At 36.0% G+C, this 57671-nt stretch carries 59 protein-coding genes and 1 tRNA gene (2 of these 60 cut by a window edge); 48 read left to right on the top strand and 12 right to left on the bottom strand.

The features are described from left to right. Both nfuA and B6C84_RS00575 read right to left on the bottom strand, forming a co-directional pair. A protein-coding gene (gene nfuA / locus B6C84_RS00580; RefSeq protein ID WP_086353787.1) for a Fe-S biogenesis protein NfuA crosses the window boundary here: on the bottom strand, nt 1-455 show its 5' portion. Its footprint begins 124 nt before the window's first position; only the first 455 of its 579 coding nucleotides appear in the window; the start codon lies at nt 453-455; the stop codon falls past the left edge of the window. 102 nt (nt 456-557) lie between these two features. Beyond that, entirely contained in the window at nt 558-1229 is a 672-nt protein-coding gene (locus B6C84_RS00575) for a phosphoribosyltransferase family protein (RefSeq protein ID WP_086353760.1), read from the bottom strand. 254 nt (nt 1230-1483) lie between these two features. Here B6C84_RS00575 and B6C84_RS00570 point away from each other — a divergent pair, with 254 nt between their 5' ends. Further along, nucleotides 1484-2050: a peptidylprolyl isomerase gene (locus B6C84_RS00570; protein WP_086353759.1), complete on the top strand. Its 567-nt coding sequence runs from the start codon at nt 1484-1486 to the stop codon at nt 2048-2050. 78 nt (nt 2051-2128) lie between these two features. Here B6C84_RS00570 and B6C84_RS00565 read toward each other — a convergent pair whose 3' ends face one another. Both B6C84_RS00565 and pepB read right to left on the bottom strand, forming a co-directional pair. Continuing rightward, a complete protein-coding gene (locus tag B6C84_RS00565; RefSeq protein ID WP_086353758.1) occupies nt 2129-3163 on the bottom strand; it encodes an SEL1-like repeat protein in 1035 nt (344 codons plus the stop codon). A 66-nt stretch (nt 3164-3229) separates the two neighbouring features. Further along, nucleotides 3230-4510 carry an aminopeptidase PepB gene (gene pepB / locus B6C84_RS00560; RefSeq protein WP_086353757.1) on the bottom strand — a complete coding sequence of 427 codons (1281 nt, stop codon included), beginning with the start codon at nt 4508-4510 and terminating at the stop codon, nt 3230-3232. 101 nt (nt 4511-4611) lie between these two features. Here pepB and B6C84_RS00555 point away from each other — a divergent pair, with 101 nt between their 5' ends. Both B6C84_RS00555 and ftnA read left to right on the top strand, forming a co-directional pair. After that, complete coding sequence (locus B6C84_RS00555; RefSeq protein WP_086353756.1) at nt 4612-5376, top strand: tyrosine-protein phosphatase; 765 nt, start codon at nt 4612-4614, stop codon at nt 5374-5376. 102 nt (nt 5377-5478) lie between these two features. Beyond that, nucleotides 5479-6000, top strand: coding sequence for a non-heme ferritin (ftnA, locus tag B6C84_RS00550; RefSeq protein WP_086321178.1), 522 nt, complete (start codon nt 5479-5481; stop codon nt 5998-6000). Between the two features lie 48 nt (nt 6001-6048). On the opposite strand, the gene B6C84_RS00545 is transcribed toward ftnA, so the two are convergent. Next, nucleotides 6049-6666 carry a 4'-phosphopantetheinyl transferase family protein gene (locus B6C84_RS00545; RefSeq protein WP_086353755.1) on the bottom strand — a complete coding sequence of 206 codons (618 nt, stop codon included), beginning with the start codon at nt 6664-6666 and terminating at the stop codon, nt 6049-6051. A gap of 98 nt (nt 6667-6764) precedes the next feature. Between B6C84_RS00545 and metC the strand changes: the two genes are divergently transcribed. The 3 genes from metC to B6C84_RS00530 all read left to right on the top strand — a co-directional run bounded on the left by metC (nt 6765) and on the right by B6C84_RS00530 (nt 10783). After that, nucleotides 6765-7982, top strand: a complete 1218-nt coding sequence (gene metC, locus B6C84_RS00540; protein ID WP_086353754.1) for a cystathionine beta-lyase — start codon at nt 6765-6767, stop codon at nt 7980-7982. An 11-nt stretch (nt 7983-7993) separates the two neighbouring features. Next, the gene (gene tilS, locus B6C84_RS00535) at nt 7994-9298 is read left to right on the top strand and encodes a tRNA lysidine(34) synthetase TilS (RefSeq protein ID WP_086353753.1); all 1305 of its coding nucleotides are present in this window, start codon (nt 7994-7996) and stop codon (nt 9296-9298) included. A 315-nt stretch (nt 9299-9613) separates the two neighbouring features. Beyond that, nucleotides 9614-10783, top strand: coding sequence for a serine hydrolase domain-containing protein (locus B6C84_RS00530; protein WP_086353752.1), 1170 nt, complete (start codon nt 9614-9616; stop codon nt 10781-10783). A 321-nt stretch (nt 10784-11104) separates the two neighbouring features. On the opposite strand, the gene B6C84_RS00525 is transcribed toward B6C84_RS00530, so the two are convergent. Beyond that, the gene (locus B6C84_RS00525) at nt 11105-13306 is read right to left on the bottom strand and encodes a heavy metal translocating P-type ATPase (RefSeq protein WP_086353751.1); all 2202 of its coding nucleotides are present in this window, start codon (nt 13304-13306) and stop codon (nt 11105-11107) included. A 204-nt stretch (nt 13307-13510) separates the two neighbouring features. On the opposite strand from B6C84_RS00525, the gene B6C84_RS00520 reads away from it, so the two are divergent. Next, nucleotides 13511-13831, top strand: coding sequence for a winged helix-turn-helix transcriptional regulator (locus B6C84_RS00520; protein ID WP_086321243.1), 321 nt, complete (start codon nt 13511-13513; stop codon nt 13829-13831). 88 nt (nt 13832-13919) lie between these two features. Here B6C84_RS00520 and suhB read toward each other — a convergent pair whose 3' ends face one another. After that, a complete protein-coding gene (suhB, locus tag B6C84_RS00515) occupies nt 13920-14723 on the bottom strand; it encodes an inositol-1-monophosphatase (protein ID WP_086353750.1) in 804 nt (267 codons plus the stop codon). Between the two features lie 272 nt (nt 14724-14995). Between suhB and B6C84_RS11515 the strand changes: the two genes are divergently transcribed. From B6C84_RS11515 to B6C84_RS00465, 10 genes are all read left to right on the top strand, one after another. Then, nucleotides 14996-15148 carry a hypothetical protein gene (locus B6C84_RS11515; protein ID WP_165755129.1) on the top strand — a complete coding sequence of 51 codons (153 nt, stop codon included), beginning with the start codon at nt 14996-14998 and terminating at the stop codon, nt 15146-15148. A gap of 171 nt (nt 15149-15319) precedes the next feature. Continuing rightward, entirely contained in the window at nt 15320-16384 is a 1065-nt protein-coding gene (locus B6C84_RS00510) for a VENN motif pre-toxin domain-containing protein (protein ID WP_086353749.1), read from the top strand. 183 nt (nt 16385-16567) lie between these two features. Then, nucleotides 16568-17050, top strand: coding sequence for a hypothetical protein (locus B6C84_RS00505; RefSeq protein ID WP_086321172.1), 483 nt, complete (start codon nt 16568-16570; stop codon nt 17048-17050). A gap of 234 nt (nt 17051-17284) precedes the next feature. After that, nucleotides 17285-17494: a hypothetical protein gene (locus tag B6C84_RS00500; protein WP_086321171.1), complete on the top strand. Its 210-nt coding sequence runs from the start codon at nt 17285-17287 to the stop codon at nt 17492-17494. Then, the gene (locus B6C84_RS00495; RefSeq protein WP_086321170.1) at nt 17491-17694 is read left to right on the top strand and encodes a CPCC family cysteine-rich protein; all 204 of its coding nucleotides are present in this window, start codon (nt 17491-17493) and stop codon (nt 17692-17694) included. Before B6C84_RS00500 ends, B6C84_RS00495 begins: the two co-directional genes overlap by 4 nt. A gap of 126 nt (nt 17695-17820) precedes the next feature. Further along, entirely contained in the window at nt 17821-19113 is a 1293-nt protein-coding gene (locus tag B6C84_RS00490) for a VENN motif pre-toxin domain-containing protein (RefSeq protein ID WP_086353748.1), read from the top strand. A 3-nt stretch (nt 19114-19116) separates the two neighbouring features. Further along, nucleotides 19117-19431, top strand: coding sequence for a hypothetical protein (locus B6C84_RS00485; protein WP_086353747.1), 315 nt, complete (start codon nt 19117-19119; stop codon nt 19429-19431). Nucleotides 19432-20377: 946 nt separating this feature from the next. Beyond that, nucleotides 20378-20668 (top strand): VENN motif pre-toxin domain-containing protein, encoded by a 291-nt coding sequence (locus tag B6C84_RS00475; RefSeq protein ID WP_165755128.1) that lies wholly within the window; start codon nt 20378-20380, stop codon nt 20666-20668. Continuing rightward, nucleotides 20669-21463 (top strand): DUF6862 domain-containing protein, encoded by a 795-nt coding sequence (locus tag B6C84_RS00470; protein ID WP_342351430.1) that lies wholly within the window; start codon nt 20669-20671, stop codon nt 21461-21463. Next, a complete protein-coding gene (locus tag B6C84_RS00465; RefSeq protein WP_034901483.1) occupies nt 21463-21792 on the top strand; it encodes a hypothetical protein in 330 nt (109 codons plus the stop codon). Before B6C84_RS00470 ends, B6C84_RS00465 begins: the two co-directional genes overlap by 1 nt. Before the next feature lie 70 nt (nt 21793-21862). Here B6C84_RS00465 and B6C84_RS00460 read toward each other — a convergent pair whose 3' ends face one another. Beyond that, nucleotides 21863-22165, bottom strand: coding sequence for a SymE family type I addiction module toxin (locus tag B6C84_RS00460; RefSeq protein WP_086353743.1), 303 nt, complete (start codon nt 22163-22165; stop codon nt 21863-21865). Between the two features lie 256 nt (nt 22166-22421). Here B6C84_RS00460 and B6C84_RS11765 point away from each other — a divergent pair, with 256 nt between their 5' ends. From B6C84_RS11765 to csdE, 8 genes are all read left to right on the top strand, one after another. Continuing rightward, entirely contained in the window at nt 22422-22817 is a 396-nt protein-coding gene (locus tag B6C84_RS11765; protein WP_082205116.1) for an EndoU domain-containing protein, read from the top strand. Further along, nucleotides 22774-23304, top strand: coding sequence for a hypothetical protein (locus tag B6C84_RS00450; RefSeq protein ID WP_133052408.1), 531 nt, complete (start codon nt 22774-22776; stop codon nt 23302-23304). Before B6C84_RS11765 ends, B6C84_RS00450 begins: the two co-directional genes overlap by 44 nt. 253 nt (nt 23305-23557) lie before the next feature. After that, nucleotides 23558-23749 carry a hypothetical protein gene (locus tag B6C84_RS00445; RefSeq protein WP_086353741.1) on the top strand — a complete coding sequence of 64 codons (192 nt, stop codon included), beginning with the start codon at nt 23558-23560 and terminating at the stop codon, nt 23747-23749. Nucleotides 23750-23763: 14 nt separating this feature from the next. Continuing rightward, nucleotides 23764-24306: a hypothetical protein gene (locus B6C84_RS00440; RefSeq protein WP_086353740.1), complete on the top strand. Its 543-nt coding sequence runs from the start codon at nt 23764-23766 to the stop codon at nt 24304-24306. A 680-nt stretch (nt 24307-24986) separates the two neighbouring features. Beyond that, on the top strand, nt 24987-25982 hold the full coding sequence (ubiU, locus tag B6C84_RS00435) for a ubiquinone anaerobic biosynthesis protein UbiU (RefSeq protein ID WP_034901490.1): 996 nt from the start codon (nt 24987-24989) through the stop codon (nt 25980-25982). A 139-nt stretch (nt 25983-26121) separates the two neighbouring features. Further along, on the top strand, nt 26122-27000 hold the full coding sequence (locus B6C84_RS00430) for a U32 family peptidase (protein WP_086353739.1): 879 nt from the start codon (nt 26122-26124) through the stop codon (nt 26998-27000). Next, the gene (csdA, locus tag B6C84_RS00425; protein WP_217332079.1) at nt 26969-28180 is read left to right on the top strand and encodes a cysteine desulfurase CsdA; all 1212 of its coding nucleotides are present in this window, start codon (nt 26969-26971) and stop codon (nt 28178-28180) included. The genes B6C84_RS00430 and csdA overlap by 32 nt, the downstream gene beginning before the upstream one ends. A 63-nt stretch (nt 28181-28243) precedes the next feature. Further along, nucleotides 28244-28642 carry a cysteine desulfurase sulfur acceptor subunit CsdE gene (csdE, locus tag B6C84_RS00420; RefSeq protein ID WP_034901495.1) on the top strand — a complete coding sequence of 133 codons (399 nt, stop codon included), beginning with the start codon at nt 28244-28246 and terminating at the stop codon, nt 28640-28642. 58 nt (nt 28643-28700) lie between these two features. On the opposite strand, the gene dolP is transcribed toward csdE, so the two are convergent. Continuing rightward, nucleotides 28701-29273, bottom strand: a complete 573-nt coding sequence (gene dolP, locus B6C84_RS00415; RefSeq protein WP_065577915.1) for a division/outer membrane stress-associated lipid-binding lipoprotein — start codon at nt 29271-29273, stop codon at nt 28701-28703. 240 nt (nt 29274-29513) lie between these two features. Here dolP and B6C84_RS00410 point away from each other — a divergent pair, with 240 nt between their 5' ends. Both B6C84_RS00410 and B6C84_RS00405 read left to right on the top strand, forming a co-directional pair. Beyond that, nucleotides 29514-30212 (top strand): DUF1266 domain-containing protein, encoded by a 699-nt coding sequence (locus tag B6C84_RS00410; RefSeq protein ID WP_086353737.1) that lies wholly within the window; start codon nt 29514-29516, stop codon nt 30210-30212. Then, a complete protein-coding gene (locus B6C84_RS00405; RefSeq protein ID WP_086353736.1) occupies nt 30209-32890 on the top strand; it encodes a hypothetical protein in 2682 nt (893 codons plus the stop codon). Before B6C84_RS00410 ends, B6C84_RS00405 begins: the two co-directional genes overlap by 4 nt. Before the next feature lie 84 nt (nt 32891-32974). On the opposite strand, the gene B6C84_RS00400 is transcribed toward B6C84_RS00405, so the two are convergent. The 3 genes from B6C84_RS00400 to xthA form a co-directional block, all read right to left on the bottom strand. Further along, nucleotides 32975-34645: a molecular chaperone HscC gene (locus B6C84_RS00400; protein ID WP_086353786.1), complete on the bottom strand. Its 1671-nt coding sequence runs from the start codon at nt 34643-34645 to the stop codon at nt 32975-32977. A gap of 197 nt (nt 34646-34842) precedes the next feature. After that, a complete protein-coding gene (gene xseA, locus B6C84_RS00395; RefSeq protein ID WP_086353735.1) occupies nt 34843-36192 on the bottom strand; it encodes an exodeoxyribonuclease VII large subunit in 1350 nt (449 codons plus the stop codon). A gap of 23 nt (nt 36193-36215) precedes the next feature. After that, nucleotides 36216-37022: an exodeoxyribonuclease III gene (gene xthA / locus B6C84_RS00390; protein ID WP_086353785.1), complete on the bottom strand. Its 807-nt coding sequence runs from the start codon at nt 37020-37022 to the stop codon at nt 36216-36218. 115 nt (nt 37023-37137) lie between these two features. Here xthA and tyrA point away from each other — a divergent pair, with 115 nt between their 5' ends. From tyrA to B6C84_RS00285, 21 genes are all read left to right on the top strand, one after another. After that, nucleotides 37138-38259, top strand: coding sequence for a bifunctional chorismate mutase/prephenate dehydrogenase (gene tyrA / locus B6C84_RS00385; protein WP_086353734.1), 1122 nt, complete (start codon nt 37138-37140; stop codon nt 38257-38259). An 89-nt stretch (nt 38260-38348) separates the two neighbouring features. After that, complete coding sequence (glmM, locus tag B6C84_RS00380; protein WP_086353733.1) at nt 38349-39686, top strand: phosphoglucosamine mutase; 1338 nt, start codon at nt 38349-38351, stop codon at nt 39684-39686. 252 nt (nt 39687-39938) lie between these two features. Beyond that, nucleotides 39939-40721 (top strand): F0F1 ATP synthase subunit A, encoded by a 783-nt coding sequence (atpB, locus tag B6C84_RS00375; protein ID WP_034901508.1) that lies wholly within the window; start codon nt 39939-39941, stop codon nt 40719-40721. 36 nt (nt 40722-40757) lie between these two features. Beyond that, nucleotides 40758-40988 carry a F0F1 ATP synthase subunit C gene (gene atpE, locus B6C84_RS00370; protein WP_034901511.1) on the top strand — a complete coding sequence of 77 codons (231 nt, stop codon included), beginning with the start codon at nt 40758-40760 and terminating at the stop codon, nt 40986-40988. Between the two features lie 24 nt (nt 40989-41012). After that, nucleotides 41013-41483 carry a F0F1 ATP synthase subunit B gene (atpF, locus tag B6C84_RS00365; protein ID WP_086353732.1) on the top strand — a complete coding sequence of 157 codons (471 nt, stop codon included), beginning with the start codon at nt 41013-41015 and terminating at the stop codon, nt 41481-41483. Nucleotides 41484-41496: 13 nt separating this feature from the next. Next, complete coding sequence (atpH, locus tag B6C84_RS00360) at nt 41497-42030, top strand: F0F1 ATP synthase subunit delta (RefSeq protein WP_065614741.1); 534 nt, start codon at nt 41497-41499, stop codon at nt 42028-42030. An 11-nt stretch (nt 42031-42041) separates the two neighbouring features. Next, the gene (gene atpA / locus B6C84_RS00355; RefSeq protein ID WP_034901516.1) at nt 42042-43583 is read left to right on the top strand and encodes a F0F1 ATP synthase subunit alpha; all 1542 of its coding nucleotides are present in this window, start codon (nt 42042-42044) and stop codon (nt 43581-43583) included. Between the two features lie 14 nt (nt 43584-43597). Beyond that, nucleotides 43598-44467 (top strand): F0F1 ATP synthase subunit gamma, encoded by an 870-nt coding sequence (atpG, locus tag B6C84_RS00350; protein ID WP_086353731.1) that lies wholly within the window; start codon nt 43598-43600, stop codon nt 44465-44467. Nucleotides 44468-44514: 47 nt separating this feature from the next. Beyond that, on the top strand, nt 44515-45897 hold the full coding sequence (gene atpD / locus B6C84_RS00345) for a F0F1 ATP synthase subunit beta (RefSeq protein WP_034901521.1): 1383 nt from the start codon (nt 44515-44517) through the stop codon (nt 45895-45897). Nucleotides 45898-45923: 26 nt separating this feature from the next. Further along, nucleotides 45924-46349: a F0F1 ATP synthase subunit epsilon gene (locus B6C84_RS00340; RefSeq protein WP_034901523.1), complete on the top strand. Its 426-nt coding sequence runs from the start codon at nt 45924-45926 to the stop codon at nt 46347-46349. 266 nt (nt 46350-46615) lie between these two features. Continuing rightward, complete coding sequence (recC, locus tag B6C84_RS00335) at nt 46616-49825, top strand: exodeoxyribonuclease V subunit gamma (protein ID WP_086353730.1); 3210 nt, start codon at nt 46616-46618, stop codon at nt 49823-49825. Nucleotides 49826-49833: 8 nt separating this feature from the next. Further along, entirely contained in the window at nt 49834-50631 is a 798-nt protein-coding gene (locus tag B6C84_RS00330) for a TatD family hydrolase (RefSeq protein ID WP_086353729.1), read from the top strand. Between the two features lie 42 nt (nt 50632-50673). Continuing rightward, a complete protein-coding gene (gene panS, locus B6C84_RS00325) occupies nt 50674-51639 on the top strand; it encodes a ketopantoate/pantoate/pantothenate transporter PanS (RefSeq protein ID WP_086353728.1) in 966 nt (321 codons plus the stop codon). Between the two features lie 129 nt (nt 51640-51768). Next, nucleotides 51769-53157 (top strand): MFS transporter, encoded by a 1389-nt coding sequence (locus B6C84_RS00320; RefSeq protein WP_086353727.1) that lies wholly within the window; start codon nt 51769-51771, stop codon nt 53155-53157. A 19-nt stretch (nt 53158-53176) separates the two neighbouring features. Beyond that, the gene (locus B6C84_RS00315; protein ID WP_034901529.1) at nt 53177-53809 is read left to right on the top strand and encodes an MBL fold metallo-hydrolase; all 633 of its coding nucleotides are present in this window, start codon (nt 53177-53179) and stop codon (nt 53807-53809) included. A 123-nt stretch (nt 53810-53932) separates the two neighbouring features. Further along, complete coding sequence (locus tag B6C84_RS00310; protein ID WP_086353726.1) at nt 53933-54523, top strand: biotin transporter BioY; 591 nt, start codon at nt 53933-53935, stop codon at nt 54521-54523. Further along, nucleotides 54493-55086: a YiiX/YebB-like N1pC/P60 family cysteine hydrolase gene (locus B6C84_RS00305; protein ID WP_086321151.1), complete on the top strand. Its 594-nt coding sequence runs from the start codon at nt 54493-54495 to the stop codon at nt 55084-55086. The genes B6C84_RS00310 and B6C84_RS00305 overlap by 31 nt, the downstream gene beginning before the upstream one ends. A gap of 94 nt (nt 55087-55180) precedes the next feature. Beyond that, nucleotides 55181-55256: transfer RNA gene (locus tag B6C84_RS00300), tRNA-Asn, on the top strand. Between the two features lie 212 nt (nt 55257-55468). After that, a complete protein-coding gene (locus B6C84_RS00295) occupies nt 55469-56197 on the top strand; it encodes a type 1 glutamine amidotransferase (RefSeq protein WP_086321150.1) in 729 nt (242 codons plus the stop codon). A gap of 28 nt (nt 56198-56225) precedes the next feature. Further along, nucleotides 56226-57056, top strand: a complete 831-nt coding sequence (locus B6C84_RS00290; protein ID WP_086321149.1) for a VanW family protein — start codon at nt 56226-56228, stop codon at nt 57054-57056. Nucleotides 57057-57190: 134 nt separating this feature from the next. Then, nucleotides 57191-57671: the 5' portion of a Fe-Mn family superoxide dismutase gene (locus B6C84_RS00285; protein WP_086321148.1), read on the top strand. 146 nt of this gene lie beyond the right edge of the window; the window shows 481 of its 627 coding nt (coding positions 1-481); its start codon is at nt 57191-57193; the stop codon falls past the right edge of the window.

Genomic DNA, 57671 nt, shown 5'->3' with positions numbered 1-57671 from the left:
CCATTACAACCACCACCAAATTGTAATATTGCATAATTATCATCGGTTAATTCAACCAAACTCACATGACCACCATGACTAGCTAATTGCGGATTAACCTGTGCTTGAATAACATAATTGACGCGTTCAATTAACGGCGCATCATCGGCAACCTTTTTCATTTTTGAATTCGGCGCTTTTAAAGTTAATTGAGAACCTAATTCATCTGTTACATAATCAATCACCGTTTCCTCTAAAAAAGGAGCGCTAATTTCATCAATATAAATAGAAAAACCAGCTTGTTGTTGTTCTTCGATATCGCTATCTTCTACAGTATCTGCTGGGCAATATGAAACCCCACATTCTGCTGATGGTGTGCCAGGATTAATAACAAAAACCCGAATTTGTGTACCATCAGGCTGATTAGCAAGTAATTTTTTAAAATGTTGTTGCGCTGATTCAGAAATGGTAATAATAGACATAATCCCTCACTTTGACACGATTGACATTAATCATCACTAACATCATCGATAATAGTTGACTAACCTTGTTGGTCATTATAGGGGGTGTTTTAGATTTTACAAGATGGTGCGACATAAACAAACTACCTGAATATAGTTTGCCCCACATTGTTTTAACTGTTGGCTAATGGCATTTATGGTATTGCCGGTAGTAACAATATCATCAATAAGCATTATCGATTGATTGGTTAAATCATCGCGGCAACTAAATAAGGTTTCTACATTGGTTATTCGTTGCTTACGCGATAGATACTTTTGATCGTGTGCCACTGACTTTCGTGATAACAGATAAGGTTGAAAATCACAATTTAGCCATCTGGCTATCGGTTTCGCTAATAATGCCGCTTGATTAAATCCTCTAGACCAATAACGAAAATGGTGCAATGGAACACAAGTTACAATATCTGGTTTAACCAAACCACTACTCAACCGTCGTTGATACCAAGCTAAAAACATTAACCTGGCCAAAGCATTAGTTAACTCAGTTTTACGATAAAATTTTAAATGTTGGATTAATTTTTTTAACGGTGCCGTATATTCTGTTACTGCAACCATTTCATCCCAATAAGGCTGCTTATCACGACATCGATAGCAGATTTTGGTTGATAATGAATGAGGAAGGCTACATTGATAACAAATCTTATTAAATTTTGGTAAGTTTTTAACACATTGACTACAAATCCCATGATGAGGCAACACTAAAGGCATATTACATAAAATACATCGCATAATGATTCATCGCTTAGCAAAAAATTTTGAGGAACAGGGTTTTTTATCTACAAAATAAGCTTAAAAATGGAAATAAAATAGAAAATAAACTCACTAATAATATGAATTATAATAAATAAAGAATATTTTTTATTTATTAATCGCAATACTGGAAGCTATTACCCAAAATTTTAGTTATTTAGTCATATTAATCATTTCAATTCATCTAATATTCGGTATAATTTGCCCACTATTTTGGAGTAAGGATTTGTTAAATGAAAAAAATCAAACTATTACTTATATCATTACTATTAAGCCTTTTTTCAACTGTTGCTTTGGCTGATAGCAAAGTATTATTACAAACCAGTATGGGCGATATTGAACTTGAATTAGATAGCGAACATGCACCAATTACCACGAAAAATTTTCTTGATTATGTCAATAACGGTTTTTATGAAAATTTAACCTTCCATCGAGTCATTCCTGGATTTATGATTCAAGGCGGTGGTGCTGATGATCAATTAAAATTCAAAGAAACTCAACAACCAATTAAAAATGAAGCCAATAATGGCTTGAAAAACGATCGCGGAACTATCGCAATGGCAAGAACCAATGCTGTAGATAGCGCAACTAGCCAATTTTTTATTAATGTGGTCAATAATGATTTTCTTAATTACCAATCACCAGTCCAATATGGTTATGCTGTTTTTGGTAAAGTCGTTAAAGGAATGGATGTCGTTGATAAAATTGTTAACGTAGCCACCAAACGCATGGGACCACATCAAAATGTCCCTGTTGAACCAATCTATATTAAAAAAGCAACTGTGATTGAAGATAAATAATAGGTTTTTCTAAAATTAATCAACACTTAAAGCAAACCACCTTAGTGATTTAAGGTGGTTTTTTATTAAATCATAGGATTATATTTTTAATTCATCACAAGCAAGTTTATGACCTTGGCTACAAGACTGTTTTAAATAATTTTTAGCTAAAGATTTATTTTGCTTTATGCCATCACCGTACTTATACATAAGCGCTAAATTGTATTGCGCGCTGGAGTAACCTTGCTCCGCTGCTTTTGTATACCAATATACCGCCTTCTGTTTATCCTGCTTTATGCCATCACCTTGATTATACATGAGTGCTAAATTATATTGTGCGTAGGATATACCTTGTTCTGCTGCTTTTGTATACCAAAAGAAAGCTTTAAGTTTATCTTGCTTTATACCTTCATCGTCATCATACATAAGCCCTAAGTTATATTGTGCGTAGGAATAACCTTGCTCCGCTGCTTTTGTATACCAATATACCGCCTTCTGTTTATCCTGCTTTATACCATCACCTTTATCATGCATAAGTGCTAAATTATATTGTGCAATGGATACACCTTGCTCTGCTGCTTTTGTATACCAAAAGAAAGCTTTAAGTTTATCCTGCTTTATGCCATCACCTATATCATACATAACTGCTAAATTATTTTGTGCTTTGGAGTCACCTTGCTCTGCTGCTTTTGTATACCAATATACCGCCGTTTGTTTATTCTGCTCTATACCTTCACCTTTCTCATACATAACTGCTAAATTATATTGTGCTTTGGAGAGATTTTGTTCTGCTGCTTTTTCAAACCAATATGCTGCTTTAAGTTTATCTTGCTCTATTCCTTCATCGTCATAATATATAACCGCTAAATCATTTTGTGCGGTAGAATCTCCTTGCTCCGCTGCTTTTGTATACCAATACACCGCCTTTTGTTTATCTTGTTCTATTCCTTCACCATCATCATACATACGAGCTAGATTATATTGTGCCACTTTGTCATTTTCTTCTGCTTCTTGTGTACATTCAACAAGTGCCTTTTCATAATTTTTATTTTCAAATTCTGTTGCACAATCCCTCGCATAAGTAGCAAAAGAAAATAAGAGGGGTATAACTAATAGTAACTTTTTTATGTTCATGATATTCCTTATATATTTATCAACTTTTTTAAAATTCTATTTAATGCATCATAAAATCATTACTAATCATTTTAATATAGTTAACAAATTAGCTAGCGTTCTTACCCCGATACCTGTTGCGCCAGTTGCCCATAAAGCGGTGGCACTTTTGCGGAATGTCGCTGAACAGTCAATGTGTAGCCAATTTTGTTTATAATTTTTAATAAAATGAGATAAAAATGCCGCGGCAGTGCTGGCACCAGCGGTATTGGGTAATCCTGAATTGGCTATATCCGCAAACGATGATGGAAATTGGCTACGATGAAAATCAGCTAATGGTAATCGCCAAAAAGCTTCATGTTCCGCTTGGCTACTTGCCAATAATTGATTAGCAAATTTGTCATCAAATGAGAGTAATGATTGATAATCATTACCTACTGCAATTTTTGCTGCTCCAGTAAGGGTTGCGCAATCAATAATATAGTGAGGCTTATCACTGTCAGCACTAATTAACCCGTCAGCTAAAACTAATCGTCCTTCCGCATCGGTATTATCCACTTCAACTGTTTTACCATTACGATATCGAATAATATCACCCAGTTTAAATGCCTTACCACTCACCAAGTTATCAGCACAACATAGATAAAGTTTAATACGATGTTTAACTCCTCGGGCAATAGCAAGTGCCAGAGCACCAGTTACTAATGCCGCGCCCCCCATATCCGATCGCATTGATTCCATAAAACTGCTTGGCTTTAAGCTATAACCACCAGAATCAAAAGTGATACCTTTACCGACTAAACAAGCGACAATTGGCGCTTTGGGGTTGTTAGTCGGATTATAATCAAGCTCAAGTAACGCTGCCGGCCGATCAGATCCTTTGCCAACCGTATAAATTCCCATATAATCCTGTTCTTTTAATGCTTCGCCGGAAATAATGTTATAGGTAATATCAGAAGAATAATTGCTGATTAAGTTTGCACTTTGCGTGGCCAATTCTAGAGGACTTAATGTTTCTGCTTGTTGATTAACAATATCTCGACACCAATCAATAATTGCTAAGCGATATTTTAGTTCTTGTTTATCATGGCTATTAAGTTTTGCCCAACTCACCTTATTATTATTTTTGGCATTACGATAACCGAGCCAAAAATGCCAACACGATTCTAGATCCCAATTATCACCACTAAGTTTAACCGACTTAATACCTTGATTATCTAATTTTCTTGCTGCTCGCTGAATGGCGCCATGTCGATGATCCGGTTGATAATGAATGGTAACAGCATCATCTGAAAAACTAAGTAACGCCTCTTTTCCCCACTTTGATGGTGCAGGTTTTTCCGAAAGTAATATAGATAAACTCGACATAATAAATTCCTCAAGCAATAAAAATGCAAAAACGATAAATCAATTCTAATCAGAAACATGTTAAGATAGCAAGCAAAGTTAAGCATAAATAAGGACCTATAATGACATCAGTTGTACCAATCCAAAATGGCATCAATTTTCGTGACTTAGGTGGCATTAAAACCAGTGATGGTCGCCAAATTCGAACAGGAATGTTGTATCGTTCAGGTGAATTTTCACGTCTTAATGATAGTGAAAAAAATTTTTTATCTGATGAGCTTAATTTGCATTATGTATTAGATTATCGTGATCAACATGAAATTGATCGTCATCCCGATAATCTTTGGAATAACAGTCAATATATTAATGTGCCAGCAAACCCATTAAGTGATGAAATTACAGCAAGCCTAACCAGTGATGATATTTTCGTTATGAAAAAATATTCACCGTTTGATTTTATGATTAAACTTTATCAATTATTACCTTTTAATAATCTTGCTTATAAAAAGTTAACATCACTACTACTTAGTGCTAATGGAAAACCCTTAGTGCAACATTGTGCAGTAGGTAAAGATAGAACTGGTGTTGGCGTAGCTTTAACCCTATTTGCATTGGGGGTAAGTGAAGACGTAGTTATGCAAGATTACTTACTTACCGAGCGCCATTTAAATGATTATCGTCAAGCCATACTCAGCCAAAATGAAAGTAAATTATCGGCTGAAGAGTTTGAGAAACAGAAAATCATTTTTGCGGCTAAACAAGAGTTTTTAACCGCAGCTCTTGATGAAATCAAAAAACGCTATACCACCATCGACGATTGGTTAACTAAAGAGTATCAATTGGATGATAAAAACAGGAAAATTCTGCAAGATATTTATCTGATATAAATAACCTAAGGGGATGGGTCATCACTGTGCTCTTATTATAATCAGATTATCTTTAAAGACAGAGAAGTGAAAACAATAAAATAACAATGTGAGGCAAATAAAATGTTAACCAACCAAATGGTCAAAAAACTTAATGACCAATTAAATCTAGAATTCTACTCTTCTAACCTTTACCTACAAATGAGCGCATGGTGTGATGATCAAAATTTTCCATCTTTCGGAAAATTTTTAAGAGATCATGCTGGAGAAGAGCGGCAACATATGGAACGCTTATTTGATTATGTGTTAGATTGCGGTTCGTTAGCGCTTATTGGCAAAATTGCAGCGCCAGAATCAGAATATAAATCACTACTTGATGTGTTTAAAGCGGCATATCAACATGAACTTAAAATTACCAAAGAAATTAATGAACTTGTTGACTATGCTTTAACGCAAAAAGATTTTTCAACCTTCAACTTTTTACAATGGTATGTAGCTGAACAACATGAGGAAGAAAAACTGTTCAAGAGCATTGTTGATAAACTCGAATTAGTTGGTGAAAACAAACGTGATTTATTCTTTATGGATAAAGACTTCAATAAAACATTAAGTGAATCAGGCCTAACGAGCTCAAGCGAAGAGTAAATTGATGATATTAATCTGCTACCACATTAGTAGCAGATTATTAATAGATTAAGTTTGCAAGATAAATTTTTTGATTGGTTTATTCTGATTAACGGCAAGATGAACCGATGCCACTTGCTGATATTGATAATAAAAATCCTGTCCAAATGGCGCACTAATCAACTGGTTTGCGACATCAACTTTTACCGATTTCATTTGCCAAACGCCTTTGGCATATAATTTAAGAGCTGACTCTTTTAATGTCCAAAGTTGCCAAAATGCGGTTAAAGTATCACGTTGTTTTAACATCCATTGATATTCATCATTAGCAAAAATACTTTCAGCGACATTCAAATAATTTTTACGTTGTCGAGCAACTTCAATATCAAGGCCGACTTGACCATTTAGCGATATTGCAACCGCCACCCAATCTTGGCTATGACTGATATTAAAATCAGGCAGGTTATGTTGTAAAAAGCAAGGACGGCTATTATCACCAATAATGATGGGAGGCAAACTATCAATATGACAATACTGTTTAAGTAAACTAGCTAAAATTGAACGACAGACTAAAAACTGTTTTTTACGTGTACCCTTTAATAATTCAGCATCATCAATGACCTGTGGTGATAATAGCGAATAGTTCACTTCAACCGTATCTAAATGGGCAAGTTGGACAATTAACATGTTGTGTAAGCCAGTTTAAACAAAAATTATTTTTTACTATTTTAACAGCATGCTATGCTAACTGTTATCGAAATTTATCGGTTCACTAAGGATGCATCATGTCATTACAAACAAAATTAGTTCATGCTGGTCGAAAAAAACGTTATACCCAAGGTGCTGTTAACTCCGTTATTCAGCGAGCATCATCGCTGGTTTTTGATTCATTAGAAGCGAAAAAAGACGCGATGGAAAATCGAGCCAAAGGCGGATTATTTTATGGTCGACGCGGCACATTAACTCATTTTGCCCTGCAAGATGCCATGGTGGAAATTGAAGGTGGTGCTGGTTGCTACCTCTATCCTTGCGGTGCGGCAGCCATTGCAAATGCCATTTTAGCTTTTGTAAAAACCGGTGATCATATTCTGGTATCAGAAGCCAGTTACGAACCAACGCAAGAATTTTGTGAACATATACTCAAAGATTTTGGTGTGGAAACCGATTATTTTTCTCCGCTAATTGGTCGTTATATCACGAATCATATTAAACCAAATACCAAAGTGGTATTTCTTGAATCACCAAGCTCAATCACTATGGAACTGCATGATGTGCCAGCAATTGTTAAAGCGATTCGCAGTGTTAATCCAGAAATTGTCATTATGATGGACAACACTTGGAGTGCTGGTGTTTTATTCAAAGCGTTAGAGCATGATGTTGATATCTCTATTCAAGCCGGCACTAAGTACTTAATCGGCCACTCCGATGCTATGTTAGGTACGGCTGTTGCTAATCAACGATGTTGGGATCAATTACGTGAACGCTCTTATTTAATGGGACAAATGTGTGATGCCGATACCGCCTATATGGCAGCTCGTGGATTACGAACCTTAGCGGTTAGACTAAAACAACATCACGAAAGTAGCTTAAAAGTGGCAAACTGGTTAACTAATCATCCTAAAGTGGCAACGGTTAATCATCCGGCTTTGGCAAGTTGTAAGGGACATGAGTTTTTTAAACGTGATTTTAGTGGTGCTAGTGGTCTATTTTCTTTTGTACTTAAAGATCATTTAAGCGACGTGCAACTATCTGATTTCTTGGATAATATGACTCACTTTTCAATGGCGTATTCATGGGGTGGATTTGAATCATTGATTTTAGCCAATCAACCTGAAGATCTGGCAAAAATACGCCCGGTATCAGGTGTGGATTTCACGGGTACATTAATTCGATTACATATTGGCCTTGAAGATCCTGATGATTTAATCGCCGATCTTGCCGCTGGCTTAGATAGAATTAAATTGCATAAAAACAAAGTGAATGCATTACAAAGTTTAGTATAAATGGATAACCGATGAGTCATCAAAATCAAGCTAAGACTAAAAGTATTATTGAACAAACAATTTTACAACATCTAAACGGTCGACAATCGCTACTGGTTGCTTTTAGTGGTGGTGTCGATTCGACTGTTTTACTGCAAGCATTAGTCAACTTGAGACAAAAGTCACAAAATTTACAACTTAGAGCCATTTATATTCACCATGGTTTAAGCAAAAACGCTGATAGTTGGGCGGAACATTGCCAGCAACAATGCAATGTTTGGCAAATTCCTTTGATTATTGAAAAAGTCAAACTTGATAGAGCGGCGGGCAATATTGAAGAACAAGCCAGAGAAGCTCGCTATCAAGCTATTTATCGACATTTAAAAAGTGATGAGTTGTTATGTACTGCCCAGCACCTTGACGATCAATGTGAAACTTTCTTCCTAGCCTTAAAACGTGGTAGTGGCCCAACAGGATTATCCGCTATGCCTCTTGAAAGTGGTCAACATCTTCGGCCATTATTAACGATCTCGCGTGAAGAAATTGAACAATATGCCAATCAACATCTATTAAGTTGGATTGAAGATGAAAGTAATCAAGACGACCATTATGACCGTAACTTTTTACGTTTAAAGGTACTGCCAACGCTTAATCAGCGTTGGCCACATTTCTCGCAAATGGTGGCACGTAGTGCCGAGTTATGTCAACAGCAAGAAGCATTAATCCATGAGCTTTTATCGACAGAATTTAAGCAAATTATTGGCAATGCCAAACAACTTAATATCCAACCACTACGTGATTATTCAGATTATAAACGTAATGCAATATTGCGGATGTGGTTTAAAGAACAACATATCGGCATGCCAAGTCAAAAGCAACTGTCATTAATTTGGCAAACCGTTATTCAAGCGAAAGAAGATGCTAATCCACAATTTATTTTACATAACCGACAGATTCGCCGCTATCAAAACCAACTCTATTTATTACCTTTATATCAAGATATTGAACAGCAAATCCTGCCTTGGGATTTAAATACTTCGCTAACCTTGCCGGATAATTTAGGCGTATTACAGTCCAATTATCAAACCAAGTTAACTTGTCGTTTACCACAAAAAGAGGAAAGCGTTTCGGTGCGTTTTCATGCCCAAGGTCAATTTCAAATTGTGCAGCGCAAAGGATCACGATCAATAAAAAAACTATGGCAAGAACACCATATTCCACCTTGGCAGCGCACTCGTATTCCATTAATTTACTATAATGAACAATTGATTACTGCCGTCGGGGTATTTGTTACTGAACAAGGTAAGGGATCACAAGTTGGTTTTAATCTAAAATAAATCATAAAAATAAAATGTGCTTGAGTCTAATTGACACGAAATCGAATTCAATCATACTAACCTGAATTGGATTATATAATTAAGTAACCTCATACATAACAGAGCTATCGTTCTTCATGGCTAAACAGCATACACTTTACACTTACAAATTAAATGGAACTGATAATAGAAAAATAATGTTAAATTACATAAGTATAACTATTAATAGGAAACCAACTAAACATCGTCAAAATAAATTCATTTAGCATATTTATTATCTTACAAAAAACATATACTATTAGGTGAAATAATAATCAATCAAGAGTTAAGACAAAAATGAAAGTTAGTCGTTTTTCTGCAAATGTTGGACAAGCAATCAATAAAGTGAATCAATATGCGATAGATAAAAAACATATAGTTGGATCTGTTGTTATGGTTGCTAAAGAGGGACAAATAATCTATCAACAAGCATCCGGCTATGCTGATAAAGAACAAAAATTAACCATGCAAGTTGACTCACAATTTTTGCTTTCATCCGTTACCAAACCGATAGTTAGTGCAGCCGCATTATATTTAGCAGAAAAAGGGCTACTAAAATTGGATTCGCCTGTTACTGATTATCTACCTTATTTCACTCCAAAACTAGAAAATGGCCAGCAACCAGTTATTACTTTGCATCACTTATTAACCCATAGTGCGGGACTAAAATATCGTTTTTGCGAACCTCATGGTGAAGGCATTTATAATACATTACAGATTTCAGACGGCTTTGATCAAATAGCAACTGATTTAGATGAAAATCTTCATCGATTATCAAAAGCTCCTCTTCTTTTTGCTCCTGGAACAAATTGGTGTTATTCATTGGCATTAGATGTCCTAGGTGGAGTATTAACTGCTGTCACTCAACAGCCATTAGAAGAAATAATAAAAACTACCATAACGATTCCTTTGAATATGTCAAAAACCGGCTTTACCATACCAGATAATAATCAATTAGTTACTCACTATTATAATGCTTTACCGGAACCATTACCTATGCCAAGCCCTTATTTTATGCAATTAGATGAATCATCGAATAACGGGATTGTTTCTTATGATCCTAAACGCATATTTAATCCTAAAGCCTATCATTCAGGTGGGGCTGGTATGGTTGGTACTGCACCTGATTTTATGCAATTTCTGTTATCACTAACTTCAATAAATAATGATTTAAGTAACAATAAACTAATGGATACAATGGCGAAGTGTTATATAAATAGTAAATATGGTACAAAAGGACCAGGATGGGGATTCGGTTATGGTGGTGCGGTGCTTGATGACCCGATCTTAGCACAAACACCTCAGAGTAAAGGAACTATTCAATGGGGTGGTGTGTATGGTCATAATTGGTTTTATGACCCTCAACAAGAATTAGCTGTAGTCATTTTGACTAATACCGCAATTGAAGGAATGTTGGGACGCTATCCAGTAAAAATTAGAGATGCTATTTATCATTGTTTAGCATGATACTATTCCGATAGGAAAATTTTGTCGGTTTTTGGCTTTAATTTATCTGAAAATGATTTACCGATTGAAAAAACACCCTATAAGATGGTGCTTTTTCAATCAAGTATTTGAATTTTCATATAGTGAAATATTTATACTTATCCAATTAATCGTTTTTTCAGTTAGTTTCATTCTGATTTATATTATATTCGCCACTAATCTACTCCTTGTTAGATCTGAGCAATAAAAAGGATCCAAAATCAACTAATTTGGAACAATATTTGCATTAATGACTTGTTCTAAAATTAATTTATTACCATAAAGAATTAGGTCAAAATAAAATTATTTTGACCCAGAACGTGCTTGCCAACGTTTTAACAATAAAGCATTAGTCACCACACTTACACTGCTAAGTGCCATAGCCGCACCGGCTATCATTGGATTTAAGAAGCCGAAGGCAGCGAGTGGAATGCCAATTAAATTGTAGAAAAATGCCCAAAATAAGTTTTGTTTAATTTTATTGTAGGTTCTTCGTGAGATATCAATGGCATCAGCAATTAAAAATAGATTGCCGCGCATCAAGGTTATACTTGCTGCATGCATAGCGACATCTGTCCCCGTTCCCATGGCAATACCAATATCAGCCGCAGCTAAAGCTGGCGCATCATTAATACCGTCACCCACCATTGCCACTTTATGATTGCTATCACTATTGTTATTATTTAGACTTTCTTTTTGTAATTGATAAATATAATTGGCTTTATCTTGCGGTAAAACCTCTGCAATAACTTTATCTAAATTTAATTGCTGTGCTACATAATTAGCCGCTTGTTGATTGTCGCCGGTTAACATAACCGTATTTACGTTGAGTTGATGTAATGCATCAATGGCGCTTTTCGCTTCCGATTTAATCACATCGGCAAAACCAAATAAGGCTAATATCACAACACCATTTTCCGATTGCTGTTTGGCTAAAAATGAGATTGTATAACCTTTTTGGGTAAGTTCATTAATTTTATCCTGCATATCCACAAAATAGGCATTTAACGATTTCATCCAACGTAAACTACCTAAATAATATTCATGATTATCAATCGTTGCCATTACCCCTGAACCAGCAACTGAGGTAATATTCTGTGCATAATTATACGATTTAGCTTTCGCTAAAATTGCTTTAGCGAGTGGATGTTCACTTCCAGCTTGCATTGATGCCGCTAGTGCGAGAATTTGATCGGCAGTTTCTGTGCCCATTACATCCAGTTCAACTAATTCTGGTTTACCAATGGTTAATGTGCCAGTTTTATCAAATGCTACCGTATTAATGTTATGTAAGGTTTCAAGCGCCTCGGCATCTTTAATCAAAATACCATGGCGAGCAGCAACCCCCGTACCAACCATTATGGCGGTTGGTGTCGCCAATCCTAATGCACATGGGCAAGCAATCACTAACACGGCGACCGCATGTAGTAAAGCTTGCTGCCAATCATGAGAAATAACGCCCCAAGCAAGCAGTGTAATTAGTGCAATCAATAAAATCACGGGGACAAAAATAGCACTAATCCGATCGACAATACGTTGAATTGGTGCTTTTTTCGCTTGCGCAGATTCGACCATAGCGATAATCTTAAACAAAGCCGAATCAGCTTGTACTGCTGTTGTTTTTACTATCAATAATCCTTCACCATTAATGGTGCCACCGGTTACCACACTATTGAGGGTTTTACTAACCGGGAAACTTTCCCCCGTCAACATCGATTCATCACAACTCGATGCGCCGTCAATAACCACACCATCTACCGGAATTCGTTCACCAGGTTTGATCACAACCACATCATCGACCTTAACCTGACTTATCGGCAAACTTACTTCTTGATCGCCTTGTCGAACTAATGCAACTTCCGGGCGCAGCGCGGAAAGTGCTTCAATCGCTTGGGTCGTTTGATGTTTGGCTCTTGACTCTAACCATTTACCAATCAAGATTAACGTAATAATAACCACCGACGACTCGAAATAGAGATGATCGTTATTACCAATAATAAGCTGATAAAGTGACAATCCATAAGCTGCACTGGTACCAATTGCCACTAACAGATCCATATTACCGGACAACGCCTTGGCAGCATTAAAACCACTACGATAAAATTTAGCACCAAGCCCAAATTGCACAACCGAGGCAATCACTAATTGCAACCAAGCTGGCATCATCCAATGAATGCCAAATGGTTCAAGTAACATCGGCAATACAAAAGGAATCGCTAAGATAACCGAGATAATAATCGGCCAGAGTGACGCTTGCTTATTTATATCTTTGGCGTGAATTTCCGGCTCGGTTATCTTTACCGCGTGGTAACCGGCTTTATCGACTGCTGCCATTAAGGTTTCTAATTGCACATTCGTATTGGCTTCAACTGTTGCCTTTTCTGTCGCAAGGTTAACACTAACATCAATCACGCCATCAATCTTTTTTAATGCTTTTTCAACACGACTAACGCATGATGCGCAGCTCATCTCTTCCACAAAAAAACTATATTCGACGGTTTTCATTTGATGTTTCCCTTGGTTTTTGATGTGATTTATATAGCTATTGTAATATTAATTATCCTTTTAACAAGAATGCACTTTTTTGATATATACTACCTAAAAAGATACTATTGAGATAATAATGTGAAAAATAATCCGATTAATACCACTTGTTGTGGAAAAGAACATCAACCTATCACCTGTTGTCCAGTTGATGCCACAATTAATATGATTGGTGGTAAATATAAATCGCTCATTTTATGGAAACTGATGACCGAAACCACCTTGAGATTTTCGCAATTACAGAAAGAAATTCCAACCGCTACCCCGAAAATGTTAACCCAACAGCTACGTGAACTTGAAGCAAATGGCCTAATTCATCGACACGTTTATCCCGTCGTACCACCTAAAGTAGAATATTCTTTAACCAACTTTGGCAAAAGTATCAAACCAGTCCTCGAATCAATGTATACTTGGGGTAGTGACTATTTAAACAATCAAGGCTTACAAGTTAATTGTTCCATGACAGCAATAACTGATCCACAATGACCAATAGCAAATTTATTTTTTTTGATAAACGGTATAAAGACAAAATGCAGGGATAAGACAGCCCCGCATTTAGATAAAGAAAGTAAAACTAATTACGCAAATTTTCTGGCCAATCGTTTTGAGTAGAAACAAGCAGATCTTTAACGATTCTTGGATTGCCTGCAACTATGTTACCAGAAACCATATAATTATTACCGCCAGCAAAATCAGTAACCACGCCACCAGCTTCACGTAAAATCAGCTCACCTGCAGCAATATCCCATGGTTTTAAGCCAATTTCAAAAAAGCCATCTAAGCGCCCTGATGCGACATAAGCCAGATCTAACGCGGCTGAACCACTACGACGAAAATCACCACATTTAGTAAATAGCTTTTGCAATACCGCGAAATAACAATTACTGTGTTGTTTAGCTTTAAAAGGAAAAGCTGTTGCAAGCACACTACCCTCTAAATCTTTCGCATTACTTACTCGAATACGGTAACCATTTAACTGCGCACCTTTACCTCGAGCAGCCGTGAAGAGTTCATTACTCATCGGATTATACACGACAGCAACTTCCGTTTTACCTTTAACTCGAGCGGCAATCGAAACCGCAAAATGAGGAATATTCTTAATAAAATTAGTAGTACCATCAATTGGGTCGATAATCCATTGCGTGTCAGCATCATTACCTTTAGCCAGTCCGCTTTCTTCGGCAATAATCGTATGGTCAGGATACGCTTTTTTGATTGTTTCAATAATTAAAGCTTCAGCAGCACGATCGGCGTTAGTAGCAAAATCGTTAGCACCTTTAGTGTCAATTTCGATTGAACTTGGATTTTCATAAGCCTTAATGGCCACATTACCTGCTTTACGAGCAGCACGAATAGCAATATTCAGCATCGGATGCATAATTTTCTTCCAATTGATGATGTTAAAGAACGGGTTGATTTAGCAACACAGCAAGTATTACTAAAAATTGTCGCATAGTATAAAGGTTTTATACTTACTTTGCCAGCCGAGCGACGATAAATTGAAAAATAGACACAATTAATGCAAAAAATCAGGTTATATCAATGTTATAATAACTATCATGGTATAGACTTCTCAATTATTTTTACAAAATAAACCTAAATAAAGCAACTCAAAATAACCATTATCTAAAAAATAATTAACCAATTAGAATGGTTGTTGGTAGTAATGTTTTTTCACCGACCAGTGGCCAACCAACCATTTATTACCACAACGATGAAGCCTCGAATATTACCCATGCGGCAATTAGTGACGGTGAATTAATCATTCGTGACCCAGATAAGCAAACACAAGATATTAATTAACTCAGTCATGATACCGAAAATGCCCATAGCAAACTCAAAACAATCTTTAATAAAGAGGATGAGCAGACCAGATTAAACATTGTTACTAGCTTAAAAGAGTTAGGAGAGCAGGTTAAAGAGCTCGAACGCACTATTCATAAAGATGCCGGTAAAGACTCACAAGATGGCAAAATGGGCAATGACTTTAGTAAAGGCGTTGACTCAGCCGTATCGATTATTACCGGCATTATCACCGGCGATATGACCGGCGGCTTAGCTGGCGCTAGTGCGCCATGGCTAGCTGAGCAGATAAAGATACAAGCCGGTGATAACGAAACCGCAAGGTTAGTTGCCCATGCAATACTTGGTGCGGTAGTTGCTGAGCTACAAGGCAACTCAGCATTATCTGGTGGAGCGGGTGCAGTGGTGGGTGAAGTTGCGGCAGATATCATCCGCAAACAACTGTATGGCAAAGAAGTCAAAGATTTAACCGAAGCAGAAAAACAAACCATTAGCGCACTATCTCAACTAGCATCCGGCCTTGCGGTAGCTGCCGGCGGTGGTAATTTTGGCGATGCCAGTGCGGCTATTAGTAGCAGTAAAAATGCGGTTGAGAATAATTATTTGAGTGTAAATGAAGCTAAGCGAAAAGCTTATTTGACTTGGATAAAGCCAAACTATCTAGGTGAGGAATTAACAGAAGATGAAAAAGAGGTTGCTAGAAGTTTAACAAATGCTGATTTATATAGAGAAGACTCAAAAAATCTTAACGAAGCATTAGTCGGTTTAGATCCCAACAGCATTATTCATTTAATTTCAATTGAAGCAATTGCAAAAGAGACAGGTAGAGATGTAAAAGATGTTGCTCAACAGTATAAATATGTTATGGCTGCACATGGAATTGTATCTTCATTGGCTGGTTTGTATGGAGGAGTAAATTTTACGCAACCAAATACCAATATAGGTAAACCCGGTAATATTGTTAATAAGGTTGATGATATTGCAGGAAAGGGGAAAGGATCAAGGAAAGACAACACTACAGGAGAGGTAAATCAAGTAAAACCACAGGTATTAGATCCAATTTATGCAAATGATACTTGGAAACCGATAAAACGTTTTGAACTTGTACAAAAAGATGGTGTTTGGTACACAGTAGGGAATAATGGAACCATGTTCAGAGCTAGGGGAACATATGATTATGTTACAATCAATGGAAAATATATGTATCAAAGACTTCTTCACCGGGGCAAGATGTAGGTCATTTTGATATTTCAAGAGGAGCTAAGCAAGTTGATTATACTGGTTCTGTTCAATTTGGATGGAATAGTGGGACAAGAGGTGTATTAAAAGGATTTGATAATTCGTCTGGTCATTATAAACCTAGTGCAAATGATGCTCATCAATCAGGTTTCCCATTAGATAAATTTAAAGGAATATATGATGTTAAATGAGATTATAAATAGGCTACCAGATGGTAGAGCTGAGAAAGATTTAGCTCGATATTTACGAACATTATCAGAAGATGAGATAGTTCTCTTAGTTGAGTCTTTACTTAGGCATGATTCAGCTATAATTAGGGGAACAATTCTAAAGTTGATACCTAAAATTATTAGTAGTCATCATGTTTTAATAAAATTTCTAGATATAGGACTTGCAAAGAAAAATGAATCAAAAATAAAGTTCTGGATTAATGCTACTTCTTCTGGTCTAGGTTATAAAAGGTTATTACAACATTTGTTAAAAGTAGCTGAAACAAATCCTGACTGGATTGTATATGCATGGTATCAGCTAGTACCTATAATTAAAAAAGAGGCTCCAGATCAAGTAGATAAACTACAAAAGATCAAAGATATTATCGACAATAATTTGTGTGATGAATTGAAAGATTTTTGGCAAAGAAATCAGAATGCAGTGCCTCTTTAATATGTTTTTTTGATAAAAAATATTCCAATAACCTATTCTCTATCAATCAGTTCTGCGATCTCTATCGCAGAACTGAGTTAATTATTTACTGAATATGCGATCTACTTCGCAAGTTGGACAATCAGCTTACCTTTTTTAGCGGTAATGGTGACAGGTTGTCATGTAGTGAATCCAAGTTCATTTAGTCCATTGTTTTTGATAGTACTTTTAAAATTTATATTGATAAGGTTGCGGATGTTTGAAAAACATGGAGTAAAAGGTGTAACTATTCATAATTTTGTTAGAAGTGCGCCAGAAGGAACTCTAATAAAAGTTAGAAAAAATGGAGATACTTTATATTACAATCCAAAAACAAATATATTTGCTATAAAAAATGCAGATGGTACACCGAGAACAATGTATAAGCCGGAAAAAGGTATGGAATATTGGGATAAACAAAAATGATAGATATAAACGATAAGTATTTTTGTCCTTGTTGTGGAAATGAAACTATTAGTTCACCTGGAGAGTATGAAATCTGTAATATATGTGGCTGGGAAGATGATCCAGTTCAATTTGAAGATCCTGATTTTTCTGGTGGAGCTAATAAGATGAGTTTAAATGAAGCACGGATAGCATATATAAATGGAGATAAAATATACTAAAAAGCAGATCCCAGCCCCAAAACTGGGATTTTTTATATCTATAGTTTACTTCGTAAGTTCACCAGCGGCCTAGCTGGCGCTAGTGCACCATGGTTAGCGGAGCAGATAAAACTGCACACCGGGCATATGGGTGAAGATGGTAAATGGCAAACCGATGATATTGCCAGCAACTTAATTGCTCATGCAATACTTGGTGCGGTAGTTGCTGAGCTACAAGGCAACTCAGCATTATCTGGTGGAGCGGGTGCAGTGGTGGGTGAAGTTGCGGCAGATATCATCCGCAAACAACTGTATGGCAAAGAAGTCAAAGATTTAACCGAAGCAGAAAAACAAACCATTAGCGCACTATCTCAACTAGCATCCGGCCTTGCGGTAGCTGCCGGCGGTGGTAATTTTGGCGATGCCAGTGCGGCTATTAGTAGCAGTAAAAATGCGGTTGAGAATAATTATTTAAACTCAGATGAGCATCAAACCAAAAAAGGTTTAGAATACAAAGAAAGAAAAGGTATATTAACAGATGAAGAAAAAATGGAATTACTTGAACTTCGTCTTAAAGATGATAGTTTAAGTGATGCATTAATAAATGCGTGTATTGATGTAAATAGTGATGAATGCCATGTGGAACGCCAGAAAGCCTACGATGCTTTAAAAACTTATAAGTATTTAACTTATTCAAATCCTCCAAATGCTCAAATTGGTTACCAAGAAATTGAGCATTTATTGAACAGCACATCAGCAGCAGCAAATGAATTCCATGCTATTTATAATGGATATGTAGTAAGTTTTAAAAGTTTTGGTTACAGTGATGAAGAAGCTCAAGTAATGGCTGGTAGAACCATTGCAATAATGATGATGATTAATGGTTTGGAAGGGCATTTTGCTTTACCTATAATAAATAGAGCATTAAAAGGAAGTAAATTATCAACGGCCAATAAAAGTAAAACTAGTAATATAACGGGAAAATTAGATAAAGATTATTTTGAATCAGTATATGGAAAAGAAAACGTTCAACAAGGTGGTGGAAATTATAAAGAAACAAAGGATAATATAAATAATAATCATGCAGCAAATCAACAGGCTAATAAAAGCAGTAATTTTGATGAACATGTAGTAAATGAGAAAGGCTTGGGGAATGCAGGAAAGCAAACAAATAGATTCGAACCTACAACATTAAGTGAATTACACTCTGATCTTATTTCTAAAGGCTTTCAATTAAAAGGAACTAGTACTGGAGGATATACAACTTATAAACATCCTGACGGACGTATTGTTACAGTAAAACCTACTGGTGAGGTTATCCCTACGAAACCTAAGATTGCGGAAAATGGTAAGAAATACAATGAAAGAACTGACTATGAATTTAATAGATTGAAAGATCAAAGTCATTCAACTGGTCATTTTATCAATAGGGATAAATAATATATGAAAGATCATTATTTGAAATTGGTTGACGTTAATTTATCGTTTTTTTCTGTTAAATTAGATAAAAATGAAGCTAATATAGAAATTTTAAATATGGATAATGGCGACAAGGTTTGCACCATTAATATAAATAACATTATCACATTACAATATCAAAATAATATTGATGAAGAGGATATTTTACCTGCATATATAGGTGAACTTGAGATATTAAAGAACTCAGATGATAATGTATATTATTTAAAGATGCAAGGTTGGGTAGATTTATCCTTAGTTTGTGTAAATTGTTCTATAAGTTATCCATATACAATATAGTTGTTCATCAAGATTCTTCGCCCAAAGAAGGGGGAAAATCTTTGTTTGTACTTTTTATTGCTGAAATTTAAGGGAGATAACTCTGAACCTGATCTAATTCTTGGATGATAACTTATCTATGATATCATAAACAGTATAATTAGCTTACGCAGTGTTTTACTTGTGGTTATTACAGTTTTTGCCGCAGGATAAGGGGCTAGTCATGATTAGTTTTGTCATAAAGTATCGAATATTTTATAAAAAAAGTAACACACATCCTTCATACACATAACCAAAGCAAAAAACATAAAGCAGTTTTATTAACTTGAGCTAAAAAATTTCAAAATGTCCATATAGAAAGATGTGCTATCAAATGTGCATCCTTCTATTTATTTTTACAAATAAACCTCAATAAACCAAATCAAAATAACCATTATCTAAAATATAATCAAAAAATTAGGATAATTGTTGATAGCAGTTTTTCACCAACCAGTGGCCAACCAACCATTTATGACCACAACGATGAAGCCTCGAATATTACCCACGCGGCAATCAGTGACGGTGAGTTAATCATTCGTGACCAAGATAAACAAACACAAGATATTAATGAACTCAGTCATGATACCGAAAATGCCCATAGCAAACTCAAACCAATCTTTAATAAAGAAGATGAGCAGACCAGATTAAACATTGTTACTAGCTTAAAAGAGTTAGGCGAACAGGTTAAAGAGCTTGAACGCACTATTCATAAAGATGCCGGTAAAGACTCACAAGATGGCAAAATGGGCAATGACTTTAGTAAAGGCGTTGACTCAGCCGTATCAATTATTACCGGCATTATCACCAGCGATATGACCGGCGGCCTAGCTGGCGCCAGTGTACCATGGTTAGCTGAGCAGATAAAGATACAAGCCGGTGATAACGAAACCGCGAGGTTAGAGTTGCCCATGCAATACTTGGTGCGGTAGTGGCTGAGCTACAAGGTAACTCAGCATTATCTGGTGGAGCGGGTACAGTGGCCGGTGAAGTTGCGGCAGATATCATCCGCAAACAACTGTATGGCAAAGAAGTCAAAGATTTAACCGAAGAAGAAAAACAAACCATCAGCGCATTATCTCAACTAGCTACTGGTCTTGCCATAGCCGCTGGCGGTGGTAATATTAGCGATGCTAGCACAGCAATTCGTAGCAGTAAAAATGCGGTTGAGAATAATTATTTGAGTGTAAATGAAGCTAAGCGAAAAGCTTATTTGACTTAGATAAAGCCAAACTATCTAGGTGAGGAATTAACAGAAGATGAAAAGAAAGAATTAGAAAATCTCAATAAACTAGATAAAGAACGAGATCAAATTTTACAGGATAATTGTTCATTGGGTAACATCTCAAGCTCAGCTTGTAAAGGATTGCTGCAAGAAGCATGGGAAATGCAGAATGAATATGAAAAAGAGGTTGCTAGAAGTTTAACAAATGCTGATTTATATAGAGAAGACTCAAAAAATCTTAACGAAGCATTAGTCGGTTTAGATCCCAACAGCATTATTCATTTAATTTCAATTGAAGCAATTGCAAAAGAGACAGGTAGAGATGTAAAAGATGTTGCTCAACAGTATAAATATGTTATGGCTGCACATGGAATTGTATCTTCATTGGCTGGTTTGTATGGAGGAGTAAATTTTACGCAACCAAATACCAATATAGGTAAACCCGGTAATATTGTTAATAAGGTTGATGATATTGCTGTAAAAGGGAGTATTCCCGAAATTAAAGGTACTCAAGTCGGATTAAGAGATCCTGCTCAAATTGATTTAATGAAAAGCGATATGCTAAACGGAAGTTTTGAGTTCACGGCTACAAGAGGAAAAATTGCAGGATATATTGATAGTAAAGGAAATTATTATATTACCGGAGGTCATCATAGAATGGCAGCAGCTCAAGAAATATACAAAACTACAGGTGATGCAACATATATCCATAAGCTATTAGAAAATGGTAAATGGGATAAAACTAATAAAGTCCCTGTTGATGCACTGCCTCTACCAACAAGGAAACCATGATGAAGAAAAATGAAATATATGTGGAAATGTTAGGACGAACATTAACTTATATAAGAAACGTGCAGTCACAAGACTCGATTAGAAAGGCGAAAGATATATCATGTTATTATGAGGCTGAATTAGTTCATAATTTATTAATTACTATTTTTGATGCTGAATTTGAGCAGCATGATATTTGGTTTTTAAATCATCAGGCTCGATATTATTATGAGAACTGTAATACCGAAATATCTATTAATTATGATAAGCAAGTTAGTTTTATTAAAGAACTCTTTGCTATGGTTCCTGTAGAACTTAAAAATAAGCTGACATGGAATGGACCCATATAATTTGATCCATTACATGCCATTAGTGAAGTTAACCTCAACTCAATGATAGGGTGGATTCTGACTATCCGTTTTACTGATTAAGCTTAACGGTGATATCACAGATGCGCTGCTGGGTCTGTTGTATCTCTTCGAGTAACTTACGGTTATCCGTCTGGTGTTTAGGTTCGGTGATGATGACTAAACAACCCTGCATCACCCGGATAATCAGCGGTGTACCGGTGGTAAACCAGGCCTGATTTAGCCATTTACCCTTAAGATGAATAGCCGGAATACTGTCATCACTGCGGGACGGCAGATAACCAACGGTGTAATGCCGTTCAATCTTGCTCTTCTGAACAATCATCTTATCCAACGTAGAATATACCTTAGTCATAATAACTACTCCTATAGTTGTTGTGATTAGTAGGTTAGCGGTGGTGGTACACCGTTAATCTGCGTCTATTTTACTGCTCTTCTTTAGCCGCCTTGTCTTATTCAATCAACTGCTTAGCCTGATGTTTTAAAATAATGCTGGAAAAGGCACGACGAGTACAGAAAGTAAAGTAGGAGAGTATCTTGAAGACTTTAAACCATCACCAACACCGACCGAGTTAGTTCAACAACAAGCAGGTAAAGGTACTCAGGTAACAATCAATATCGATCATATTTTAAATGGTGAGATTAAGACTTATAAAAACGGCAAAAAGGTTGGTACAGGAGGACATTATTTAAAAGATCCAAATATTAAAGTAGATAAGTGGACAGGTGAAGCCGATGCAAATGGTGTCACGAAAGGATATATATCGGTCAGAGATCCTGCTACAGGTAAGTGGTATGAAAAGCAGGGTGAAACAACATTCTTCCCTAAGCATTGGTCTAAACGTCAAACTGAAAAGGAAATAAAAAGTGCTTTTGAAAATTCAAAAAGAATACCAAACACAGAAATGTGGGAAGGAACGTCTTCAAGTGGTTTAAAAATGCAAGGATTTTATAAAAAACCTGATGGAACAGGAGCAACAGCATGGCCTATTTATGGGAAAAAATAATATGTTAAATGATAAAATTATATTCTGGTGGGATAATTCAAGTTTTCTTCCTACAGGTGGAAAACTTGTAAAACATCCTAACAGCAAAAAGATATTTGGCTTTGGAGCAAGAGAAATAGCTGATTGGCTAAGAGTTGATATTCAATATTCAATAAACTCAGTCAATATCTGGATTAATAATCTAACCGATTTAGCGAATAGTCGAGCACCAGATGGCATGTTTGGTGTTGGTAATGCTCATTGGGTATTAATTACCGGCGATTATGTATTTATTGGTACTGAATATGTTGAAGAGCAACAGGTTATCCTTACTAGAGAACAGCTTTTATATGTTCTGGAACAATATAAAGCCTTTTTAGAAGGGAACTATGAAGATCCTAATAATCCACCCGCTCCGATAGATGTAGAGTTTATTGCCGAAGGGCAAGAGGCGGTTGATCTCTATAATAGTTTAGAAGGAAGTCATCAAGTTTTCTATCTTGAATAACGAGGATGAGTAGACCAAATAAAACATTGTTATTAGCTTAAAAGAGTTAGGCGAACAGGTTAAAGAGCTCGAACGCACTATTCATAAAGATGCCGGTAAAACGTTAACTCCTGATTTTAATGCTCAGGAAAGCTATCTGAATGGTCAAAAGGTAAAATGGGGAACAGACGGGAGTGTAAGACCAGATTTTTGTAATGGTACTACTTGTTCAATAGAAGTAAAAAATTATGATATACAAAATAATATTAATGGTTTGATTGATAATGTTTCCAAACAAGCCATTGAGAGAAAAAAACATCTACCATCAGGAGTACAACAATTAGTTGTAATAGATATTCGCGGTCAGAAAATGACTGCCTTACAGGAATTTAAAATAAAACAGGGTATAAAAAATAAATCAAATGGAATAATTAAGCCTGAACAAATTGAATTTAAAACAAAATAGGAGGTAAGTAAATTATGTTAATAAAAATTGGTTTCAGAGGTGGTGGTTTAGTTTATGAATTAGGTACAGATAGTGATATGCAGCTATTTTTTGACTGTATTTTATATTATGTTCTACCTAAATATCCTGACCAAAATTGGTCACTGATTACTGACCGCTTATATCGTCGTTATTTAAAATTAGAAGAACTAGATGCCGCCGTAGCATTAATGAAATTGGTAGAAAAAGAGTTTAAACAGTTGGATAGAGAAGCATTTGATTGGAGTAAAATATTATCAGGTCAAGTTAAAAGTGATTTAGATAGAGCTAAATCAACTTTATTTGAAATTTTTAGTAAATATTTTGAAGCATTTTATGAGTGTATTGAATCTGCTATAAGAAATTATGAATGGTTTAAATCAGATCCCGATTATAAATATCAACCGGTAATGGTAGCATATACTACAATACCGGATTTAATTACCTACAAGCTGATCCCTTTATCTGTTTTCGATAATTTACAACCTGATGAAAAACCAATTTGGTGGACAGGTAAAATTCCTAAAACCACAACGTAGTTACTTTTTAGCTTACCTCTAATCCCCTTTCCCTCAAAATTTTAAGGAAAGGGGGGATAGATATTATTACTGATTTTAATTTCACATTAATGTTGTTTTATTGAGTTCGTTTAGTATGTCAAAATCCTGATGTCTAAAATTATCTTCAGCGACTTATTATTGCTTTATTAATAGCCCACGGATATTCAAATATCAATAAGACGGTATACACTCCTCAATTATTTTTACAAAATAAACCTAAATAAAGCAAATCAAAATAACCATTATCTAAAAAATATAATCACCAATTAGAGTTATCACTGGTAATAACTGTTTTTCATCGATTGGTGGATAACCTTGTTTATGACCACGACGATGAAGTACTGCATATCATTCATTCAACAATAAGAAATGATGAATTAATCATGTTGCTATATTTTATTGGGGAAAATATAAAATAAACATTTCTAAGTCACATATGCAAGTCACTAACTTTTACCTAGGTATGACAAAGATTACGCCTAGATAGTTGATAACAGAAACAATTTCATCATTAATTATCTTTTTTAGGCTTTTTACATGACACTATTGATCTATCATTTGTTATGTTTTTAGTGACTTTGCCTGCTTTCTATTCGCATTACAGCCAGAATTATTGCATAATACACGGCGAATAAAATGCAGAATCTAAAGGTATAAATATGGAACTTCTTTGCCCTGCCGGCTCGTTACCATCATTAAAAATAGCAATCGATAACGGTGCTGATGCCGTTTATATTGGTTTGAAAGATGATACCAATGCTCGTCATTTTGCGGGATTAAATTTTAATGAAAAGCGTTTAATTGAAGCATCCGAATATGTACATAAGCATGGTAAAAAGTTACATATCGCAATTAATACCTTCGCTCATCCGGAAAACTTTGAGCGCTGGCAATATGCAGTTGATACAGCGGCAAATATTGGCGCTGATGCTCTAATCATTGCTGATTTAGCCATGCTTGATTATGCAACCGAAAAATATCCTAATCTTGAACGCCATGTTTCGGTTCAAGCATCATCAACCAATGAAGAATCAATCAAGTTTTATCATAATAACTTCCAGGTACATCGTATTGTTTTACCGCGAGTGTTATCGATGCATCAAGTGAAACAGTTATCACAAGTCTCTCCAGTGCCATTGGAAGTGTTTGCATTCGGCAGTCTATGTATTATGGCGGAAGGTCGCTGTTATTTATCCTCATATTTAACCGGTGAATCTCCCAATACCGTAGGAGCTTGTTCACCAGCGAAATTTGTCCGTTGGGAAGAGACCGATAAAGGACTTGAATCTAGACTGAATAATGTATTAATCGATTGCCATAAGAAAGGTGAAAATGCGGGTTACCCAACCTTATGTAAAGGACGCTATTTTGTTGGCGATGAACTTTATCACCCGATTGAAGAACCAACAAGTTTAAATACCATTGAACTGTTACCTGAACTATTTGCGGCTAATATTGCCTCAGTAAAAATTGAGGGTCGTCAACGTAGTCCAGCTTATGTGGAACAAGTGACTAAAGTTTGGCGACAAGCTATTGATCGTTATAAAGCGAATCCTCAAACATTCCAAGCAGAAAAGAACTGGATGGATACATTAGGATCAGTATCAGAAGGTACACAAACGACATTAGGTGCTTACCACCGTAAATGGCAATAAAGTGTAAACATATTTACTCATGTTTACCAATAAAATAAATATGATACTAATCTAGATTGCTTTTGATATTAGCGTTAGAAAATAGCTATCAAACATTGACTATTTAAAATAATTAAATACAGATATAGTGAGCAAGACTATGAAATATGCGTTAGGCCCTGTGCTTTATTATTGGCCTAAAACTGAAACTGAAGCCTTTTATCAAGCCGCTAAGGAAAGTGAAGCGGATATTATTTATATGGGCGAAACAGTATGTACCAAACGTCGGGAAATGAAAGTACCCAATTGGTTAGATTTAGCTAAAGAAATTGCTAAATCTGGTAAACAAGTCGTACTTTCTACCCTAGCACTGCTTGAAGCACCATCAGAACTAATTGATTTAAAACAATTAGTTAATAATGGTGATTTTTTAATTGAAGCTAATGATTTGGCGGCAATTAATATTGCTCATGACAATAATTTACCTTTTGTCGCTGGTCCGGCAATTAACTGTTATAACGCATTAACCCTAAAATTGTTACAAAAACAAGGTATGGTGCGTTGGTGTATGCCAGTTGAACTTTCTCGCGATTGGTTAAGCAATGTTTTAAAACAATTTGACGCATTGAAAATTGAGCGCAATTTTGAAGTTGAAGTATTTAGCTATGGTTATCTACCATTAGCCTATTCTGCCCGCTGTTTTACAGCTAGATCGGAAGATAAACCAAAGGATAAATGTGAGACTTGCTGTATTAAATATCCCGTTGGTCGAGAAGTATTTTCTCAAGAGCAACAAAAAGTATTTGTCCTTAACGGTATTCAAACACAAAGTGGCTACTGTTATAACTTAGGTAACAATCTAAAAGAGATGAAAGGATTAGTTGATATCGTGCGTATTTCTCCGCTTGGAATTGACACACTCGAGGTAGTTAAACAATTTAGAGCTAATGAAGAAGGACTAAATCCTTTACACATTGAACATAAACGAGACTGTAACGGTTATTGGAATGGAATTGCAGGACTTGAACTTACACAATAATATGCTGCTACTCGAAAAATTTAGGGCAGATTTCCCTGCTCTAAATAGCCATAATGTGTATCTTGATTCAGCAGCTACAGCACTGAAACCACAAGCCATGATCGATGCAACTGTTGAGTATTACGGGCATAACACTGCAACAGCGCAACGTAGTTTGCACCAAGATGCGCTACAAGTCACCGCAACGATTGATCAAACTAGGCAAAATATTGCTGATCTACTTCATGCTAAGTCAAATTGTGAAATAATTTGGACTCGTGGCACAACCGAATCAATCAACTTAATTGCCCAAAGTTATGCTAGAACACAATTACACATAGGTGATGAGATCATTGTTAGCGAGTTAGAACATCACAGCAACTTGTTACCTTGGCTTATTGTGGCGAAACAAACTGGCGCCAAAATCATTAAATGGTCAGCAGATATTGATGAGCTTTCAAGATTACTCTCAGCTAAAACCAAAATTGTTGCTATAACTCAAATGTCTAACGTTACTGGTTTTTGTCCAGATTTAGCCAAAATTAGTCAACTAGTTCATCAAATCAATGCGGTATTAGTCGTGGATGGCGCACAAGGCGTTGTACATCATCCGATTGATGTTGAAAAATTAAATATCGATTTTTATGCCTTTTCTGCTCATAAGCTATATGGCCCAACTGGATTGGGGATACTATATGGAAAACAACATTTACTCAAGCAAATGGATGTTTGGCATGGTGGTGGAAAAATGTTAAAAACGGCTTCATTTACCGAATTTACAGTTGAAGAACTTCCCTATAAATTTGAAGCGGGTACGCAAAATATAGCTGGTATTATTGGTTTTAAAGCAACCTTAGATTGGTTAACAAAGTGGAATGAAACACAATTAGAAAGTTATATAACACAATTAGCTGACTATACTGAATCAAAATTAAGTCAATTAACCAATATACAATTTTATAGTGTTAAAAATAGTCCTATAATTAGTTTTAATATACAAAACATTCATCATAATGATGTCGCTATTTTATTAAGCGAACAAAATATTGCCATCCGAACCGGTGAATTGTGTGCTAAACCGCTTATGGATAAACTTGGTTGTCATGGTGTTATTCGCATTTCACTTATGCCATATAATAATCAGCACGATATTGATCATTTTATTACAGCATTACAAAATTCCATTGAATTACTCACGTAAACTATATCTGTAGTTAATCAAAGAAACGTTAATGACTTGTTCAATCACTAATCGGTTTTAATTATGCTATCACAACAAACTTTATTTGAATTATTTTCTAAACAACATAACTGGCAAGATCGTTATAGACAATTAATTGCCTTAGCAAAACAATTACCTGATTTTCCGGATATAAAAAAAATAGAATCCAACCAAATTTATGGTTGTGAAAATCGGGTATGGCTAACTAATGAAAAACAATTAGATAATACTTTTACCTTTCAAGGTGATAGTGAAGGTAGAATCGTAAAAGGATTGTTAGCTATTTTAATCATTATTGCCAATCATAAAACAGCAGAACAAATCCAAAGCATCGATTTTCTTGCAATATTAAAGCAATTAAAAATTACTGATGAGTTGAGCCAATCTCGGCTACAAGGGATTGAAAAAATAATTGAGCGTATTAAGTTAGCGGGTAGCTAGTAAAAAAGGGAGGATAATTTCTCCCTTTTTAAAGCTTTTTAGTTTTTACAATTAGTGATTAACGTGTAGTAAATAATGTAACAACTTTCTTGACACCAGCAACTTTACTTGCAACAGTAGCGGCTTCTTGCCCTTCTTCACTGCTAACAATACCGATTAAAAATACCTCACCATTTTCCGTAACGACTTTGATATTACGTGCTTTTGTTTTGGAATTTAGTGTAAGTTGGGATTTAACTTTGGTGGTTATCCACATATCATTGGTGATTGTTCCTGCTCCAACCGGTTCTCCAGCACGAATTTGGTTATAAACTTTCTTAACTCCTTCAACTTGATAAGCTAGACGTTCAGCTTTTTCAATCTGTTCAGCATTGGCTTGGCCTGTCAAAATAATATTGCCATCATAAGTACTTGAAGAAATACGAGAGCCAATAAAAAAAGGACCATTTTCACTTAATTTACTGTTCATTCTGGTGTTCAGGGTCGTATCATCAACTTGTGTTCCTGTGGTACGCGGATCGGTGGCAACTTTTGCGGTAGCACCAGCACCGACGCCAATAACAGCAGCAACACACCCTTGTAACATTAATGTGCTAGTTACTAATGCTGTTACTAAAATAAATTTTTTCATTATCACTCCTTTTATTTACTACCCAGTAGAATTCAAATACTGATGAACAGTTTTTATTATGCCTTGTAGATATAGTTTTGCAAAATAATTTTATTGTTCTAAAAAATAAAATCTCTCGATTTTTTTAGCTAATCTATAGCAAAAAAGTAATTAATTTAATTATTATAACAAGCATTTATTTTTTCATAAAATCTGTTATCTTTTATTAAAAGGTCGTATAAAAATTAATGGAATAAAGCTATGAATCAAGATTATATCGATTGGTTATATGGTCTATCGGCACCAATGGTTGCCTTAAATAAAGAGTGTGGCGCAAGTTATACATCACCCTTTTTTTTTCCTGAGGATAAATATACCGATTTGAAAAAAGACTGGGGTATTGATTCGCGAGAAACACTATTAGCAATGGTTTTTAATATGGTCGATGATGGTCATGCAACCGCCTTATCTAAACATTATTTTATGTATCCTCGCCTATCGGCATTAGATTGGTTAAATTATATCGAGAAACAGAGCGATTACGATAAAGTTTTGCTCGAATTTGTTGAACAGACTTATTCCGAATGTGGCACTGGAGGTATCCGTAGTTGGGATTACGCACGTATGGGATATATATTGCGTAATGGCATCACCAATAAATTTATTACTGAAGAAGAAGCCCTTTGGATTTTGTATAGAATAGGACTGCGAGCACAATACTATTATTCATCATGGCAAAGTTATTTTTCTGGTTGGTTTGTCGGTTATCAATATTGGGAATCATTGACTAATAAAGAAGATTTAGAAAGATTACGTTGTGACTTATGCCGTTCATCCCAAACATGGACTATGACTAAATTGTATAGCGACGAAGATTCCCCTTATCATCACCTGCCTTGGCATATTGAGATAGAAGAATTGGAAAAACCTGAATCATTAATGGAGTATGCTTGGTCATGAATAACAATTTTTGGCAATTATTAGCAATTGAGAAAACTACCGATATCGCCGTGATTCGCCAAGCATATCGGGCAAAACTACCTGAATATCATCCTGAAACAGATCCTGATGGTTTTAAAGCGCTACGCGAAGCCTATGAATTAGCAATGCAGTATGCAAAATCACCAGAATTAATGACTGAAGAATTAAATCAAGAAAATCTCGCTGAAGAGGTCATTAAACCCCTCACCGAAGAAGAGCGACAAGTCAAAGAAATCAGTGATAACTATCAAGCATTACTCGATGATCCGGTTCGATGCCATGATGTGAATGAGTGGCATAAATTTGTTGCTTCATTTTATGATTACCCAATGTCTATACTGGAAATTGCTAAATGGAAACTGTTAGATATCAGTTATGACACAGTGACGATATCACTATCATGTGTGAAAATATTAGCTGATAATCTACGCTGGCGTCAGCAAATAAAAAGTTATTCGCCCAACGACGCTGATATGTATGAGAACTTTTTTGATCATATTGATCGTGGTGATTTTTTTGATTACGACAGCTTACCAAGAACGAACAAAGCCATACAAAATGTAACCATCGACTATGCTCGTTGTGCTAGATGGCTTTTCTGGGAAAAACCAGCAGTAGAGTTAGCAGAATATTTATCTATTCATACTGTAGTTTACCTACCTGATAATCCAGAGTTCATGCAAGAATTAGCCGATTGGTATTATTTTGCTAAATCGCCAAATAGAGGATTATTAGACTATGCCTTAACTTGTATTGCCGATCCTAATCAAGAACAGCAAATTCAGGAACAATGGAAAGCTGTCGCCGCAATGCAGTATTCACTGCTTGAAGACGAACAAAACGCCTTATTACTTTGGTTAGAACTTTATCGTTTACCGCAATATCAAGAAAAGGCGACCAGCTGGTTAATGTTATGGTGTTCCAAGAATCGGTTTGATTATCTACCATTATTAATTCTGGCATTAAACCAATGTTATTGTTTAACGGCAGAAGATCAGGAAACTTATATATATAGTATTCCGCAATTTACGCCATCAACAATTTCTCGACTACTGAAATTTAGGAAACAAAACTACAGCAATGAAATTGCGGCTGTTATAACCTGGGCTCTGGATAATCATTGGAATTATCGTCAAGTTCTACACACTTTATTATGCGATGATGGAAACAATCGGTTATATCGTTTATACCGACATGCAATCATGCTACGACACGGTAATAAAACACTTTTACAAGAAATCTTAGCTGACTCAAGTGAAGATGAGTTTGAACAATTTATTTTACAAAATTTACAGCGTCAAGCTAGACAACACCTTGAATGGCTCACTAATTTGCCACCCGTTCAGGAGTTTAAACAATGGTTGTACCAAAGTGATGAAAATGCAACTATCCCGACTAAATTTGATCCAGATAACGAAAAAGGCAATCAGTTTTTATATGGTCGATTATGGTTAGATAGATTCGATGATATCCCATTTGTCGCCAAATTACATTTATACCGCAATGTAACTTATCGAAATATGGAAATGTTTGATTGGCCGGTATATTATCAATTTAGGGGGTTTAATAATTTACCTAAATCACCTGAACAATCAATTATTGAGGCTGATAAGAATGCTTATTGGCAATGGTATCGTTACTGTTTATTAGCCATTACTATTGCCAATTCACCAATTAAAGCCGCAGACTTTATTCGTGAAAAAGATAACTTATTTTTACTCCCAGAAAATGATCCGCTAGTGCCGCTGATCAATACCTTTAAGTCTAACCAATGGCAAAATGATACACAATTATATAATTTAATCGATACTGATAACCAGTTGATTGGCAGTATGTTGGTTAATTATCCAAATTCAATTGAGACGTTTACCGACTCGCCAGAAGAAGTTAATTGGGATGAAATTGAACAAATAGTTGAACAAAGATGGGCAAATAAACTAGCCAACAAACCAGTAAGTTGTTTAATGTTACTGTATATGATTGTTTTTGATAAACCAAATCAAAAAACAAAACTACACCAAATACTACAAAAACTTGCTGGCGATGATCTACAGTTAAAAAAACTTGCTAACGCATTTTGTGATAAATTATCTATTCCATCATCCCTTAAAAAACATAATGATGAATTGCAAAACATAGATAAATTATATGCTATAAATAAAAAGTTAGACAAAGATGATTCGCTATGCGAAGAAGAAGATATCGAAGAACTAGAAGAAATTGGACAAAATAATGATAATAATAGCATAATTAAATTATCCTCAGCATTGCTGTTAGCCAAAAATATGGATCACCAGAAAAAGCTGCAATCAAAATCATTTCCGCCAAATGAATGGTGGCAAATTTGGCGTTGGAAGGGGCGAACAAATTTAACTGGTTTCTTAAAACAAATGGGCTACGTCAGTTTACCTTTATTTTTTCTAATAATAGGAGCAGCAGGAAAAACTAATTTAAATCATCCAATTATGCTTGTATTATGCGGATTAGCAACAATCAATAGTGTTTTGGCAATAAAACGACGCTTAAATGACTGTTATTCTAATGGAGGTATCTATTATTTTGTATCCGCCACAATTCTATTACCATTTCTATTATTGCCGTGTTGGCTTTCAACTGTTAATGAAACCAACCGCTACGGACCACCAATACAAAAATAATTAGAAAAAATGAATCATCTACATATCCCCTTTGAAACACTATTTTCTGATTAGCAAAGGGGATAATTTTAGAAAAAGTAATGATTATCGATTAAGCTCGCTAAGATTTACCTCTATCTCACTGCGTACTTGCTCGATTTCTTCAGGGTTCTGCTGATCGAGTACTTGCATAAAAGCTTCAATATATGCTCCAATTAATATTCGTTCATCACCCAATGACTGTGCCCATGCTCGTTCTAGTCGCGCTAATAAAGTACGATTTGGCATTTCATCACGCGGATGAATCTTAAGGGCCGCTAGACGTTCATGGCTCTCTTGTTTTTGCTTATCAGTTAACCCTATTGGACTATGATCAATCACTTTGCCATGCAATTCGCCAGTTTCAAGCAATACCACATCAACTTCGAGTAAACCATTTAAATCATAACTAAAACGAACATCAATCCCTTGTATTTTTTCCATTGGCTTTAAAGGAACTTCAAATTCATCAATTAGAACATTATTTTCTACCCGAGGGTTTTCACCTTGATAAACTGAAAGCATAATGCTTTTTTGTTGTGGGTGGGTCGTAGAAAAGGTTTTTACTTTTGACGTTGGAACAATCGTATTACGTTCAATAATCGGCGAAAATAAACCATTGATATTACCAGAACTACTTTCAATGCCTAGCGTATATGGGCACACATCGGTAAGAATCACTTCTTCAACATCAACATCACGTAAACGACATGCTGCTTGCACTGCTGCACCTTGTGCAACAATAGTCGTAGGATTAATGTGACGATAAGGTAATTTGGCAAATAATTTGGTTACTAACTCTCGAACTACACCTAACTGCGATGAACCACCAACTAAGACAATATGCTCAAGTTCATTAGGTTTTAAGCGAGCATCACTTAAAGCCTGTTCAACAGGTGCCCGTAAACGATTAAGTAAAGGTAACCAAATTGATTTAGCTCTTACTTCATTTAATGAAAATTGCCATAACTTATCTTGCCAAGACCAAGTCAAATTATGTATTTGTTCACCATTTAGCTTACATTTTAGTTGTTCGGCTAAATCTAGCAAGCGAGCATAGTCATCAATTGGTATATCAGATTGTTTGAGTTCCCATTCGCTTAAACAAGCTTTAACAAGTTCATGAGTAAAATCTTCACCACCTAAGTAATTATCACCAGCTGAAGCATGAACCTCAATGATTGGCATGCTATATTCCAACACGGTAACATCAAATGTACCACCACCTAAATCAAATACTAAGGTATTTCCAGATTGTTCTTCATGTAATCCATACGCCATGGCGGCGGCAGTAGGTTCATTAATTAAACGCACAGCATTTAAGCCGGCTAGCTCAGCAGCAAAGCGAGTCTGCTTACGCTGTTCATCATTAAAATAAGCAGGTACGGATATTACTACATCACGAATCTCTTGTTTTAAAAAAGCTTCAGCATCAGCTTTTAATGATTTTAAAACCAATGCAGAAAGTTCGGTTGGGGTGAATTTTTGCTCACCTAATTCAAAAACTTTACTTGAGCCTAAAAAACGTTTGAATGCCGCAGCACTACGGCTAGGATGAGTGGTTAAACGTGATAAAGCAGCATGACCAACTAAAATAGAGTTATCTTCATCAATGCTAACCACCGATGGCGTAACAACTTCGCCGATAGCGTTGGGAATAAGCGTTGATTGACCATTTTGCCAAACACAAATCAAACTATTGGTAGTACCTAAATCAATACCTATTGGAGGATGCATAACCACTTTATTCTCTTAGTATTTTTTAATAAATTTTTTGGATATTATATCCTTAATACTATTTAAGATACAATTTTATCCAATTTCGAGCATTAAATTTATTAAAAAGATAGATTATTAATAAAAACAAAATAGCTAAATAAAATGCTAATTTACAATTAAGCTATAATAAGTTAATTTTTCAAGCCTAAACGTAACTATTTTGAATTAGATTTTTTATTAATCTCAATAATTTGACTAGTTACTTTGCCACTTTTTAACTGTGTTTCAATCATTTCTCCAATAACGACTTGCTCAACTGTGCGTATCACTTTGTGTTGCTGATTAGTTGTTACTGAATAACCTCGTTCTAGGGTTGCTAGTGGACTAACACTATTAAGCTGAGATGTTTGTAATACAAACTGATGTTTAGCATCTGTCAGCTTGTTTTGAATTAAATTAATGATTTGCTGCTGTTTTTGTTCAAGACTTTGCTCATAATAAAGAATTTTATGTCGTGGTGAAACACGAACTAAACGTTTATCAAGTAGGTTATGGCGATAAGATTGCCTTAATAAATATTGCTGCATATTTTCAAACAAGGCATGACGACCACTTAATAACCGACTTAATTGTTTTGATAATTTTGCTTGAGGGTGCTGTGTTTGTAATTGATGGCGCCATTTATTTAAGCGTTCTCGTCGACGCATTAAATAGTAATCCATCGCCATGCATAAATATTGTTCTTGAACTTGCAAACGCTTAATTTGCTCTAGTTTGTCTCGACTTACCAGCTCAGCCGCTGCAGATGGCGTTGCTGCACGAACATCAGCAACAAAATCAGCAATCGAAAAATCGACTTCATGACCAACAGCACTGACAATCGGTAATCGGCTAGCAAAAATTGCTCTTGCAACCACTTCTTCATTAAATGCCCAAAGATCCTCAAGTGCACCACCACCTCGCCCAACTATTAGCACATCACATTCTTGGCGAATATTGGCAATTTCAATCATCCTTGCTATTTGGGCAGCCGCTTCATTACCTTGTACCTGAGTTGGATAGATAATCAAATGCAAACTAGGATCGCGTCGATTTAATATCTGACAAATATCATGCAACGCAGCACCAGTTGCTGAAGTAATAATTCCAACCGTACGAATATTATCGGGTAATGTTTGTTTATAAATAGGATCAAACAATCCTTCTTCTGACAGTTTTTGTTTTAAATGCTCAAATTTTTGTTGTAACAGTCCCGCACCAGCGGGTTGCATTTTATTAATGACCAATTGATATTCGCCACGTGCTTCATAAAGCGTTACCGAAGCGTTTACCAACACTTGCTGACCATTTTGTGGAGTAAATCCGGTGCGAAAATTACTATTACGAAACATAGCACACCGCACTTGAGCAACTTCGTCTTTTAGAGTGAAATACCAATGACCAGAAGAAGGGCGAGAAAAATTGGAAATTTCCCCCACTAACCAAATTTGTCCAATAGCTTCAGAAAGCAGTTCTTTAACGATTTGGTTAAGATCTTTGACCGATAAAATCGAACTGCTTTGCATACTATTATCCTCATGGTTGAAGTTTAATCTAAATCAAATTGTGCCCAGATCGGTGCATGGTCAGATGGCTTTTCCATGCCTCGAATATCATAATCGATACCTGTTTGCTGACAATGTTGCTGTAACTTTTGGCTGGCTAATATTAAATCAATTCTTAATCCTGTTTCACTATCAAATCCTTTGGAACGATAATCAAACCATGAATATCTTTGCGATTCAGGATTAGCATGACGATAAGTATCAGTATAACCAAGAGACATTAAATTATTTATCCATTCACGCTCTTCAGGCAAAAAAGAACATTTACCAGTACGCAACCACCGTTTACGACTATCATCAGAAATACCAATATCTAAATCGGTTGGACAAATATTCATATCCCCCATAATTAAGGATAATTGACTATTAAGTTGCTGACTTTGTATGTACTGATTTAAATCCTGATAAAATTTACGTTTAGCCGGGTATTTGATTTCATGGTGTAAACTTTCTCCCTGCGGAAAATAGCCATTGATAATGATTAAATTACCTTGGCTAGTCGGTAATTCAGCCATAATTAATCGGCATTGTGCGCCTTCCTCATCAGTTGGAAAACCACATTGGACTGATAATGGTTTTTGCTTAGTCAATAATGCCACGCCATAATGCCCTTTTTGACCATGATAATGTAAGTGATAACCAAACTGCGCCAGTTCCTCAACAGGAAATTGATCGTTATGAACTTTGGTCTCTTGCAAGCCAATTATATCCGGTTGATGTTTATCAATAATTGCAGCTAATTGGTGAATTCTAGCCCGAAGACTATTAATATTAAATGAGATAACTTTAATCATAAATTTATTGTATTTGATTTAATTTTGCAATTGACCCATGCTACCAAAAATACGTTATACTGTTAAGCAATTACAGTAAAAGCTATAACTTGTGATAAAGGATCCAGCAAATATGTCAAAGGAATTACTTGCATTGCGCAATAAAATTGATGAAGTTGATCAATCGATTTTATCTTTAATTAGTCAGCGACTAGCATTAGTCGCCGAAGTTGGCGAAGTGAAAAGCGAGCATGGAATTCCAATTTACGATCCAAAACGTGAAGCGGATATGTTAGCTAAACGCAAACAAGAAGCCGAAGATTTAGGTATATCACCAGCGCTAATCGAAGATATTTTACGCCGCTTAATGCGTGAGTCTTATATTAGTGAAAACGACAAAGGTTTTAAAAAGGTTTACACTGGCAAAGGATCAATTGTCATCATTGGTGGTAATGGCCGAATGGGTAGACTATTTGCCAGACTATTTACCCTGTCAGGTTATACAGTCAAGACCTTGGGTTCAAAAACCATGCATCAAGCAGCCGAAGTCGTTGCTGATGCTGCTGCAGTTATTGTGACCGTACCGATCAACAAAACATGTGAAATTATTGAACAATTACCACCACTACCTAAAGATTGCATTTTAACTGATTTTACTTCAATCAAAGTCAAACCGTTACAAGCGATGTTAGCTAAGCATACTGGTCCTGTCGTTGGCTTACATCCAATGTTCGGCCCTGATGTACCTAATTTAGCTAAACAAGTTATTGTTTACTGCCAAGGACGATATCCGGAACAATACCAATGGTTAATTGAACAAATGCGGATTTGGGGAGCAAATTTATGTGCGATTGATGCCAAAGAGCATGATAAATGCATGTCATTTATTCAAGCATTGCGTCATTTTACTTCATTCTCATATGGTGTGAATTTACAACGCGAACACGCTGATTTAGAACAGCTAATTACACTATCATCACCAATTTATCGACTTGAATTAATGATGGTTGGTCGCTTGTTTGCTCAAGATCCAGTACTTTATGCCGATATCATCATGGCGTCAGATGCCAACATTGAATTAATTAAACGCTACTATCAATGTTTTGGGCAAATGGTTGAATTAATCGAACAAAGAGATAAAACCAAATTCATTGAGAATTTTAATGAAGTAACCAAATGGTTTGGTAATTATGCCGAACGTTTTATTAAAGAAAGCCAAGTATTATTGAAGTTTGCTAACGATAATCGAGAATAGTTTAGCTAAGTTCCTTTGTAAAACACTGATAACGTTAATATGATAACGCCGGAAATAAGTTAAATAAAAATTCTGTATGAGGAAATAACATGTCTAATCGGAAATATTTTGGGACAGATGGTATTCGTGGAAAAGTTGGAGAATATCCTATAACGCCTGATTTTGCTCTCAAATTAGGTTGGGCTGCTGGGCGAGTACTAGCTAAAGATGGTGTAAAAAAAGTCATCATCGGTAAAGATACTCGCATTTCAGGCTATATGCTGGAATCAGCATTAGAGGCAGGATTTGCTTCGGCTGGTGTTGCCGCCGCTTTTACTGGCCCAATGCCAACACCAGCGATTGCTTATTTAACTCGCACATTTCGTGCTGATGCAGGTGTAGTCATTTCTGCCTCACATAATCCTTTCTATGATAATGGCATTAAATTTTTCTCAAACGAAGGACGCAAACTTGATGATGCAATTGAGTTAGAAATCGAAGCACAACTAGAGAAAGAGATCGATTGCGTCGAATCAAAACAATTGGGTCGGGCCAGTAGAATAACTGATGCTGCTGGTCGCTATATTGAATTTTGTAAAAGTACTTTTGATCACGATTTAAGTTTATCAGGCCTAAAAATTGTGGTGGATTGTGCTAATGGTGCCACCTATCACATTGCCCCGAAAGTATTGCGTGAGCTTGGCGCTAAAGTAATCAAAATTGGTTGTGACCCTGATGGCGTGAATATTAATGAAAATTGTGGTGCCACTGATGTAAAAGCTTTAACTGAGAGAGTTATCAGTGAAAAAGCCAATTTAGGTTTCGCCCTTGATGGTGATGGTGACCGTATTATTATGGTTGACCATAAAGGTAATAAAATTGATGGTGACTTAATTATTTATATTATTGCTCGAGAAGCGTTAAGACAGGGTCAGCTAAAAGGTGGAGTGGTCGGTACGCTAATGAGTAATATGGGACTGGAAATCGCCCTTAAAAATCTTGGAATTCCATTTGTAAGAGCAAAAGTCGGCGATAGATATGTACTTGAAATGCTAGTTGAAAAAAATTGGCGATTAGGCGCTGAAAATTCAGGTCATGTTCTACTGCTAGATAAAACGACTACCGGTGATGGTATTGTTGCTGGCTTACAAGTTTTAGCTGCCATGGTACGCAATAATATGTCATTAGCTGATTTATGTAGTGGTATGACAATGCTACCACAAATATTAATTAATGTTCGTTTCTCAGGTAAAGATGATCCATTAACGAATCCTGAAGTTAAATCAGCCATTGCGCAGGCAGAACAACAACTCAGTAATAATGGACGAGTGCTCATACGTAAGTCAGGCACAGAGCCTCTTATTAGAGTGATGGTTGAAGGTAGCAATCAATCACAAGTTCAGCAACTTGCGGAACAAATTGCTAATGCAGTTAAACAATCAAATTAGCCTATTTTTTCTACATTAATTAGGCAATTGGTGAAAATTATTTCTAATAAAGTGAGTAATAAAGTTGTTATTCTTTACGCAAAATTAGTAAAAAGTGTCTAAATTCTTTATTTTTTTAATCAGTTGTTGACTTAATATAGGCAATTAGGTTTAAAATAACAGCTTCGGTTATTGCAGTAATTGTTTATACCTTTTAAGGTAAAAAATATAACAAGCTGTAGTTTTTATTTTTGAAATAGGTAAGAGGGTTATATGGCAGTTTCCTCTCCAGCTTCACCGCAAGCTTATATAAAACACCATCTAGAGAACTTGCAAGTCGGTTCTGGTTTTTGGACCTTTAATCTTGATTCATTGTTCTTTTCAATTTTACTTGGTGTGCTGTTTTTATGGATTTTCCATCGTGTTGCAAGGAAAGCAACGAGTGGCGTACCAAGTAAACTTCAATGTGCAGTCGAGATGATCTTTGAATTTGTCAATAATACCGTCAAAGACATGTTTACTGGCCAAAATAAACTCATTGCCCCTTTAGCTCTTACTGTGTTTATTTGGGTTTTCTTAATGAATCTGATGGATCTCATTCCAGTTGATTTCTTACCTTACGCTGGACAATATTTAGGTTTATCACATTTAAGAGTAGTACCGACAGCTGACGTTAGTATTACCATGTCAATGTCTTTAGGCGTATTTGCGCTTATCATCATCTATTCAATCAAATATAAAGGGATTACAGGTTTTATTAAAGAATATACTTTACATCCTTTTAATCATTGGGCATTTGCACCAATTAACTTAGTCCTAGAACTTGTTAGTTTATTAGCTAAACCTGTCTCATTAGGATTACGACTTTTCGGTAACATGTATGCTGGTGAACTTATCTTCATCTTAATTGCTGCACTATTACCTTGGTGGTCACAATGGGTATTATCATTACCATGGGCTATTTTCCATATTTTGATAATTACCTTACAAGCATTTATTTTTATGGTGTTGACGATTGTCTATTTAGCGATGGCTTCGGCAACAGAAGATCATTAATTTTTAAATTTTTTTGATAATAAACTGGAGTATATAATGGATAGTATGTTATTTGTAGCCGCAGGCATAATGATGGGATTAGCTGCAATCGGTGGTGCAGTTGGTATTGGTTTATTAGGTGGTAAATTCTTAGAAGGTGCTGCTCGCCAACCAGAATTAATGCCTATGTTACGTACCCAATTCTTTATCGTTATGGGCTTAGTTGATGCGATCCCTATGATTTGTGTAGGTATTGCGTTATATGTCATTTTTGCTGTTGCAGGCTAATAATAATTTAAGAGGAATTGTCTCATGAATATGAACGCAACTCTCCTCGGCCAAGCAATTACATTTGTATTGTTTGTTTGGTTCTGTATGAAGTTTATTTGGCCACCCGTTATCCGAGCGATTGAAAAACGCCAAAAAGAGATAGCAGATGGACTTGCTTCAGCAGAAACAGCAAAAAAAGATTTGGAATTAGCCAAAGCAAATACATCTGACATAATGCAACAGGCTAAGGTTGAGGCTAATGCAATTATTGAGCAAGCGAATAAACGCAAAGCAGCCATTCTTGAAGAAGCACAACAAGAAGCTTCTCGTGAAAAAGAAAGGATTGTTGCTCAAGGACTTGCTGAAGTTGAAGCTGAGCGCAAACGTGCTAGAGAAGAGCTTAAACAACAAGTCGCTACACTCGCTATTGCCGGTGCAGAAAAAATTATTGAACGTTCTGTTAATGAAGCCGCTAACAGCGACATCATTGATAAACTCGTAGCTGAACTATAAGGAGAATAGAGCAATGGCTGACTTAATTACGATTGCTCGCCCTTATGCTAAAGCCGCTTTCGACTTTGCTGTTGAAAAAAATAGCATCGAATCATGGCACAAAATGTTGGTGTTAACATCTGAAGTGAGCAAAGATGCTCAAATCAGAAGTATCTTAACATCTGACATGAAAACCGATTCAGTGGCTAACTTACTCATCAATATCTGTAAAGATGTATTAGATGAGTTTAGCACTAATTTTATTAAAGTTATGGCTGAAAACAAACGTTTATCGCTTCTTCCTGAAGTGTTAAGTTTGTTTGAGCAATACTGTCTAGATAAAGAAGCACAAGCAGATGTTGAGGTTATTTCTGCTAATGAGCTTACCAGTGAACAACTTGATAAAATTTCTGTCGCAGTCGAAAAACGTTTATCACGAAAAGTAAAACTAAAATGTCATATTGATAAATCGCTCATTTCTGGTTTTATTATTCGTACGGGCGATATGGTTATTGATAGTAGTATCAGAGGGCGTCTAAATCGACTAAATGACGCTCTACAGTCTTAAGGGGACTGATAATGCAGCTAAATTCAACTGAAATAAGTGAACTAATTAAAGAGCGGATAGCTCAGTTCAATATTGTGAGTGATGCTCACAATGAAGGAACTATCATATCTGTAAGTGATGGTATTCTTCGAATCCACGGATTAACTGATGTAATGCAAGGTGAAATGATTGCATTACCAGGCAACCGTTATGCAATGGCATTAAATCTTGAAAGAGATTCTGTTGGTGCTGTGGTCATGGGACCATACGAAGACTTATCTGAAGGGATGAAAGTGCAATGTACTGGCCGTATTTTACAGGTACCAGTAGGTGATGGTTTATTAGGCCGTGTTATTAATACTCTCGGTGAACCAATTGATGGTAAAGGTTCTATTCAACATGATGGATTTTCACCAGTAGAAGTGGTTGCTCCAGGTGTTATCGACCGTCAATCAGTTGACCAAGCATTACAAACTGGTTATAAAGCGGTTGACTCAATGATTCCAATTGGTCGTGGTCAACGTGAACTTATCATCGGTGACCGTCAAACAGGTAAAACCGCATTAGCAATTGACGCCATTATTAATCAACGTGATTCTGGTGTTAAATGTATCTATGTTGCAATCGGTCAAAAACAATCAACTATTGCTAACGTAGTGCGTAAACTTGAAGAGCATGGTGCACTTAAAAACACAATTGTGGTGGTGGCATCAGCATCTGAATCTGCAGCATTACAATACTTAGCACCTTACGCTGGTTGTGCCATGGGAGAATACTTCCGTGATCGCGGTCAAGATGCATTAATTGTTTATGATGATTTATCAAAACAAGCGGTTGCTTATCGTCAAATTTCATTATTACTTCGTCGTCCACCTGGACGTGAAGCTTACCCTGGTGATGTATTCTATCTTCACTCTCGTTTACTTGAACGTGCAGCTCGGGTTAACGAAGCTTATGTTGAGGAATTCACTAAAGGTGAAGTAAAAGGTAAAACAGGTTCATTAACTGCATTACCAATTATCGAAACTCAAGCAGGAGACGTTTCAGCGTTCGTACCAACTAACGTAATTTCGATTACTGATGGTCAGATCTTCCTTGAAACCAGCTTATTTAACTCAGGTATTCGCCCAGCGGTAAACCCAGGTATTTCGGTTTCTCGTGTTGGTGGTGCTGCGCAAACTAAGATAATGAAAAAATTATCTGGTGGTATTCGTACTGCTCTTGCACAATATCGTGAATTAGCAGCATTCTCACAATTTGCCTCTGACTTAGATGAAGCAACAAGAAACCAATTAAGCCATGGTGAAAAAGTAACTGAATTACTCAAACAAAAGCAATACTCACCAATGACTGTTGCTGAGCAATCAATTGTACTTTACGCTGCGGAGCGTGGTTATCTTGAAGATGTTGAACTTGCTAAAGTATTATCATTTGAAACAGCACTTCTTGCTTATGCCCATAGTCAATATGCCGATTTTGTTAAGCAAATCGACGAAACAGGCAATTACAATGATGAGATTGAAAACAAGTTAAAAGCAATGCTTGAAAGCTTTAAATCAACTCAAACTTGGTAAGGGTGAGGTAACAAATGGCTAATGCAAAAGAAATTAGAACGAAAATTGCCAGTATCCAAAGTACGCAAAAAATCACCAAAGCGATGGAAATGGTAGCTAATTCTAAAATGCGTAAAACGCAAGATAGAATGGCGGCTAGTCGTCCATACGCTGAAATGATTCGTGAAGTAATTGGACATTTAGCGTTAGCTCAAATAGGCACTAAACATCCTTATCTGGAAGAAAGGGATGTTAAGCGAGTTGGCTATCTTATCATTTCAACCGATCGTGGTTTATGTGGTGGATTAAATATCAATCTTTTCAAAACTGTTATTGCTGATATGTCAGCATGGCAAGAGAAAGGCGTTGAAGCAGATGTCGCTTTAATTGGTTCTCGAGGTGTTTCGTTTTTCTCTTCAATAAAAACCAACATCTTAACCCAAGTAACCAATTTAGGTGATGAACCAACTTTATCTGATTTAATTGGTCCGGTAAAAACAATGCTTGAGGCATATGACAACGGTAAAATTGATAAACTATATATTGTAACCAATAAGTTTATTAATACCATGTCGCAAAAGCCAACAATACAGCAATTATTACCATTACCGGCTTCAGAAGATAAAGAACTTAAAGCTTCATCATGGGATTATATTTATGAGCCTGATGCAAAATCATTATTAGATGTGATTTTACGTCGTTATATTGAATCACAAGTCTATCAAGCGGTGGTTGACAATTTAGCGAGTGAACAAGCAGCAAGAATGGTGGCCATGAAGGCAGCAACCGATAACGGTGCAAATTTAATTAATGAATTACAAATTGTGTATAACAAAGCCCGTCAAGGTGCGATCACAAATGAATTGATTGATATTGTATCTGGTGCAGCTGCTGTTTCAGGTTAGTGCTAAATATTGGCTTATAGTTAAGAAAAAGACGTAGAGGATTAAAAATGGCTACTGGAAAGATTGTCCAGATCATCGGTGCGGTGGTTGATGTCGAATTCCCAGAAGATGCAGTACCAAAGGTATATGATGCATTAGAAGTGGAAACTGGCACTGATAAATTAGTTCTGGAAGTTCAGCAACAATTAGGTGGTGGCGTTGTATGTTGTATTGCAATGGGCTCATCTGATGGTTTAAGACGTGGACTTAAAGTAGTAAATACTGGTCACGGCATTGAAGTTCCTGTGGGAACAAAAACACTTGGCCGTATTATGAACGTGCTTGGTGATCCTGTTGATAAAGCAGGTCCAATTGGTGAAGAAGAGCGTTGGGCGATTCACCGTGCAGCACCAACATACGAAGAGTTGGCTAACTCAACAGAATTACTTGAAACTGGTATCAAAGTTATCGACTTAATTTGTCCTTTTGCCAAAGGTGGTAAAGTCGGTCTATTTGGTGGTGCTGGTGTTGGTAAAACTGTAAACATGATGGAATTAATTCGTAACATCGCTATCGAGCACTCAGGCTACTCAGTATTTACTGGTGTAGGTGAACGTACTCGTGAAGGTAACGACTTCTATCATGAAATGAAAGAATCAAACGTACTTGATAAAGTATCATTGGTTTATGGTCAGATGAATGAGCCACCAGGAAACCGTTTACGCGTAGCGTTAACTGGTTTAACCATGGCAGAAAAATTCCGTGATGAAGGTAAAGACGTACTATTATTTATCGATAATATTTACCGCTATACCTTAGCCGGTACCGAAGTATCTGCACTATTAGGTCGTATGCCATCTGCGGTAGGTTACCAACCGACATTAGCAGAAGAAATGGGGTTATTACAAGAACGTATCACCTCAACTAAAACCGGTTCAATTACCTCAATCCAAGCAGTATATGTACCTGCCGATGACTTAACTGACCCATCGCCAGCAACAACCTTTGCTCACTTGGATGCAACAATCGTATTAAGTCGTCAAATCGCATCATTAGGTATCTATCCAGCGGTTGACCCACTTGACTCAACCAGTCGTCAATTAGATCCACTTGTTGTTGGTCAAGAGCATTACGATTGTGCTCGTGGCGTACAGTCAATTCTTCAACGTTATCAAGAATTAAAAGATATCATTGCAATTCTTGGTATGGATGAATTATCAGAAGATGATAAATTAACTGTTGCTCGTGCACGTAAGATTCAACGTTTCTTATCTCAACCATTCTTCGTTGCAGAAGTGTTCACAGGTTCACCAGGTAAATACGTACCATTAAAAGACACCATCAGTGCCTTTAAAGGTATTATGAACGGTGATTATGATCATATTCCTGAACAGGCATTTTATATGGTTGGTTCAATCGACGAAGCGATTGAGAAAGCGAAATCTCTCTAAGAGATTTATAGAACGGAGAGAGCATTATGGCACTAACTTCCTATCAATTAGAAGTTGTTAGTGCTGAATCTCACCTTTTTTCAGGTGATGTTCAGCGAATCAGAGTCACAGGACGAGAAGGTGAACTTGGGATTTATCCTGGTCACACTCCGTTACTGACAACCATTAAGCCGGGAATGGTCGGGATTGTTAAAGCCGATGGTGAAGAAGAGTTTATTTATCTATCTGGCGGTATTTTAGAAGTACAACCAACCATGGTAACAATCTTAGCTGATACCGCCATTCGTGGTGAAGACTTGGATGAAGCAAGGGCTCAAGAAGCAGTAAGACAAGCGCAAGAACACATTAATCACCCTAGCGATGATATGTCTTTTGCTCAAGCATCTGCTGAACTTTCAAAAGCCTTAGCAAAAATACGAGTTATAGAATTAACTCGTCGTTTAGGACAATAAGGATTATTGATCACTAAACTAGGCAATAAAAGGCTACAAATTAATAAATTGTAGCCTTTTTTATTATTTGCTGAACGACTATTTGAATTATTACTATCTAAAAGACACAATTTTTACCTCTAAAAAACCCCTTTCCTCAAAATTTTTATAAACCATTGGTATTTTATATAGTTATTTAGTTATAAAAAGTTACTATTTAAACATGGCTAGATTTATTAATAGCAATCAGCGATAATCTGATTAATTCTATTAATATTAATGTAACTATGTTCACCATTTATCATTCAAATCAAGTTGATTTACTCAAATCACTCGTTAGCGAATTAATGCGCAGAGATCCGCTAGAACAGGTTTTTATGCCTGATATGGTTATGGTGCAAAGCCAAGGTATGGCACAATGGTTACAAATTGAATTAGCCAATGATCTGGGGATTGTTGCTAATGTTGATTTTCTCTTTCCAAGCCAATTTATCTGGCAGTTATACCAAACTCTGTTACCTAATTCACCTCTGGAAAATAGTTATAATGTCGAATCAATGACTTGGCGTTTGTATTATCTATTACCAAAAATAATCGAGCGACCTGAATTTGATACCATTAAACATTATCTTAATATTGATAAAGAAGAACGAAAACAGTATCAATTAGCGACTCGAATCGCACAATTATTTGACCAATATTTAGTTTATCGCCCTGACTGGTTAGCCAAATGGGAAAGCAAGCAAACGGTAACTGAACTAAATCATCATCCAGATGAAATCTGGCAATCTGAATTATGGCGACAACTAATTGCAATTAGTCAACCTTATCATCGTGCCAATATCTATCAGCAAATGTTGGACATTTTGTTAGATAATGATTTCGATCGCACAAGATTAAAATCATTACCGAAACGAGTCTATATTTTTGGTATTACCTCACTACCGCCAATTTATTTGTCATTATTATCAGCACTTGGTCAACACATTGATGTCCATTTAATGTTTAACAATCCTTGCAAATGGTACTGGGGCGATATTGTAGAAAAACAGCTATCAGAGATCCAAAATACACCTAATAATATTCCTAACCAATTATTAACATCTTGGGGTAAATTAGGACGAGATAACCTATTTTTATTGCAAGAGTTCAATAATAAACAAGACATTGATATCTTTGTCGATAATAAGCGCCAGTGTCTATTACAGGCTATTCAGCAAGATATTTTAGAACTTTATCAAACCAGTGATGTAAAATCTCCTATAGATAAAACAGATAGATCAGTAACCTTCCACGCTTGTCATAGCGAACAGCGTGAGGTCGAAGTACTTTATGATTATCTATTATCTGCATTTGATGCCGATCCAACACTCGAATTACGTGATTGTATTATCATGGTTTCAGATATTGATAAATATGTACCCTATATTCGGTCAGTATTCGGTAACGCTGAAGGACAACGCTATCTACCATTCACAATTTCCGATCAAAAAGCGCGTAACATTGATCCAATGGTGCAAGGATTTTTTGCTATATTAAACTTTACCGAAAGCCGCTTTACCGCTGAAGAATTATTTAATCTACTTGAAATTCCAGCCATTGCTGAAAAGTTTGCCATAAGTGAGTCACAACTAACTTTATTACATACTTGGATTATTGAATCAGGTATTCGTTTTGGTCTAGAAAATGCTCACAGTTGGCTATTTGGCCTTGAACGGTTATTACTTGGTTATACCATGAATAGTGAACAAGGTGGTTGGCAACAGATATTAGCTTATGATGGTGCTACCGGCTTAGATGCTGAATTAATCGGTCAGTTAGCAGAATTTATAAAATCGGTGCGTAAATGGTTAACCATTCTCAGTGAAGATAAGCCATTAACTGAATGGCAAGGCTGCTGTATTGAACTGATTAATGATTTTTTTGTTAGTAATGACTCACGTGAATCAATTTTATTAATGATCCAAGAAGAGTGGCAAAAGCTGATCAGCAGTGGTTTAAATGCCAATTTTACCGACAACATCTCGATAACTATTTTACATGATGCAATGCAATCACGATTGGAGCAAAATCACCTAGCCCATCGTTTTTTAGTCGGTAAAATAAACTTTTGTACTATGATGCCAATGCGTTCGATTCCTTTTAAATTAGTATGTTTATTAGGTATGAATGATGGTGATTATCCAAGAACATCTTTACCTTTAGATTTTGACTTAATTGCTCAAAATCCTCGTCGAGGTGATCGTAGTCGACGTATTGATGACCGTTATCTGTTTTTGGAAGCTATTTTATCTGCACAAGATCAACTCTATATCAGTTATATCGGTCGAGATATGAAAGATGATAGCGAACGTTATCCGTCAGTATTAGTCGATGAGCTTTGGGATTATATTGTGCAGTATTATCATGATGCTACTGATAAAGATTCAGATAAAAACACGCCTTTAATTGATAATTTAAGAACGTTGCATACTCGCACACCATTTAATCCACAAAATTTCTTAAATGAACCTAAAAGTTATGCTGATGAGTGGTTACCTGCCGCATTAAAAGCGGGAGAAAACCAATCATTTATCAGCGGTATTAGCAAAGTCATTGTGGATAATATTAATCTAGATGAATTAAAACGTTTTTATCAACACTCTATTCGGTTTTTCTTACAAAAACGCTTTAATTTTTACGTCAATTATTTAGATGACACCTTGCCCGATGCTGAAAACTTTAGCCTAGATAACTTAAAACGCTATCAACTTAATCTACAAATTTTAAATGAAATGATTGCTAAAGATTCACAAGGTTGTGATAACTTTTACCAACGACTTAAGCTAACAGGTGAATTACCAGATGGTGCCTTTGGTGAGATTATTTATGATGAACTATGTGAAGCACTGCAACCTTTAGCCAATAAAATCATTGAAGAGAGAACCAATCCATCAACCTTAGAGGTAAATTTAACCATTTCGATAGATGAACAACATTATCAATTACAAGGTTGGCTAACCCATATTCAAGCAGATGGTATTTTAACTTGGCGCCCAGCTAAACTCTCAATTCGTGATGGTATGTCATTATGGATCGACCACTTAATTTACTGTATTTTGAATTGGGATAAAACCGACAGCCAAAGTCGCTTATATGGCCGAGAAGACAACCAATGGCGATTTTTACACATTGATGCCCCACAAGCGTTAACCCTATTAACGGATCTCGTTGAAGGTTTTATAAAAGGTGTCAACCAACCACTATTAATGCCATTACAAAGCGCATGGAGCTGGTTACTTGCTGCATATAATCCAAAAACAGGACAAATTGAACCTAGTGAAAAAGCAATAAGCAAATTATTAACCACTTGGCAAGGTGGCCAATTTCTTACCGCAGAATGTGATAGTTATTACGCAAGGCTTTATCCCGAATTAACCGATAATCTAATTGAACAAATAATACAGTTTGCTCAGCGATATTTATTGCCGATATTATTACATCAAGTCGAACAATAGGAGGCACTATGTTTATCGATACGCATTGCCATTTCAATTTTCCTGCTTTTGTTACCGATCTCGATAATTCAATCAATAATATTCGCCAAGCTAAAATTAATAGCCTAATTATTCCTGCTGTATCAGCAACACATTTTAGTCAAATATTACAACTCACTGAGCAATATAGTGAACTTTATGCAGCACTCGGTTTACACCCTATCTATCAACACTCTCAGGCTGATCTTGAACAACTATCAGATATAGTTAGTACTTACCCCAAAAAATTAGTTGCCATTGGTGAAATTGGCTTAGACCGTTATGACCAATCTGTTGATTGGCAACAGCAACTAGATTTTTTTCGAGCTCAATTAGTATTAGCCAAGCGCTATGATCTACCCGTTTTAATCCATTCACGCAAAACACACGACATTATCTATCATGAATTACATCAAGCTAATTTGCCATGTCGAGGGGTGATCCATGGCTTTTCAGGTAGTTATCAACAGGCATTGCAATTTATTAAATTAGGCTATTATATTGGTGTTGGTGGGGTAATAAGTTATACCAGAGCCAATAAAACTCGCCAAACCATTGCAAAATTACCGCTGGAAAGTTTAGTGTTGGAAACTGATGCACCTGATATGCCGTTAAGCGGTCGCCAAGGACAAATAAATCGTCCCGAAAACATTGTCGATATCTTTAATATTCTTAGTCAATTGCGAACAGAACCGCCTTCACAAATAATTAACACTATCTTAACAAATACCTTGACGCTATTTAGTAGAATTAATAGAATGGAAATTACAAATCCAATCAAAAGATAACCATTTAATTATTAATGATTTATCAACAAAAGGTGATATTTTATGTCGCAGCGCTATAGTCAACTTTTTGTACAATCCATTATTTCATTAACTCGATTATTTCCATTATGGGCAATTCTTTGTGCAATAGCTGCCTATTTTTCACCTGATACCTTTCTACCTGTGCGACCACATACATCACAATTATTAATGTTTGTCATGTTTACCATGGGGGTGACGTTAAGTATTGATGATTTTAAACGCGTCGTCACCAAACCAAAAGCAGTCATAATTTGTACTTTACTGCATTATATTGTAATGCCAGTGACCGCGTTAATCTTATCTAAATTATTCACTATGCGACCAGAGCTATTAGTCGGCATGGTTCTTGTGGGGAGCGTTGCTAGTGGTACCGCCTCGAATGTGATGATTTATCTCGCTAAGGGGGATGTAGCATTATCAGTTACTATTTCATCGGTATCAACACTGGTTGGCGTTGTAGTCACCCCATTACTGACATTATTGTTAGTTGGTACTACCGTTGAAGTTCCGGTTTGGGATATGTTGGTACATATTGTCCAAATTGTGCTCATCCCTATTATTTTAGGTTTAATTGTCCACCATTTTTTATATCCTGTGGTAAAAAAATGTGAACGATTCTTACCACTGTTGTCAATGCTTTGTATTTTATTAATTATTTGTATTGTTGTTGCCGGTAGCCATGCTCTCATTACTCAAGTAGGTATAACCGTTATCTTTGCCGTTATTATTCATAATGGTGTTGGTTTACTAGGTGGCTATTGGGGCGGTCGTTTATTTGGTTTTGACGAGTCCACTTGTCGAACTATGTCTTTAGAGGTAGGCATGCAAAACTCAGCATTAGCTGCAACATTAGGTACAACCTACTTTTCAGCATTATCGGCACTACCTGCTGCGGTCTTTTCTGTTTGGCACAATATTTCTGGCTCACTATTGGCTGGTTATTGGCAAGGAAAACCCGTTAAAAATAAGAAAAAATCCAGCAATTAACAGAGCATATTGTAAAATAGCATTCATTAGCTCTCTTACTCAATCATACCCGATGAGTAAGAGAGTATAATCTTAGGGTTAATAAAACTCCTCTGCTTCCAGCATATCAATCAATTTTAGGCTGAACAAATGAATAGCGAACTACAGTTACCACCTTTTGTCTATCGTATATTACCTTGGATTGCTGCATTTGCTTTTTTTATGCAATCACTCGATACCTCAATTCTAAATACTGCTTTGCCAACTATGGCTAAAGATCTCAATGAATCGCCATTAAATATGCAATCAGCGGTAATCTGCTATACGTTAACTTTGGCGCTGTTTATCCCGGTAAGTGGCTATTTATCTGATAAATTTGGTACTAAAAACATCTTCGTTATGGCCGTATCGCTTTTTACATTAGGATCACTACTGTGTGCTTTATCCAATTCCCTAATATTCTTAGATATATCTAGGGTAATCCAAGGTATTGGTGGTTCAATGATGGTACCGGTTTCTCGCTTAGTTTTGATTAAAGCATTTAAACGTAACGAGTTTTTAGCGGCATTAAATACCGCAACAATTCCAGGATTAATCGGACCAGTACTAGGGCCAGTTTTAGGCGGTTATCTAGTCGATATGGTGAGTTGGCATTGGGTATTTTTGATTAACTTGCCAATTGGAATTTTAGGGGTATTTATTAGCTTAAAGTATATGCCTAACATTAAAGGCAAACATATGCCTTTTGATTTCTTTGGTTTTCTTTTTATCGTTATTACTTTTATCAGTGCCACCCTTAGTGTCGAATGTTTAAATCAAGGTCAACAATATTATTTACCAATAACACTTGCCATCATCAGTCTGATTTTTTTATTTATTTATCGAACCTATGCGCAAAAAAAATCTGGACCACTATTTCCACTATCATTATTTAATATCCGGACGTTTAAAATCGGTATTATCGGTAATTTAGTTTGTCGATTGGGCATTTCTGGCGTGCCTTTCCTTATTCCACTATTTTTACAAGTTGGTTTTGGTTATTCAGCAATTTTTGCTGGCATGATGTTAGTCCCTATGGCTATTGCTTCAATTTGTACCAGATTTTTTATTACGCGGATTCTTGCTCGTTTAGGTTACCGTTTTGTATTGGTCGCTAATACCATCTTAGCTGGAATTTTGATTCTTTTAATGTCATTAATAAACTTAGCGACACCATTAGTAATATTAGGCATTTTGCTATTTTGCATTGGCGGAATCAATTCAATGCAATTTACCTCAATGAATAGTATAACATTAGCTAATTTACAAGGTGAAAGCACCAGCAGTGGTAATAGTTTAATGGCGGTTAATCAGCAATTAGCCATTAGCTTTGGTACTGGTTTTGGTGCGGTATTAGTAAGATTATTCAGCAATTCAACAACTACTATTCACGCATTTCAATTAACCTTTGTTATACTAGGCATCGTAACTATGCTATCAAGCATAATCTTTGCGCAATTAAACAAAGAAGATGGGCAAAATTTAACGTCTCGGCACTAAGCAACAAGGAGAAAACACTATGTTTCAGTATCAAATCATTCCAGTTACCCATTTTCAGGAAAACTGTAGCATTATTTGGTGTGATGAAACAAAGGAAGCCGCATTTATCGATCCGGGTGGCGAAGCAGAACTACTTAAAAAAGCGGTTGAAAAGCTTGGTGTTAACATCAAACAAATACTCCTAACTCATGGCCATTTAGATCATGTTGGCGCAGCGATTGAATTAGCGAAACATTATAATGTTGAGATCCTTGGTCCTAGCCAAGAAGATGAATTTTTATTGTCAAACTTACCACAACAATGCATGCAATTCGGGTTTCCATATATTGACAGCTTTTTACCCGATCGTTGGTTAAAGGAAGGTGAACAAGTGAAAGTCGGCAATATCACTTTAGATATTCTATTCTGTCCCGGCCACACTCCCGGTCATATCGTATTTATTAATGCTAAAGATAAAATTGCTTTTGTCGGTGATGTCTTATTCAAAAGTAGCATTGGCCGTACCGACTTTCCTCGAGGAAATCATACTGATTTAATTTCCTCTATCACAAATAAACTATTTCCGCTTGGTGATGATTTTATCTTTGTTCCCGGCCATGGTCCGATGTCGAGCTTTGGCAATGAACGAATGACAAATCCTTTTTTAGTTTAAAACAAATTTAGTTTAAAACAAAATTCCCCCAACAAATGTAAACTATTTTATAAAAAAATAGTTTACATACTTTGTTTTTGTATTATTATGGCACTACTATTTAGCTTTTAATGGTAGAAAATAATGAAACAACAATTAACATCGTACTATCCAACTTATATTAATACACTGTTTAACTTATCCTCTTGGCAACGTAAGTTGTACGCAGTAACTTGTGCCGCATTGCTGCTAGGTGTTGCCGCAAATATCAGTATTCCAACCTATCCGGTACCATTCAGTCTACAATCATTAGGCGTGCTTCTGATCGGAGCTTGTTTGGGGCGTAAATTAGGTGCTCTAGCAATTCTTCAATACCTATTTTTAGGTGCATTAGGATTACCACTATTCGCCAATGGTAGCGGTGGCATTATGGCGCTTGCATCTCCTTCTGCTGGTTATTTATATGGTTATGTATTTAGTGCTTATTTAGCTGGATATGCAGCAGAAAAAGGTTACGATCGTCGTTTTCTGTTAGGCTTAGTTGCCTTTGCTTGTGCTCACCAATTATTATTTGTCTTTGGTGTGGTCTATTTAATGGGGTATTTACATATTTCCCTTAGCGAAGCGATACAAGTAGGTTATTTACCTTTTGTTGGTGTTGATGCACTTAAATTTATCATCGCAACTTGTGTCATGTTTTCATTATGGCGTCATCACGCGAAAAAACATCAATAACAATGCAATCTGGCGATATTATTTTTCAATCCCAGCATGAAGAAAGCGAATTTAATAAAGCGATTACGCATTCTGGTTCACAGCTTAGCTCGGATGAGATAATCAATCAAATAAGCCATGTTGGTTTATATATTGGCAATAATATCGTCATTGAAGCCACTCAAAAACATGGGGTAATCCAACAGCCCCTTAACAACTTTTTAGCTAGCGCTCAATATAATTTAGTCGCAACCATTTTTAATGATTCCGTCATTAAAAACGCATTAATGCGAGTACAAACCTGCCTAGGATTGCCTTATAACCATAGTTTTCGCGAAGATGATAAAGGGTTTTACTGTAGTGAACTGATTACTTATGCCTTCAAGTACCCATCTGGTGAAGATTATTTTCAACGTTATCCTATGAACTTTAGCGATTTAGCCACAGGCCAAATTCTGCCTTATTGGATCAAATATTATCAAGCATTAAATCAAACGATCCCTGAAGGAGAACTAGGATCACATCCACAACAACTCCTCAGACAAAAGACATTATTCAAGACAATCCGAATACTTGAAGCATAATAATCGAGACAACCTGATACAAAAAACGCATTTTAAACAATTTAACTATTGACATAGCGTCATTAAATCTATAATATGCGCGCTACATTTCGGTTCCTCCATAGTTCAGTCGGTAGAACGGCGGACTGTTAATCCGTATGTCACAGGTTCAAGTCCTGTTGGAGGAGCCAACTTTCCGAATATTGAAATCTGCTCAAGCAGATTTTTTTATGCCTATTATTCTCTGTTCTATAACTCATTCGTTCATCGCCTACTAATATCTTTGCTATTGTCTTTCTTAATAAAAGATTCATAATAATTATTGCGCTTAATTTTCCATATTCATATCTAATGGCAATTGAGTACTCTGAACGATAATAGTTAGGTTAAAGGAGATTTACCAATGCATTTGCATTTTATTATTCATGAAGATTTCGAAGCTCCTGGAGCTTATGAGCAATGGGCTAAAGAACATCATTATACCATTAGTTATTCTCGTGTTTATCTTGGTGAATCTCTTCCCAACAATGTCGATAATATTGATATGTTGATTATTATGGGTGGCCCACAATCACCAGCAACAACCAAACAAGAGTGCCCGCATTTTGACTCGCTAGCTGAACAAGCTGTAATATTATCGGCTATCAATTCAAAAAAAATCGTACTTGGCGTCTGTCTTGGTTCACAATTAATTGGTGAAGCATTAGGTGCCCCACATGGACATAGCCCGGAAAAGGAAATCGGTAAGTTCCCTATTACCTTAACTGAAATGGGTAAAAATAATCCTTTATTTACTGATTTTGGCAATAGTTTAGCTGTCGGCCATTGGCACAATGACATGCCTGGTTTAACCCAAGCAGCACAAATTATTGCTTATAGTGAAGGCTGCCCACGGCAAATCATTGCTTATGGTCCTTTAGTATATGGTTTTCAATGCCATATGGAGTTAACTCCAGAAGTTGTTGAACAGCTAATTGCTCACTCTGAAAGTGATCTTAAACAAGCAGCAAAATATCGTTTTGTTGATACACCTAATCAACTTCGTTCGCATGATTATTCTGAAATGAATCAAAAACTGTTTGGCTTTTTAGATAAATTAAGCCTTAATTATTTATCAACTATAGCAAAATAAGCAATTCAGTGGTTAGGGCTGTTGTTGTATGCAAAAGACTATTGTAGATAAACCTAAAAAACGCAGTAATTTAAGATTAAAATTAGGTAAAGAATATTTTATTCTCAAACGTAAATTAGATTGGTGGCGCAATCGTCACACCTATAGCGTAATTGATAAGAATAATAATACTTGCTGCTATTCTCATAAAAAACATCAATCGGTTTTGTTAAGACAACTGAAAGATGTTGATATGTATTTGCAATATAACAAAATCACTAACCTGCGCTTAGCAATTGAACAGCTCGACGGTTCGATAATTGAGCCCAATCAACGATTTTCAATTTGGCAAAAAGTTGGTCGGCCATCAAAGAAACGCGGCTTTTTAGAAGGTCTCTCATTACATAATGGCCAAATCGGCAAAGATATTGGTGGTGGTTTATGCCAACTTGGCAATTTGATTTACTGGATGGTATTACATTCAGATTTAACCATTATTGAACGATGGCGTCATAGTTTTGATGTTTTTCCGGATGTTAACCGTACTATTCCATTTGCTTGTGGTGCGACACTTTCTTATAACTATATCGATTTACAATTACTCAATAAAACCAATACAACCTACCGACTTAATCTTTGGTTAGATGATGAATATTTACATGGTGAACTACTTGCCAATACACCGTTATCTTATCGCTATGAAATATTCGAAACCGATCACGTTATTGAACAACAATGGTGGGGCGGATACACTAGACACAATAAGATATGGCAACGAAAAACCCATTTGCTCGATAATCAAATAGAGGAAAAACTCATTAGTGAAAATCATGCAATTATGATGTATACACCTTATTTAACACAACCAAACGAAGTATAAAAATCATACAGCAATGATATTAAATTAGATAGTCATAAGCTATCTAAACAATAGTTTGTGGGATATATAGATAGACCGTATACTCGATGGTATAAATAAGTTAAAAATACTTAATAAATGAAAGGAGCAATTTCATGGCTTATACATTACCCCCTTTACCTTATGCTTATGATGCTTTAGAGCCTTATATCGATACTGAAACAATGCATCTTCATCATGACAAACATCATCAAACTTATGTAAATAATGCTAATGCATTATTAGAATCTCTACCTGCTGAAGTTAAAGACTTTTGCCCTGAAACATTACTAAAAAATCTAGACAAAGTACCTGCAGACAAAGTTACTGGTGTTAAAAATAATGTTGGTGGTCATGTTAACCACACCCTATTCTGGGAATTATTAAGAGTTGGAACTGAACTTAAAGGTGAACTTAAAGCTGCTATTGAAAAAGACTTTGGTTCAGTTGATGCATTTAAAGAAAAATTCTCAGCTGCTGCGGCAACGCGTTTTGGTTCTGGTTGGGCATGGTTAGTATTGAAAAATGATAAGCTAGAAGTGGTTTCAACTGCTAATCAAGATTCCCCAATTATGGGTGAAAAATTCTCAGGCGTTT

It is taken from the genome of Gilliamella apis, from assembly GCF_002142155.1.
GTDB lineage: Bacteria > Pseudomonadota > Gammaproteobacteria > Enterobacterales > Orbaceae > Gilliamella > Gilliamella apis.
This window is presented reverse-complemented; position numbering and strand designations above follow the sequence as displayed.

Coding starts and splice junctions, on each gene's coding strand:
- B6C84_RS00405 (WP_086353736.1), top strand. CDS start 30,209: ATGAATAACAATTTTTGGCAATTATTAGCAATTGAGAAAACTACCGAT.
- B6C84_RS11515 (WP_165755129.1), top strand. CDS start 14,996: ATGGTTGTTGGTAGTAATGTTTTTTCACCGACCAGTGGCCAACCAACC.
- pepB (WP_086353757.1), bottom strand. CDS start 4,510: ATGTCGAGTTTATCTATATTACTTTCGGAAAAACCTGCACCATCAAAG.
- B6C84_RS00430 (WP_086353739.1), top strand. CDS start 26,122: ATGAAATATGCGTTAGGCCCTGTGCTTTATTATTGGCCTAAAACTGAA.
- B6C84_RS00340 (WP_034901523.1), top strand. CDS start 45,924: ATGGCACTAACTTCCTATCAATTAGAAGTTGTTAGTGCTGAATCTCAC.
- B6C84_RS00575 (WP_086353760.1), bottom strand. CDS start 1,229: ATGCGATGTATTTTATGTAATATGCCTTTAGTGTTGCCTCATCATGGG.
- B6C84_RS00330 (WP_086353729.1), top strand. CDS start 49,834: ATGTTTATCGATACGCATTGCCATTTCAATTTTCCTGCTTTTGTTACC.
- atpA (WP_034901516.1), top strand. CDS start 42,042: ATGCAGCTAAATTCAACTGAAATAAGTGAACTAATTAAAGAGCGGATA.
- suhB (WP_086353750.1), bottom strand. CDS start 14,723: ATGCATCCGATGCTGAATATTGCTATTCGTGCTGCTCGTAAAGCAGGT.
- atpB (WP_034901508.1), top strand. CDS start 39,939: ATGGCAGTTTCCTCTCCAGCTTCACCGCAAGCTTATATAAAACACCAT.
- ftnA (WP_086321178.1), top strand. CDS start 5,479: ATGTTAACCAACCAAATGGTCAAAAAACTTAATGACCAATTAAATCTA.
- csdA (WP_217332079.1), top strand. CDS start 26,969: ATGGAATTGCAGGACTTGAACTTACACAATAATATGCTGCTACTCGAA.
- B6C84_RS00450 (WP_133052408.1), top strand. CDS start 22,774: ATGGAACAGGAGCAACAGCATGGCCTATTTATGGGAAAAAATAATATG.
- B6C84_RS00305 (WP_086321151.1), top strand. CDS start 54,493: ATGGCGTCATCACGCGAAAAAACATCAATAACAATGCAATCTGGCGAT.
- atpG (WP_086353731.1), top strand. CDS start 43,598: ATGGCTAATGCAAAAGAAATTAGAACGAAAATTGCCAGTATCCAAAGT.
- tyrA (WP_086353734.1), top strand. CDS start 37,138: ATGTCAAAGGAATTACTTGCATTGCGCAATAAAATTGATGAAGTTGAT.
- B6C84_RS00465 (WP_034901483.1), top strand. CDS start 21,463: ATGAAGAAAAATGAAATATATGTGGAAATGTTAGGACGAACATTAACT.
- panS (WP_086353728.1), top strand. CDS start 50,674: ATGTCGCAGCGCTATAGTCAACTTTTTGTACAATCCATTATTTCATTA.
- B6C84_RS00320 (WP_086353727.1), top strand. CDS start 51,769: ATGAATAGCGAACTACAGTTACCACCTTTTGTCTATCGTATATTACCT.
- B6C84_RS00440 (WP_086353740.1), top strand. CDS start 23,764: ATGTTAATAAAAATTGGTTTCAGAGGTGGTGGTTTAGTTTATGAATTA.
- B6C84_RS00505 (WP_086321172.1), top strand. CDS start 16,568: ATGTTAAATGAGATTATAAATAGGCTACCAGATGGTAGAGCTGAGAAA.
- B6C84_RS00400 (WP_086353786.1), bottom strand. CDS start 34,645: ATGCATCCTCCAATAGGTATTGATTTAGGTACTACCAATAGTTTGATT.
- glmM (WP_086353733.1), top strand. CDS start 38,349: ATGTCTAATCGGAAATATTTTGGGACAGATGGTATTCGTGGAAAAGTT.
- B6C84_RS00565 (WP_086353758.1), bottom strand. CDS start 3,163: ATGAACATAAAAAAGTTACTATTAGTTATACCCCTCTTATTTTCTTTT.
- B6C84_RS00460 (WP_086353743.1), bottom strand. CDS start 22,165: ATGACTAAGGTATATTCTACGTTGGATAAGATGATTGTTCAGAAGAGC.
- B6C84_RS00315 (WP_034901529.1), top strand. CDS start 53,177: ATGTTTCAGTATCAAATCATTCCAGTTACCCATTTTCAGGAAAACTGT.
- B6C84_RS00525 (WP_086353751.1), bottom strand. CDS start 13,306: ATGAAAACCGTCGAATATAGTTTTTTTGTGGAAGAGATGAGCTGCGCA.
- B6C84_RS00490 (WP_086353748.1), top strand. CDS start 17,821: ATGGGTGAAGATGGTAAATGGCAAACCGATGATATTGCCAGCAACTTA.
- B6C84_RS00495 (WP_086321170.1), top strand. CDS start 17,491: ATGATAGATATAAACGATAAGTATTTTTGTCCTTGTTGTGGAAATGAA.
- ubiU (WP_034901490.1), top strand. CDS start 24,987: ATGGAACTTCTTTGCCCTGCCGGCTCGTTACCATCATTAAAAATAGCA.
- B6C84_RS00295 (WP_086321150.1), top strand. CDS start 55,469: ATGCATTTGCATTTTATTATTCATGAAGATTTCGAAGCTCCTGGAGCT.
- metC (WP_086353754.1), top strand. CDS start 6,765: ATGTCATTACAAACAAAATTAGTTCATGCTGGTCGAAAAAAACGTTAT.
- B6C84_RS00500 (WP_086321171.1), top strand. CDS start 17,285: ATGTTTGAAAAACATGGAGTAAAAGGTGTAACTATTCATAATTTTGTT.
- atpE (WP_034901511.1), top strand. CDS start 40,758: ATGGATAGTATGTTATTTGTAGCCGCAGGCATAATGATGGGATTAGCT.
- tilS (WP_086353753.1), top strand. CDS start 7,994: ATGAGTCATCAAAATCAAGCTAAGACTAAAAGTATTATTGAACAAACA.
- B6C84_RS00555 (WP_086353756.1), top strand. CDS start 4,612: ATGACATCAGTTGTACCAATCCAAAATGGCATCAATTTTCGTGACTTA.
- recC (WP_086353730.1), top strand. CDS start 46,616: ATGTTCACCATTTATCATTCAAATCAAGTTGATTTACTCAAATCACTC.
- atpD (WP_034901521.1), top strand. CDS start 44,515: ATGGCTACTGGAAAGATTGTCCAGATCATCGGTGCGGTGGTTGATGTC.
- B6C84_RS00310 (WP_086353726.1), top strand. CDS start 53,933: ATGAAACAACAATTAACATCGTACTATCCAACTTATATTAATACACTG.
- B6C84_RS00290 (WP_086321149.1), top strand. CDS start 56,226: ATGCAAAAGACTATTGTAGATAAACCTAAAAAACGCAGTAATTTAAGA.
- B6C84_RS00510 (WP_086353749.1), top strand. CDS start 15,320: ATGGGCAATGACTTTAGTAAAGGCGTTGACTCAGCCGTATCGATTATT.
- atpH (WP_065614741.1), top strand. CDS start 41,497: ATGGCTGACTTAATTACGATTGCTCGCCCTTATGCTAAAGCCGCTTTC.
- B6C84_RS00485 (WP_086353747.1), top strand. CDS start 19,117: ATGAAAGATCATTATTTGAAATTGGTTGACGTTAATTTATCGTTTTTT.
- B6C84_RS00530 (WP_086353752.1), top strand. CDS start 9,614: ATGAAAGTTAGTCGTTTTTCTGCAAATGTTGGACAAGCAATCAATAAA.
- B6C84_RS00410 (WP_086353737.1), top strand. CDS start 29,514: ATGAATCAAGATTATATCGATTGGTTATATGGTCTATCGGCACCAATG.
- B6C84_RS00570 (WP_086353759.1), top strand. CDS start 1,484: ATGAAAAAAATCAAACTATTACTTATATCATTACTATTAAGCCTTTTT.
- atpF (WP_086353732.1), top strand. CDS start 41,013: ATGAATATGAACGCAACTCTCCTCGGCCAAGCAATTACATTTGTATTG.
- csdE (WP_034901495.1), top strand. CDS start 28,244: ATGCTATCACAACAAACTTTATTTGAATTATTTTCTAAACAACATAAC.
- dolP (WP_065577915.1), bottom strand. CDS start 29,273: ATGAAAAAATTTATTTTAGTAACAGCATTAGTAACTAGCACATTAATG.
- xseA (WP_086353735.1), bottom strand. CDS start 36,192: ATGCAAAGCAGTTCGATTTTATCGGTCAAAGATCTTAACCAAATCGTT.
- B6C84_RS00545 (WP_086353755.1), bottom strand. CDS start 6,666: ATGTTAATTGTCCAACTTGCCCATTTAGATACGGTTGAAGTGAACTAT.
- B6C84_RS00520 (WP_086321243.1), top strand. CDS start 13,511: ATGATTGGTGGTAAATATAAATCGCTCATTTTATGGAAACTGATGACC.